The organism is Limnoraphis robusta CS-951, assembly GCF_000972705.2.
In genome coordinates this window covers 1-47,290 of the sequence record NZ_LATL02000119.1, presented here as the reverse complement: position 1 = coordinate 47,290, position 47,290 = coordinate 1, and the positions used below count along the sequence as shown (strand labels likewise).

At 41.2% G+C, this 47,290-nt stretch carries 31 protein-coding genes; 11 read left to right on the top strand and 20 right to left on the bottom strand.

The features are described 5' to 3' along the window. Nucleotides 1-32 precede the first annotated feature (32 nt). Nucleotides 33-437, bottom strand: coding sequence for a hypothetical protein (locus tag WN50_RS10650; protein WP_046280095.1), 405 nt, complete (start codon nucleotides 435-437; stop codon nucleotides 33-35). Between the two features lie 266 nt (nucleotides 438-703). Between WN50_RS10650 and hslO the strand changes: the two genes are divergently transcribed. The 3 genes from hslO (at nucleotide 704) to WN50_RS10635 (ending at nucleotide 4,542) form a co-directional block, all read left to right on the top strand. Beyond that, nucleotides 704-1,636 (top strand): Hsp33 family molecular chaperone HslO, encoded by a 933-nt coding sequence (gene hslO / locus WN50_RS10645; RefSeq protein ID WP_046280094.1) that lies wholly within the window; start codon nucleotides 704-706, stop codon nucleotides 1,634-1,636. Nucleotides 1,637-1,890: 254 nt separating this feature from the next. Further along, nucleotides 1,891-4,194 (top strand): hypothetical protein, encoded by a 2,304-nt coding sequence (locus WN50_RS10640; protein ID WP_046280093.1) that lies wholly within the window; start codon nucleotides 1,891-1,893, stop codon nucleotides 4,192-4,194. 24 nt (nucleotides 4,195-4,218) lie between these two features. Next, a complete protein-coding gene (locus WN50_RS10635) occupies nucleotides 4,219-4,542 on the top strand; it encodes a hypothetical protein (protein ID WP_046280092.1) in 324 nt (107 codons plus the stop codon). A gap of 22 nt (nucleotides 4,543-4,564) precedes the next feature. Here WN50_RS10635 and WN50_RS10630 read toward each other — a convergent pair whose 3' ends face one another. Together WN50_RS10630 and WN50_RS10625 are read right to left on the bottom strand one after the other, a co-directional pair. After that, nucleotides 4,565-5,569: an AI-2E family transporter gene (locus WN50_RS10630; protein ID WP_046280091.1), complete on the bottom strand. Its 1,005-nt coding sequence runs from the start codon at nucleotides 5,567-5,569 to the stop codon at nucleotides 4,565-4,567. Between the two features lie 120 nt (nucleotides 5,570-5,689). Next, on the bottom strand, nucleotides 5,690-7,756 hold the full coding sequence (locus tag WN50_RS10625) for a thioredoxin domain-containing protein (protein WP_046280090.1): 2,067 nt from the start codon (nucleotides 7,754-7,756) through the stop codon (nucleotides 5,690-5,692). Between the two features lie 146 nt (nucleotides 7,757-7,902). Between WN50_RS10625 and WN50_RS10620 the strand changes: the two genes are divergently transcribed. Both WN50_RS10620 and WN50_RS10615 read left to right on the top strand, forming a co-directional pair. Continuing rightward, complete coding sequence (locus WN50_RS10620) at nucleotides 7,903-9,474, top strand: PQQ-binding-like beta-propeller repeat protein (protein ID WP_046280089.1); 1,572 nt, start codon at nucleotides 7,903-7,905, stop codon at nucleotides 9,472-9,474. A gap of 109 nt (nucleotides 9,475-9,583) precedes the next feature. Further along, a complete protein-coding gene (locus tag WN50_RS10615) occupies nucleotides 9,584-10,084 on the top strand; it encodes a 2TM domain-containing protein (protein WP_046280088.1) in 501 nt (166 codons plus the stop codon). A gap of 380 nt (nucleotides 10,085-10,464) precedes the next feature. On the opposite strand, the gene WN50_RS10610 is transcribed toward WN50_RS10615, so the two are convergent. Next, on the bottom strand, nucleotides 10,465-11,652 hold the full coding sequence (locus WN50_RS10610) for a class I SAM-dependent methyltransferase (RefSeq protein WP_046280087.1): 1,188 nt from the start codon (nucleotides 11,650-11,652) through the stop codon (nucleotides 10,465-10,467). A gap of 316 nt (nucleotides 11,653-11,968) precedes the next feature. On the opposite strand from WN50_RS10610, the gene WN50_RS10605 reads away from it, so the two are divergent. The 3 genes from WN50_RS10605 (at nucleotide 11,969) to WN50_RS10595 (ending at nucleotide 14,912) form a co-directional block, all read left to right on the top strand. Continuing rightward, entirely contained in the window at nucleotides 11,969-13,252 is a 1,284-nt protein-coding gene (locus tag WN50_RS10605; RefSeq protein WP_046280102.1) for a M16 family metallopeptidase, read from the top strand. Nucleotides 13,253-13,321: 69 nt separating this feature from the next. After that, complete coding sequence (locus tag WN50_RS10600) at nucleotides 13,322-13,960, top strand: peptidoglycan-binding domain-containing protein (RefSeq protein WP_049559046.1); 639 nt, start codon at nucleotides 13,322-13,324, stop codon at nucleotides 13,958-13,960. Between the two features lie 640 nt (nucleotides 13,961-14,600). Beyond that, nucleotides 14,601-14,912: a hypothetical protein gene (locus WN50_RS10595; RefSeq protein WP_046280086.1), complete on the top strand. Its 312-nt coding sequence runs from the start codon at nucleotides 14,601-14,603 to the stop codon at nucleotides 14,910-14,912. A gap of 66 nt (nucleotides 14,913-14,978) precedes the next feature. Here the strand turns inward: WN50_RS10595 and WN50_RS10590 are convergent, their stop codons facing one another. The 3 genes from WN50_RS10590 to WN50_RS10580 form a co-directional block, all read right to left on the bottom strand. Continuing rightward, complete coding sequence (locus tag WN50_RS10590; RefSeq protein ID WP_235440910.1) at nucleotides 14,979-16,496, bottom strand: haloacid dehalogenase-like hydrolase; 1,518 nt, start codon at nucleotides 16,494-16,496, stop codon at nucleotides 14,979-14,981. 413 nt (nucleotides 16,497-16,909) lie between these two features. Then, nucleotides 16,910-17,764 (bottom strand): peptidoglycan recognition protein family protein, encoded by an 855-nt coding sequence (locus tag WN50_RS10585; protein WP_235440909.1) that lies wholly within the window; start codon nucleotides 17,762-17,764, stop codon nucleotides 16,910-16,912. A gap of 249 nt (nucleotides 17,765-18,013) precedes the next feature. After that, nucleotides 18,014-18,217, bottom strand: coding sequence for a hypothetical protein (locus tag WN50_RS10580; protein WP_046280084.1), 204 nt, complete (start codon nucleotides 18,215-18,217; stop codon nucleotides 18,014-18,016). A 447-nt stretch (nucleotides 18,218-18,664) separates the two neighbouring features. Between WN50_RS10580 and WN50_RS10575 the strand changes: the two genes are divergently transcribed. Together WN50_RS10575 and WN50_RS10570 are read left to right on the top strand one after the other, a co-directional pair. Then, entirely contained in the window at nucleotides 18,665-19,165 is a 501-nt protein-coding gene (locus WN50_RS10575; RefSeq protein ID WP_049559043.1) for a DUF4168 domain-containing protein, read from the top strand. Nucleotides 19,166-19,819: 654 nt separating this feature from the next. Next, nucleotides 19,820-23,008, top strand: coding sequence for an alkaline phosphatase (locus WN50_RS10570; RefSeq protein ID WP_046280083.1), 3,189 nt, complete (start codon nucleotides 19,820-19,822; stop codon nucleotides 23,006-23,008). 59 nt (nucleotides 23,009-23,067) lie between these two features. On the opposite strand, the gene WN50_RS30885 is transcribed toward WN50_RS10570, so the two are convergent. From WN50_RS30885 to WN50_RS10520, 10 genes are all read right to left on the bottom strand, one after another. Then, entirely contained in the window at nucleotides 23,068-25,671 is a 2,604-nt protein-coding gene (locus WN50_RS30885; RefSeq protein ID WP_053221482.1) for a GGDEF domain-containing protein, read from the bottom strand. 162 nt (nucleotides 25,672-25,833) lie between these two features. Further along, nucleotides 25,834-28,104, bottom strand: coding sequence for a tetratricopeptide repeat protein (locus tag WN50_RS10560; RefSeq protein ID WP_049559040.1), 2,271 nt, complete (start codon nucleotides 28,102-28,104; stop codon nucleotides 25,834-25,836). A 38-nt stretch (nucleotides 28,105-28,142) separates the two neighbouring features. Beyond that, entirely contained in the window at nucleotides 28,143-29,081 is a 939-nt protein-coding gene (locus tag WN50_RS10555; RefSeq protein ID WP_235440908.1) for a HEAT repeat domain-containing protein, read from the bottom strand. A 187-nt stretch (nucleotides 29,082-29,268) separates the two neighbouring features. Then, complete coding sequence (locus WN50_RS10550; RefSeq protein WP_046280081.1) at nucleotides 29,269-30,045, bottom strand: calcium-binding protein; 777 nt, start codon at nucleotides 30,043-30,045, stop codon at nucleotides 29,269-29,271. A gap of 93 nt (nucleotides 30,046-30,138) precedes the next feature. Then, nucleotides 30,139-32,079 (bottom strand): glycosyltransferase, encoded by a 1,941-nt coding sequence (locus WN50_RS31375; RefSeq protein WP_063847379.1) that lies wholly within the window; start codon nucleotides 32,077-32,079, stop codon nucleotides 30,139-30,141. Nucleotides 32,080-32,107: 28 nt separating this feature from the next. Beyond that, nucleotides 32,108-33,172: a glycoside hydrolase family 10-like protein gene (locus tag WN50_RS10540; RefSeq protein ID WP_046280080.1), complete on the bottom strand. Its 1,065-nt coding sequence runs from the start codon at nucleotides 33,170-33,172 to the stop codon at nucleotides 32,108-32,110. Between the two features lie 128 nt (nucleotides 33,173-33,300). Further along, nucleotides 33,301-34,518: an RNA-guided endonuclease InsQ/TnpB family protein gene (locus WN50_RS10535; protein ID WP_049559038.1), complete on the bottom strand. Its 1,218-nt coding sequence runs from the start codon at nucleotides 34,516-34,518 to the stop codon at nucleotides 33,301-33,303. 308 nt (nucleotides 34,519-34,826) lie between these two features. Next, nucleotides 34,827-36,059 (bottom strand): hypothetical protein, encoded by a 1,233-nt coding sequence (locus tag WN50_RS10530; RefSeq protein ID WP_046280797.1) that lies wholly within the window; start codon nucleotides 36,057-36,059, stop codon nucleotides 34,827-34,829. 481 nt (nucleotides 36,060-36,540) lie between these two features. Continuing rightward, complete coding sequence (locus tag WN50_RS10525) at nucleotides 36,541-40,212, bottom strand: WD40 domain-containing protein (protein ID WP_046280798.1); 3,672 nt, start codon at nucleotides 40,210-40,212, stop codon at nucleotides 36,541-36,543. A 354-nt stretch (nucleotides 40,213-40,566) separates the two neighbouring features. After that, complete coding sequence (locus tag WN50_RS10520; RefSeq protein WP_082172405.1) at nucleotides 40,567-40,857, bottom strand: DUF2949 domain-containing protein; 291 nt, start codon at nucleotides 40,855-40,857, stop codon at nucleotides 40,567-40,569. A 312-nt stretch (nucleotides 40,858-41,169) separates the two neighbouring features. Between WN50_RS10520 and WN50_RS10515 the strand changes: the two genes are divergently transcribed. After that, the gene (locus WN50_RS10515) at nucleotides 41,170-41,961 is read left to right on the top strand and encodes a DUF362 domain-containing protein (protein ID WP_046280799.1); all 792 of its coding nucleotides are present in this window, start codon (nucleotides 41,170-41,172) and stop codon (nucleotides 41,959-41,961) included. A 237-nt stretch (nucleotides 41,962-42,198) separates the two neighbouring features. Here WN50_RS10515 and WN50_RS10510 read toward each other — a convergent pair whose 3' ends face one another. The 3 genes from WN50_RS10510 to WN50_RS10500 form a co-directional block, all read right to left on the bottom strand. Then, a complete protein-coding gene (locus WN50_RS10510) occupies nucleotides 42,199-45,087 on the bottom strand; it encodes a hypothetical protein (RefSeq protein WP_152964769.1) in 2,889 nt (962 codons plus the stop codon). A gap of 78 nt (nucleotides 45,088-45,165) precedes the next feature. Further along, complete coding sequence (locus tag WN50_RS10505; protein ID WP_049559050.1) at nucleotides 45,166-46,401, bottom strand: RNA-guided endonuclease InsQ/TnpB family protein; 1,236 nt, start codon at nucleotides 46,399-46,401, stop codon at nucleotides 45,166-45,168. A gap of 8 nt (nucleotides 46,402-46,409) precedes the next feature. Beyond that, on the bottom strand, nucleotides 46,410-47,290 hold an 881-nt coding region (locus tag WN50_RS10500; protein WP_049559035.1), incomplete at its 5' end, for a group II intron reverse transcriptase.

Below are 47,290 nucleotides of genomic sequence, written 5' to 3'. Positions count from 1 at the left end.
GGTTTATCTGAATTGTTTGTAGGTATCAAAGGTTAACGTGAACCCGCCCCAACCTTATTTTGCTGACTCAAAAATTCTTTTAATCGCATTAAATTAATCGTTTGACCTAAATTCAATGGAATCACCGAAATTCCTTCCAGTCGGGACTGAAGCCAACCCTCGCCCCAATACCATTCGTGAAAACCATCAATTCCCCGACTCAGTAACAAACGGAGACAGTTCGACTCAGCGACATCAACATAATGTTGAATGGTAACAGGCCCAATAGAACTGGTAAACATCATCCCGGTTTGAAACTGTTCCGGGAGTCCCGGAGAAAACTGCTGGGGCCATAACCATTGTTGAAACTGACTCGGGCGTAATAAACTATCTCGAATCGCCGCTTCTGACGCTTCGACTTCAATACGAAGATTGCTTTGTTGAAAAGTACCCAGCATAGTCTTTTACAGTTATCAGTGACCAGTTATCAGCGCAAACTTGCGACGGGCGCGGTTTCCGCCAGAAGCACAGTTTGCAAGAGAGTGACCAGTTTTTCAGTTAACAGTGACCAGTGAACAGTTAATAGTTTCTTGCCTGTTGCCTGTTGCCTGTTGCATGATTGCCTGTTCACTGTCTTATATGGTAAGCGATCGCACTCTCCCTCAGCCAAGACGCCGGAAAAAACTACAATGGTTAAAAATAGGCAGTGTAAAGAAATGTAAGCATGGCTGATCAACTGATTCGCGCTACGGCGGCGTCGGATGGAATCCGGGCGGTGGGAGTCATTACCACCCGCTTAACCGAAGAAGCCAAACAACGCCACAAACTTTCCTACGTTGCCACGGCAGCGCTCGGTCGGACAATGGCCGCAGGATTGTTACTTGCTTCGAGTTTGAAGCAAGCTGAATCCCGAGTCAACATTCAAATCAAAGGAGACGGCCCCCTGGGTCGAGTTCTCGTTGATGCGGGGTTAGATGGTACCGTCCGAGGTTATGTAGAAAATCCCGATGTGGAACTTCCGCCCAACGAAAAAGGAAAACTCGACGTTGGGGGTGCAGTGGGTCGCAATGGGTTTGTTTATGTGGTGCGGGATGAAGGCTTTGGCTATCGTTACTCAAGTACCGTTGAACTGATTTCTGGGGAAATTGGTGACGATCTGACTTACTATATTCTCAACTCCGATCAAACGCCTTCAGCTTTGGTTTTGGGCGTGTTTGTTGATAGTGAGGGTGTACAAGCGGCTGGGGGAATATTATTACAAGTCCTGCCCAAAGCCGCAACCGATGAAGAATTAGTAAAGACCTTAGAATCTCGAATTGAAGGCTTATCTGGGTTTACTCCCCTATTACGCCAACGTCAAACCCTACCCGACATTTTCCAACACCTGTTGGGAGATATGGACTTAAAGATTCTACCGACAACCCAACTTGTCCGCTTTGATTGTAGTTGTTCCTTTGAACGAGTCTTGAACGCTTTAAAAATGTTCGGAGAAGCCGAACTGCGGGACATGATCGCCAAAGACAACGGCGCCGAAGCCAAGTGTGAATTTTGCGGGGAAGTCTATCAAGCCAATGGCGATCATCTCTCTGAACTGATTGAGGAGTTGCGATCGCGAACCGATTCCCCTAATATTCGGAGAAGATCGATTCTGTTCTGATGTCAGCTAGCTCAAGTTGTACATGACAGTCGAATCGAAGTTAAAATCAAAACCCTGGTCTGATCAAACCAGGATGGGGGAGATTGGAGCATGGGAATTATCGGGTTGAAGCTGTTGTATACCAATGGCCGCTATACTCTGAGCTTGAACCTCTCTCCCCCTTTCATTTACGGTAGATTGTCGCCCATACTTCTACTGTCAGGTCGGGAGTCGAGGCGTTTGTGTGGTGAGAGCTGTTTTGGGTTAGCATACCTATGAGTGAAAAGCACAAGAAACAGAGCCGTTGGATAGAACGATTATCCACGCAACCAGGAAAAGATCCTCAACTGTCCGCGCAACCCTTGTCGCTGCGGAAAAGTCGCGCTGAACGACTCAAAGAGTTGCGGGCGTTGTTGGAGTCGGGGCTTGAGGAACAATCAACTCAACCGCCAAAAACAGATCCCCAACCGGAGACTGTGATTCCGCAGACTTTAGCGATTCCTCCATCGGAACCTATTCCTGAACCGCCACCCCGAGCGCCGAAACAGTCTAAGGGAGCCTTGGTGCTGAAGTTAACGCCGTTGTGGTTGGTGTTGATGATCTTAACGCCGGGAGGTGTGGGATATTTAGCCAGTTCGATGCTGTTGCGATCGCCGTCTTTACCCAATTGTCCGAAAATTTTCTGGCCGATTGCTTCGGCTTCTTTGCGTCTTTATTGTGCAGAAACCGCCGCTAAAAAAGAAACGGTTCAAGATTTATTGGTGGCGATTGAATTGGTGGATGGTTTATCGAAAACTCACCCCCTCCGTCCTGAAATTAACCGTCGGATTGAACAGTGGTCACTGGATATTCTCGATTTGAGTGAAAATTTATTTCAAGCAGGTGAACTGAAAAAAGCCATAGAAAGCGCTCGCAAAGTTCCTCAAGATACCCCAGCAATGGCGAAGGTAGAAGAACGAATTAAAGAATGGAACGATCTCTGGAAAGAAGCCGAGGGTATTTACCGCAAAGCTGAAGATCATTTGCGTCAAGAACAGACGAATTTGGCATTTCGAGAAGCGACTCGTTTGCTGAATATGGGAAATCAATATTGGGAAACAACCAAATATCAAGAACTGACCGATTTCGTTCAGATTGTTCGTGAAGAAAGCAAAAAATTGGCAGAAGCCCGAGGAATTGCTGAACAAGGTGGTTTTGATAATATCATTGAAGCGATCAAAAAAGCAGAGGTAATTGGTTCAGAAAGTTATCTCTATGATCGCGCGACAAAGGCGATTACAGAATACAGCAAAACCGCTCTGAATTTAGCAGAAGAAAATTTAAAAACAGGAGATTGGCAACGCTCAATTAATATGGCGCAGCAAATCCCCAAACGGGGGAATTTAGATAAAGAAGTTGAAGATTTTATCTTGTTATCTCGCGCTCATATTCCCGCCTCGTTGGATACGGTAGAAGGCTTGAAAGATGCGATCGCTCAAGCTCGTAAAATTAATGTCGGTCGTCCTTTTCATAATAAAGCACAACAATATATTCGCGACTGGCAACAGGCGATCTCGGATGTGGCAACTTTAGAAAAAGCTCGAAAATTAGCCCGTTCTGGTGCTGTTAAAGACTTAAAAGCTGCTGTTGCTGAACTGCGATCAATTCCGACTTCTAATCCTCGGGGCGACGATGCCCAGGTTCAGATGGTGCGTTGGAATCAGAAAATAGAAGAAATAGAAGATAGACCTTTATTAGAAAATGCCGATCAATTAGCCAGTTTTGGAGATGTGAAATCCCTCAAAGAAGCGATTTCTCAAGCGCAACAAATTAGCCAAGGACGGGCGCTTTATGATGAAGCTCAAGATCGAATTTCTGAGTGGGCAGAAAGAAGCCAACGCTTGGAATTTCAACCCATTTTAGATCGAGCCGTTCAAATCGCTTCAGACGGGGATTTAGCCCAAGCCATTTCGGTGGCTGAACAGATTAAACCCGGAATTGTACTCTATCCTGAAGCCAAAATGAAGGTTGATGGATGGAAAGCTGAACTTCAAGATACTAAAAATGTTCAAGATGCAGAAAATATCGCCGCTAGTGGTACCGTAGATAGTTATGTCAAAGCGATTCAACTGGCTTCTCAAGTGTCTCCTTCGAGTTCTTGGCGGGGACGTGCGGATCGTTTAATTGGGGAATGGAGTCAGGAAATCTTAGACATCGGTTTGGATCAATCAGTTTATGATTTACCTGCGGCGATCGCTACGTTGAAGAAAATTCCTTATGGAACAAATGCGTTTAATGCGGCTCAACCTCAAATTCAAACCTGGGAAGGATGGTTGAACCCTCCGCCTCCTCAACCTGAACCTGAACCTGAACCTCAACCTGCTCCTCCGAGATCTAACGATTACAATGACTACGGGAATTATGATGACGGGTACAATTACAATAATGAGGATGGTTATCAGGACTACAATAGCCAACCCTATCAACCCATTCAGCAAACACCGACTCTTCAACCCCAAATTTCGCCTTCTGAAATTTATAATGATTCTGTGGAGTTGAATAAACCGATCACCGTTAACAAAGTTTCAGATATTCGATAAGGACTTTTAAACAACAAATCTCCTATGAACCTTCGTACACTTCGCCAATTCCATCGCCAACTCGCTCCGATTATTATGCTACCGTTTTTGATTACGGCAACGACAGGTGTCGCTTATCGATTAGGAAAGAGTTGGTTTGGTTTATCTCGCGATCAAGTTCACTTTTTAATGGTGATTCACGAAGGAGAATATCTCGGAAAGCAACTCGAACCTGTTTATGTTTTATTGAATGGGTTGGGGTTGCTGTTGATGTTAACAACGGGAATTGTGATGTGGGGAAATAGTCTGAGTAAAACCAGTTGGTTTAAAGCTATGTTTTCCCGTCCAAAAAAAGAAACAACTGAATAAAAAATGACTTCAGTTTCTCTATTTAATTGTCTTCCTCCTGGGGTTCACTCAACCAACTAATCAGCATTCCAGCAATCGGAATCGCGAGAAATACGCCTAAAATTCCGGCAATTCTTTCCCCGACAAACAGAGAAAAGAACAGAAAGACAGGATTAATATTTAAGTTATCTTTCATCAGTTTAGGAGAGATGATGTTATCTTGAGCTTGCTGTAAAATTGTTGCTGCAATTAACACTTTAACCCCCATCCAAACCCCTTGAGAGAGAAACACTAATAAACTCACGACAATCACACATAATGTTCCACCAATACCCGGAATCAGATCAATTACACCTAAAATAATACTCAAAAATAAAGCATATTGAATACCTAAAATTGAAAAAACAATAAACCCAGAAGTTGATAAAAATAGCACTAATAAAAACTGAACACGAAAAAAACCAATGAAACTTTCTTGAACCGTTACAGAAAAGCGCTCGCGAATCTCTACAGGTAATATTTTTAAACAAGCTGACCAAATTTTACTTCCATCAATCAGCATATAAACACAAATTACAACAATAAAAATTAAGGTTAAAAAGTTTGAAAATGTGCCTTGAAGTAAACCTAAACCTGTTAGCAATCCGGTTTGTAAGGTTTGAATAATCCTTTCAATATTAATCGAATCTAAAAAGTTTTCGATTGGATTAACATCAGAATCCTGTAAAAAATTCAGTAAACTGGTTACAAATCCCTGTCCTTGGTTAATAATTTCTGCACCGAGTATACCAATTAAAGCTATTAATAATCCAAAGGTTATGATACAAGTAACAGCGATGGCAAATCCACGCGGAATATAACGAGAAAGGCTTTGAACCGGATAATTTAATAAAGCTGCCAACGTTGCGGAAATCGTAAAAATTGTAATAACAGAGTAGAAATAATCAATCAGTTGAACAACCACCCAACCGCAAGCAAACAGTAACAGGAAACGCAGCAACATTGAACTATTAACCCGTTTCCAAATTGAGTTTAAATCTTCTAACATTTACCTTAAATAAATTTTGACGAGAATCATACCGTTTATTTAAGCATAAATTGACCTCTAGCAATCCTAAATGACAAAAAAAATCCCGGCTTCTTTGAGAAACCAGGAATTTTTAATCTTCTATGAACGAGTTTGACTCTCTTGAAGTTGTTGCTGCATTTCCTCAAAGGTATTAGCGGGTTTCTTACATTTCAACCCCTGACAAACTAACCCCGTTACCCCTTCAGGAAGGTTAGTATCCACTTTAAAAATCGTTACCGGATAGTATTGAGAACTCAAGGTTTTAATGTGTTCTACATTGCTTCTGACTAAGGTATTATTACGATACCAATCTAACGCCACAAATAAACTCGGACAGGCTTGGGGGGATTTTTCCATAATACTACTAAATGCCTGTAAACCTTGTTCGGCTTTGTCGAGGTAGTCTAACTGTTCAGTTAGCAAAAATAACCGCACTAAATTCGCCATTGCAACTCCATTCGCCGCAGGGGTTGCATTATCAATATAACTGCGTTCTCGCATTAATAATTCGTTCCCTGCATCTGTTCCGATATTGTAGTAACCGCCCAATTCTGAACTCCAGAGAAATTGATCAAATTCCTGTTGAACTTGAACCGCTTTTTCAAACCAATATTCGGGGGCTTTAAAACTCGCGTCTAATACACTGGCTTGATGTAAATCAATTAAGGCTTTAATCAATAACGCATAATCTTCTGACTGGGCTAAAACATCAGGATTTCCATCATAATTAACCCGGTGCAGTCGTTCATCCACCCATTGATTCTCTAAAATAAATTGTGCGGCTGTTGTGGCAATTTTCAGATATTCTGACTGTTGAAAAACCGTCGCCGCCCTCGCTAAACCGGATATCATCAAACTATTCCAAGCCACAATCATCTTAGTATCTGTGACGGGAGGAATGCGACCAGGCCAATTTTTTGATTTAGCTTCTTGGTTATTTGTAGCGGGAGAAAACGTTTCTAAATCTTCAGGCTTGGAACCATAACGCACTGCAAACAATTTTGCTAAGGCTGATTCTAATTGTTTACTCAGTTCATTACAATTCCAACGCTGTAAGACATTTTTTTCTTCAAAGTTCCCCGCTTTTGTAACCGTAAATTTGGCTTGCAATTCTCCAAATTCTCCCGGTGAAAGAATCTCCTCTAATTCTTGCCAAGTCCATACATAAAACGCCCCTTCTTCCGGTTCAACTTCTTCAGGAGTGGTAAAATTATCCGCATCTTGGGACGCATAAAAATATCCCTTTGATGCAGTCATTTCTCGTTTTAACCAGCTAACTGTTCCTGAAATTGATCGTTTGAAGGCAGGTTCAGTAACGCCTTTACTCCATAAATTAGCCAAATATTCAACAATTTGTCCGTTATCATAAAGCATTTTTTCAAAGTGCGGCACCGTCCAAGTGGGGTCAACCGTATACCGATGAAAACCCCCCGCTACATGGTCATAAATTCCCCCAGAAACGAGGTCTGTTCCCCGTTGAGTACAAGCTTGTAAACTATCATAACGAGATTCCAAATCAAATCGAGTTTCATGTAAAGCCGTATCCGCATAAGGAATCATTGGAAAACGCGGCCCACCGAAATCATTGCGACTAATAATGCCTGTATTGGTTGTTAAACCTTGTTGTAATAAACCCTCACTCAGTTGAGAAGCAGGTAATAATGTTGATTCAACTAAAGCATTACGAATTTCTTGTTTAAGATTTTGCAAACGAGTCTTTTCTGTATTATAAAAATTCCTGACTCGTCGCAAAACTTCTATAAAACCCGGTTGTCCGTAGCGAGGTTGAACCGGAAAATAAGTGCCACCAACAAAGGGAACTAAGTCATCAGGAGAGAGAAATATATTTAACGGCCAGCCCCCTTGACCCGTCATCATTTGTAGCGCTTGCATATAAATACTATCAATTTCCGGCCGTTCTTCGCGGTCAACTTTGATGGGGACAAAATTCTCATTCATATATTGAGCGATAGCCCGATCCGAAAACGCTTCACCCTCCATCACTGTACACCAATGACAACTAGAATAGCCAATCGAAAGGAAAATGGGTTTATCCTCACCCTTGGCTTTTTCCAGGGCTTCATCGCACCAGGGCCACCAGTCGATGGGATTTTCCCCGTGTTTGCGAAGATAGAGACTTTTGGACTGGGCAAGACGGTTAGCCATAGGAACACCTGCTCATATTGAGTCCGCTTATTAGTCTTCTAGTTTAGCGTAAATGACCCCAAAACTCTAGGCAACTTACATTTTCTACCAATCAGAGCAATTCATGGTTTAATAATGATTGCTTTTAGAATTGCACCCTTAAGTCGATGAACCTATCCAGACGAAAATTCCACAAATATTCAGCTCAATTTTTAATCAGTGCCTTGTTTCCGGGAACGTTTTTAAACTTTTTTAAACCCCGTTTAAAAGAACAGAATATCAGCAATGGCTTTAATAAAATTGTCAGTTATTTGCAAGCCGGAACCGATTTATTAGTTCCGACTTTTTTGGGGAATCCTCAGAGACGATTTTATGGTCGAGGGGTTCCTGAAGGCTTGAATATTATCCATAAATTTCCCCTGGGAACCGGAGTAACTTATGTTGGGAGTACCCGAAAAGTTTGGAGTGGGGCTGGTTGGACAGGACAACCCACAATTACACGCGATCAAGGTAAAATCTATTTAGTTATTGGTGCCTATGATCATCATTTAAGAAAGATAGATTTTGAAACAAACGAAGAAATTTGGAAATATAAATTTGATGATGTGATTAAAGGTTCTTCGAGTATTTATATTGATGAAACAGCAACCATAGACAATCAAATTGTGATTTTACAAGGCAGTCGAACAGGTAGACCCCGAAATGGAATTGCACCCAGTTTTCGAGCAATTTCTTTTAGAACGGGTCAAGAACTCTGGAAACTGAATATAAAAAAAACAGCTTCTTATAGCCAAGATAATGACAGTTCAGCATTATATCTCGGTGATGATATTATTTTTAATGCGGGAGAAAATAGCATCGGTTACTTCCTCAGCAGTTCGACAAAAGCCGCTCAAAAAAAATTAGGCTTTCGGCAACCCAAAATATTATCAGAAGTTCAACTTTATAGTTCCTCAGATGTGAAAAGACAGGGCGGAAATATTATCAGTGAAGCTTCACCCTCTCGACTGGATAACCGTATTTTTGTAGCTGCGGGTTCAGGACATATTTATGGAATTAGTTTAGATGAACGAAAAATAATCTGGGATTTTGACATCGGTTCAGATTTAGATGGAACGGTTGCTATTTCAAAATCGAGTCAGCTTTTTTGTACGATTGAAAAAGAACGGATTCCCGGCCAAGGTGGTGTGATAAAACTCAATCCCGATAAACTACCTGAAGACAGCGTTGAATGGTTTTTACCCACAGGAAATACAAATTTAGCCAGTTGGAAAGGGGGAATTATTGGTTCTGTTAGTTTGAACGATGAATACAACCCTGATGGTTTTCCCGCTTTATTTGCAACGAACGCTATTGATGGCTATCTTTATATTGGTTCTCAGGATAAAATCACAGGTCAAAAAGTTAAAGGGCCGTTATTACAACAAACTTATAATACACCTGTTATCGTCTTTAAACAAAGAATTGGCGGTTCAATTTCTACACCAATTTTTACCGATGGTTATAAATTAGTCACGGCTGGATATAATGGCGTTTATCTGTTTAATTTAGAGTGGGAAACCGCCAAACCCGATGACTCCAACGCCTTAGAAAATGCAGCAGGAGAATATTATCGCCTGAAAGTCGAACAAGTGGGACAGTTTAAACCCGGAATTTCCTTTGAGTCTACCCCGGTTGTCTGGGATGGCAAAATTATCATCTGTGGGCGAGATGGTTGGTTGTACACCTTGGGAGGTTAATATTATCCGCCCTTGACAGTCGAGAAATCCCCCCCCTAGCCGTTTCACAGTTCTCTGAAGGATTTGGTAATATTAAAATCAGGAGAAGTTAGCCTATGGGAAACTCACGATGGAAACATCCGAAAACTCGATCACTCAACAAACTTATATTCAACAAGAAGCCCAGGAAATTCTCAAGATTGCTTTTGCTAAAAAAGATGAAGACGGAGAACTGTCTCGCTCTCAATTGATGGAAATTGCAGCAGAATTGGGCATTTCTCCCGGTGAATTAGCGCTGGCGGAACAAGAATGGCATCTTTCGAGACAAGACTCTCACGAAAAACTGATTTTTAATGCCCAACGTCATCAGAAATTGGGACAGGACTTAATCAAATTTGGAATTGTTAGTGCTTTTCTAATTTTACTCAATTTGGTGACAACACAGGGGATTGCCTTTGCGCTGTCAATTATGTTAATCTGGGGTTTATTCTTAGCCTTGAGTGCCTGGAGAACCTATCAAACTGAAGGGGAAGAATACGAGAAAGCATTTAGTCGATGGAAAATCAAAAAACAACTCGGACAGTCCTTTAATACCATTGCCGAGAAAGTTTTGAAAGGATGGCAGTCTTAATAACAGTGACCAGTAGGCGTAGGGGCGGGTTCCACAATCATTCCTATTTCTCAGTAATAATCTACATAAACCCGCCCTTGACAGTTTCTTAATAAAAGTCACCAGTAGGTGTAGGGGCGGGTTCCACAATCATTCCTATTTCTCAGTAATAATCTACATAAACCCGCCCTTGACAGTTAGTTAATAACAGTGACCAGTAGGCGTAGGGGCGGGTTCCACAATCATTCCTATTTCTGAGCAATAATCTACATAAACCCGCCCCCCACAGTGATTATGTTCAGAATACGAATAACTGGAAGTTAGGGCAGGTTTATATCAGTTATTTTTGTCAAGACATACATCTGTTCGGAACTCGCCCCAACATCCCTGTAAACTGTCTCCTAAACGCCTGTTTCTAAGGTGCAGTTTAAACCCATATTTGCCAGCATTGTTTTAATTTCATCTTGATAAATCGGGTTCATCACAATCACAACATCCGGTTTATACTCAGACAAAAACTCCGGCGGAACAATTTTTTGTCCGGTTCCGGGAACATACATTCCTTGTTTGCGAGGATTAATATCAACAATATATTCAATGGGATTTTGCATTTTGAGGAAATTTAAAAAGGTCACACCCTTAGAACCTGCACCCCAAACCACAACCCGTTTCCCTTCCGCAACATAAGCTTCCAGTTTGTTTTTCCAAGTCCGAATTTTTTGATCAAATACAGTTTTAAATCGTTGAATCTCTTCAGCGAATTGTTGAACCTTTTCCGTTTGTTCTGCCGTTAACGTTGTTACGATTTCACCCGGATGCGCCTCAATACAGAGAAATTGTCCGTTAAAGTCTTCTTCAATATTATCGACCTCAAATCCACAACAGGAAAACGCATAAGTCAGAGAAACAGGCGAAAAATAACCACAATGTTCGTAGATAATATCCCAAATTGACAAGCGTTCAAACGTATCTAAAGCATTGGGAACCTCAAAGAAAATCCCCGGTTTAGTCTCTCCAATCGTGTGTTGAATTGATTTCAAAAGTTGCATCGGTTGCGGAATATGTTCTAACGTATGCCGACAACAAATAAAATCGCCTTGATACTCAGCATAACGTTCTGAATAATAGTCTTGAATAAACTCAACTTTATCCTGTGCTTTTTGATGTTCTTCTAACGGAACATAACTGGGATCAAAACCAATTCCCTGATTATTTCCGAGTTCAGACAGTAAAATCAAAAACTCTCCTTTCCCACTGCCAATTTCGAGAATCGTTTTCTCCTGAAGATGATGACGTTCGATTAAACGCATCGCCAAAGATTTAGCATACTCTTGAAAACGAGGTGAAAAATCCAACGCATTTTCGTAGGATTGGGTATACTCTAAACGAGCCGGATCAAAAGCCACATTACTAATAAAACCACAGTGAGAACAAAACGCCAGATGCAGATCCCCTCGGTTACAATTTTGCGCGTCTTGTTGATCGGGCCACAGAAGATTGCAGAAAACTGGAACATCCGCCATCTCAAAAAATATATTCCATTCCGAAGACCCACACACTGGACAGGTGGATTGAGATATAGTATTCATAAGTACGAACCTCCAGGACAAATTTTGTAACTTTGATTAGATTGGCAATCGGCTGATCTCGGTTGATTCATCGGCTTCAACCTTCTCAGCCTTGACCGGATAACAAAAAGGTCTGCGATCGCACCAACCTAGTCTAAGCTAGCAAGAGATTCAGTGAAAGCCTAATCGTATCGAGTATGACAACAGCTAAATCAAAATAATGATAGAGCCATGAAGGGGTATGTGGTGTAGATTTTTCAACCCTGAGTCTAACTGTATTCAAAAACAGACAGACCTACACCGAAATCACGTTCTAACCAAGACCAACCGACAAACTGTGACTCAAACGTTAACTCAAACAACCTCAAGCCGGAACATCCATCGTACAGTTCTCAACAATGGCATTGTGGTTTTAGTAACCGAAAACCCAGCAGCAGACATTGTGGCGACTCGCATCTTTGTACGAACCGGAAGTTGCTGGGAAACCCGAAATCAAGCCGGACTGTCTCATCTGTTAGCCGCAGCCTTGACAAAAGGAACAGAAAATCAGTCTTCTTTAGAAATAGCCGAACGAGTTGAGTCTGTTGGCGCCCGTCTGAGTGCGGATACCTCAACCGACTATTTTTTGATCAGTCTCAAAACAGTCAGTGCAGACTTTGCGGATATTCTGAGTTTAGCCGGTCAACTGTTGCGATCGCCAACCTTTCCCCCAGAAGAAGTAGAATTAGAGCGACGGATCACCATTCAAGGAATTCGTTCTCAGCAGGAACAACCCTTTTCTGTCGCCTTTGATCACCTGCGCCAGATCATGTATCGGGATCATCCCTACGCTTTCTCAAGTTTAGGCACAGAAGAAACCATTTCTCAAGTGAGTCGTGAGGATATCGTCGCCTTTCACCAAACTTATTTTCGCCCCGATCAACTGATTATTTCCATCGCCGGGAATATTACCTTTGAACAAGCTCTAGAATTAGTCAATCAGATTTTTGGTGATTGGAAAACCGAGGAAAAACCCTTACCCCGATTAATTTTACCCACTCTAACTCCCAATCCTCAAGCCTCCGTTATTTCCCAAGAAACGCAACAATCTGTGATGATGTTAGGCTATCTCACCTGTTCGGTGAATAGTCCAGACTATGCAGTTTTGAAACTGCTCAACACCTATTTAGGAAATGGTCTGTCGAGTCGTCTGTTTGTCGAATTGCGGGAAAAGCGGGGTTTAGCCTATGATGTTTCTGCTTTTTATCCGACTCGTTTAGACTGCTCCCAATTTGTCGTTTACATGGGAACAGCACCGGAAAATACCGCGATCGCTATAGACAGTTTACGCTCAGAAGTCGAACGTTTGGTTAAAGTTCCTCTGACAGAAGCCGAATTACAAGTTGCCAAAAATAAACTTCTCGGTCAATATGCTCTCGGAAAACAAACGAATGCTCAACTCGCCCAAGTCTATGGCTGGTATGAAAGTTTAGGGTTAGGAATTGAGTTTGATACCCAGTTTCAGGCTGATGTTTCAGCAGTAACCGCCGATGATGTTCATGCTGCGGCTGATCATTATTTTGTGATGGAACCCTATCTGTCTCTCGTTGGCCCGGAAACTGCGGTGCAAGCGTTCAACTGACCTGCTTAAATTTTCTTTTCGGGCTTATTCCATCCAGTATGATTAGTTTTGGTGTGGAGGAATAGTGCTGTGAAGTTGCGGCAATACATTGACATTGTGTTGAGTGGGTTGTTCATCAGTTTGACATCAGGGTTCGCGATCGTTCAAGCTTTCCCTGTGATCGCTCAAACCCCTAACGTAAAATTAGTTCAACAAAACCTAACCCGTCCGGTTCTCAGAACAGGTAGCCAAGGGGTAGAAGTCTCGGAGTTACAAGCCGCTCTCAAGTTGCTCGGTTACTACACCGCAGAGGTGAATGGGGTTTATGGCGAAAGTACCGCCAAAGCCGTGTCTGAATTTCAAGCTGCGGCAAATTTGCCCGTTACAGGCGTGACGAACCAAGCCACATGGGATAGCCTATTTCCACCGGATGAGACCTCTTCAGCGCCAACCTCGCAGGCTACAGACTGTGTTTGTAATTCCCCTGCGGGTTCTGAAGAAAATTCATCAACCGCCAGAGCCAGTTTTCCGGTGTTGCGCTTGGGAATGCGGGGAGAAGCCGTTGTCGGACTACAAGAACGTTTGCGGGCTAAGGGGTTTCTCCGAGGTCAAGCCGATGGAGTTTTCGGCCCGCAAACCCTAGCGGCGGTTAAAGCGGCTCAGGAACAGTATAAACTCAAACCCGATGGAGTTGTGGGGGGTCAAACGTGGATTGTTATTTTGCGTTAAATCATCTCAATGTCTCAAGATGTTAAGCTATGTCAACTTTTTTTGAGAGGGGTTTTTCTCTGAGAAAAGCTATGCTAACTTATTAAATTAATAGGACACATTGAAAGCCAAACCGCTATTCAAAACTCCCCGATTAAAGTTGTGTCCCTCTGCTTTAATCAACTTCTGTACAACCCCTCTGGTTCACATCATCAGCCTATATCTTGTTGACGCTGTAGAGGGTAATTCGCCCCCCTAAAACTTCTCTAGATTCAACCCGTTATGAGTAGAGTTTGGGGTCAGTGTCATAATCAAAGTCTGTATCGACTTAAAATCAGGCCTGTTAGCCGAGATGGTTGTCAGTTGTGTAAACCCTAATTAATCTTCAACTAATTTGCCTCTATCTAACTTCCTTACAATCTGCTTGAGTCAACTTAGTAAAATTATCTTTAAGGTCTAGTAGCCTCCTACTAGGCCTTAAATTTTGGGTGAGGGGAATTTTTAGATTAAAATTTAACTGCTATAGCGCTACTTGAATCGGGAACAGGGAACAGGGAACAGGCAACAGCAGACTATGAAAGGATTCTAGGATGTAGAAATGTCCTAACCGAATTTTGTACTGCTATAGAAGATGTCAACTATTTAACTTGAGGGTTTAATCATGGCAAAAGGTTCTTTTGCAGCAATGCAAACCAGTAATACACAGCTAACGTTTTATTATGAAAATGGTCAAACAGAAACATTAAGCATTCCAATAGCTGCAAATGATTTAGGACAACAGTTACAGCAGATGTTAAACCAACCTTGGTTAATCTTTCACCTCGCGGAACAAACAGTGATGATCTCCACCCAGAAAGTGATTAAAGTTGAAATTAAGCCAGCACTCACCCAACTGCAAGGAGAAGGCATTTTTTCTAATACACAGCGCGTCACAGCCCTACAACGGGGCGCTGCGGGTCGTTTGGGAGTTTAATCCTTAAATTACAGCCTGGGAGAAGCTGGAAAATGCTGCTAACCCCAGGCTAAAAAAATCGAAGATTTAAGGTTTGACTTCCCACCGATCCTGATGAATACAATGAGCTTGATTCAAAATGCTCAAAAGTTGAAGTCGTCCTCGATACAAACACCAGATAAAAATTACAAAAGCTTGTCCATTCCACAACACATGAACATCTCTTGTTCCCACTGCGATCGCCATCAACAGAAAGCTGAAAATCAAGCAACGAAGCAGTTCACCCGGAAGGTTTAACCAATCTTTGTGAGCGTAACGATAGGTCAAATAACAAATCCAACGGCTGAGAACTTGAGCAGAAAAAAGCAAAGTTCCGACTACGTTCGTTGGGGTCAGCAGTAAAAAGCCGAAGGTCTTATAAGCCTGCAAAATCAGATACAGCCACGTTCGCGTTTGCTTATCAATATAATTATACACCCAAAAACTGATTCGCACCAGCACCAGCAAAGCAATCCATAGAGTTACACTGATGACTGGTATCGTCATAGGATTCGTGAAATACTCCAGGAAAAATTGACTTTGGATTGAGTTTAGCAAGAACAACCCAGGAATTGCTAAAATTGCCGCCCAAATCCAAGGTTGCTGCCATTTCATCTCTCTTTTATAGATAGAGTAGGTATGGGAAAGGATTGGGCTTTTTTCAAATTGTTCGGCGACTCGATCATTTTCGAGATAACCCACTTCATAAATACACCAAAACGACAGCAGGAAGAACAACAGCATACCAGCGTGTAAAACGGGTACAGGACTGATCCAGCTTGTTGCAAAAATCAGTACCAGCCAGTCGTCTGCCAGAATCACCCGCAGAAAGTATTTCTCACCGGGTCGTTTAATTCGTTCTAAGTAGAAGAAAGGAATGTAAGTGTTTGACAAAGCGGGAACATATTCCGCTTCAGGCCAAGTCACTAGATAAGGTTCAGCAACAGCAGCAAGTAAAGGGTTATCGTTGGGAGAGTCTGTAATAGCGATCGCCTGGGCAACTTGCTCTTTACCCAATTGATCGGCGGCTAACTGATACTTTCCTTTGACCCGATCGGCACCCCCTCGCCAAAACCGACAGGCTACAGTCCCACTCACTTCTAAGGGAAGATGCTTAATCAGTGGATCAACAATGAGATTAAATCCCAAAGTCGTTATTACGATTGCTGATTTGGGTTTTTGAGCTAGCATTTTAACTAGCTGTGAATTGCTATAGAGTTCAGCCAGTTTCTTGGCTTCTCCCTGCCAGAACAACATTGTCCAAGGAAAGATTAGAGTTGAAATTATAACTCGCAACCAGTCCCGAGAGACTTCTCCTTTTAGGTTGCCCGGTAGAAAATTCCAAGGTCTGAGAACATCCAACAAAATCAGCAGTATTGCGCCTAAAATCCGAGGTTTTAGGGTATTCAAATACTCTTCTGTTGAGTTTCGTAGAAAAAGCGTTTCATCTAAATCGAGCAAAATTAAACAGTCTTCACCTGAAGTTTCAAGGTAATCTTCAACTTCAGAAGGTGAACGTTTAAATGGAGATACTTCCGGTTGTAATTCGGGTTGAACAAGACTCATTATTAATAAATAACCCCCCGTAAAAACTTAACCCGTAAAAAGTTAACTCAACCTTGAAGAGATAGAATCTCTCAAAGTAGAGTCATCCTGATTTGAAAACTAATCAACAACAACCTTGGGTAGAGCATTATCTTAATGTTCTACCCTGATAAAATAGCAAACCCACCTCAAGCCCAACACCAAGCTTATTTCTCATAGACTTGTAACACCCTGAGATTAATTCTCAGCCTATGAAAAAGAAACAGTCTGGCTTAAAAAATAGATAAAATTTTGAACCCAATCTGAACGGCTATACAAATGTCAAAGCTATGATCTCCCAGAAATACTGAGAAGCTGATAATGCTGGAAAAACCAAGTTGTTTTACAGCATATGGTTAGTATACTTCCAATCCATCAAATTTGTCAAAAAAAATTTATTGATTGCGATAAGAAGCTTGACAGCCAATCACAATTTCTCGAGTTCGGGGATAGTTACGCAGCAATTGAAAGAATAACTGTTCGTCAAAACTACGCGGATCAGACCTTTCTCCCGAACGATCTACTGCTTTATGAGTGGTAATGCGATCATCCGGTAGGCCTGTTTGAGCGACTAACCAAGCCAAAGATTGATACTGCGCCATCGTATATCCACTGTGAGATGAGCCGCCATTTAGCCCATTCGGAGGCGTTTCTAAAGAAACATGATAAGCAAAATTATTCACAGAAGACGGTAACTTGGCATCAGTTTGCACCGCTTCTCCCTGAAATATAGAATTTCCCGCGCCAAATGCTCTCAAGTCCGGCGGAACAATATAGACAACATCGCCGTTGAGCGTAATTAAAGTATGGTAACTCGCTTGATCCTCTTCAGAGGTGTGATAGGTTTGGAAAAAATTAATCGTACTTTGAGCTGTGGCTGCCGTTTCGTGCAGCACGACAATCGGAGTATTCGTCACCGGTTTACCATTGACATCGTAGAGATATCGTTGTCCGTAGTTGCTGCGGTTGGCGAGGGCTTGATATTCTCTCGGCGCACCGACTGAACTGGGTTGAGCATAATTGCTTGTGGCTGCTGAATTTTGCCAGTTCACAGGACGACGAAACCGATAGAGAGAAGCCGGAACTTCGACAACAGGCCCTAATTCGGGATTACCCGGACGCTTCGCTTGGGGTCGGGTTCCACAGGTTTCCAGTAAGCCAATATTTTGATTGGCGAGTTCAACAGCAGGACGAGGAAATTCTTGAGCGATGACGCGATCATTTTGAGTCAGTGTAACGGTGGCAATCATCGTCACCAAGCACAAAAACAGTAGAATCAGGGGGGGTCGTGGGAGTTTCATAGAGAAGCGGAGCAAGCCATCCGTTAAATTTGATTCAAAATCAGTTTAGCCCAAACTTTATTTCTTGTTAATGATTTGAGCGTTTAAAAATGGCGATCGCTGTTTTCGGGTTGCCTCTTCCCCTGTATCCCTATCCCAAAACCTGAAAACTATAGATGATTGATCTATATATTTCTTTTCCTCAAGTTTCCCACTCCCTCAAATCAAGGCAAAGATTGTAAAAACAACGACAAAGAAAGCCAAAATTCCACTTCCTGAATCATCTTCTTCTTGATAGTCTTCCTCTATGGGTTGAGAAAAGTCTAGTTCAAAATCACAGCTTAGACACTGATATAAATCGCTTTGATACTGAATTAGGGTCTGCTTGTTACATTTAGGACATTCCATTAGTTCACTGCTCATCGCTTTTCTCCGGGTTTGAGATCCGCCTATAGGGGGTTCATCTCTATATACATCTTGCCTTCTATTAGTTATGCAGTTGGAGAATGTCATCTCCCCCTCGATTCTTTTAACAATTTATACCGGATTTTTCCTTTTTTGTTCCGGTTGATCAATTGATTGGGTTACAAGTTACACAATACTTAGAATTTAGCTTGTCGGAATTTTAGATAGGTGCTAACGTGAAGTCGTGGGGTTCTATGTACTGTCAAGTCACTGACTTTAAGCCCAAGGCAGAATGACTAATTTTCGTGATTCTGTCCGTTTGATTCACAAGTTCAACTCTTGAACGGGAGATTATTGCTGAACAACGGGTAAATTCCAGATCAGTTCTCCCATCAGGTCGAGAGCCATCAATGGGGCTATCAAGGTGAGGCAGGTTGCCACACGTGTAATTTCAAGGAAAAAATCATGCTCAAATCCCTTCTGTTGAGAAGCCTAGCTGGATCTTTTGTTCTCTTTAGTATTAGTAGTTTCCCGGCTCATAGTCAAACTTTGACTTCTGTTCCGCAGTCTGTTTTAGCACAAGCCGCCTCTCCAACGCAAGTAACTCAGGACGAATTACAAAAATTTGCGGAAGCCTTTAAGAAGCTACGAGCAATTGAAGTTGAAGCTGAACAGAGAATGGCTCAAGCTGTTCAAGAAGAGGGTTTAACCCCCCAAAGATTTGTTGAGATTGGACAAAGCCAGCAAAGTCAGGAATCTGCCTCTAGTGGGGTTTCGGCTGAAGAACAGCAGAAATTTGACAAAGCATTGGTGAAAGTTAGAGAGATTCTGGAAAATACAGAAACGCAGAAGTATGAAGCGGTACAAAGTCAAGGATTAGAAGTCGAAAGATTTCAAGAAATTATCGTCGCCATTCAAGCCAATCCCGCACTCAAACAACAAGTTGAACAAATGCTTCAAAATTAATTGAGGTTAGATTAACCTATGGAGTGGTTTATAGATTACCGTCGTAAGAATTTAACTTTTTTCTACTCCATCAATCAATATCAATTTTTCAAGATTATAGTAGAGAGTGATTGAGCTTTCTACTTTTTTTATGCTTAGATCAGCACTGTTATATCATGTCCGGTTGAACAGTTATAAATAAACGACAGAGGAGTCAGGAGTCAGGAGTCAGGAGTCAGGAGGAAATCAAGAAGAAGAAAGAGGAGGAGGAGTCACCGAGTCACCGAGGAAATCAAGAAGAAGAAAGAGTCGGATTATGAGAAAGTTTTTTATCACTAATTATCCGGACATGATATTAAAGCCCAATCCAATATTAACTAAACCCTATCATTTTTAAGATAAAGGAATTTTTGTTGTTTGTCAAAGTTTTTGAAAAATTATAAGTTTAACCTAAAAATAACTTCATCATAAACTCTATTTAATCCAGTTGAAATACAGTATCTAGGTGGAAACTTTTCTAGAGATTCTAATTCCATTCATCTGGGTGCAACGGTAAGTTGTAGCAATCAGTTCGTTTTCTCAATTGAGCTTTGAAGTCTGAACAAAGTCACTTCAAACTCAAGTCAGTTTTTGCATTCAAAAAATAGTCCGCATCTACCCTAATAAGCGATCAAAATGTCTAATAGCGTTATCTTCATTCATCCTGATGGTACCAGTCCATCTCACTTTGCTGCGGGTCGTTTTGTGCAAGAAGGGCCAGATGGTCGCCTCAACTGGGACAACATGACCAACGCCGGGGTTTATCTCGGACACATGAAAGATCAACTCGTGGGAACCTCCAACGGCGGGGCGGTGGTTCACTCGATGGGCGTTAAACCCTTTGCTGGATCTTACGGTTTAGATGAAAATGGCGATCCGATTGTTTCCCTGTCTGGCCTCAGTCCTGAACTCGGTGGCCCCGACCTGGGCGTTGACCCCGGACAGACGATCATGGAAGAAGCGATCGCGGCGGGGAAAGCCACTGCTATTATTAACTCGGGGATTATCGCCGAACCGGGAACAGGCGTATTTTTGGCTGACGTGGTTAACCGGGGCGAAACCGAAGAAATCACCGCAGAAATCGTCGAATCGGGTGCTAATGTTATTTTAGGGGGAGGCGAAACCGACTATCTCCCCGTTGGAACCGTTGGTTTCTTTGGCGAAGTTGGAAGACGCGAAGATGGTCGCAACCTAGTAGAAGAAGCTGAAGATCTCGGTTATACCATTGTTTACACCCTCGAACAACTACAAAGTTTACCCGCAGACACTCAAAAAGTTCTGGGGATTTTTGCAGCAACAGACACCTACAACGACACTGCCGAAGAAGTAAACTTTGAAGCGGGGTTAGAAAACTACGGTCAACCCGGAAACGAAAATCCGCCGACTGTCGCCCAAATGTTAGAAGTGACATTAGGCTTGGATCTGTTCTCCCCAGAAAACGAGAACGGCTTTATGGTTGTCTTGGAAGAAGAAGGCACCGACAACTTCCCCAACAATAATAACGCACGGGGTACCATCGAAGCCGTGTTACGCGCTGATGATGCCATTGGTGTCGCTCAAGACTACATCGAAAACGTTAAACCCAATACCCTGTTAATTACCGCAGCAGACAGTGATGGGGGTGGTTTAGAAGTTGCAGACCGTCGAGGAGAAACCGTTGGCAGCGTTAGCGTTAACCCCACTTTACCCGATCGCTCTGATGCTGTTCAAGTTCCCTATGATGGCGCAAGTGGACGCGATACTGAACCGTTTATTTCTGCACCCGATGCCAATGGCAATGAATATCCCTTTGGTGTGGGTTTTGTGGGAACACCGGACTTTGCAGGCAGTATTGTTGCTAAAACCTTCGGGTTAAATGCGGAGTTGTTACCCAGCACTTTGGATAACACCGACATTTACCGCATCATGTACCAAACGCTATTTGATGTGGAATTGCCTTCTCCTGTTCCGGCTGAACCGCCTCAAAGCGCCCCTGAAGCCACTCAAGACACCGGAAACGTCATCTTTATCCACCCAGACGGTACCAGTCCTTCTCATTATGCGGCAGCCCGTTTTGTGGAAGTCGGGCCGGATGGTCGCTTAAATTGGGATATGATGTCCAATGCCGGGGTTTATCTCGGACACATGGAAGACCAACTGGTGGGAACCTCCAACTCTGGGGCGGTAACACACGCGACGGGAACCAAAGCCCCTGCGCCTTCTTTTGGCTTCGATGAAAATGGTGTTCCCGTCATTTCTCGTTCCGGGATGCGGGGCATGACGATCATGGAAGAAGCGATCGAAGCCGGAAAAGCAACTGCTATTATTAACTCTGGTATTATCGCTGAACCAGGAACCGGGGCGTTTTTAGCTGATGTTGAAAATCGCAGTGCAACCGAAGAAATTACCGCAGAAATTGTTGAATCTGGGGTTAATATTATTTTCGGAGGCGGTGAAATTGATTATCTGCCCGTCGGAGAAGTGGGTTTCTTTGGCGAAGTTGGTACCCGCGAAGATGGTCGCAACTTAATTGAAGAAGCCGAAGATCTCGGTTATACCATTGTTTATACCCGCGAACAACTGCAAAGTTTACCCGAAGATACCGAAAAAGTTCTGGGGATTTTTGCGGCGACAGACACCTACAACGACACTACCGAAGAGGCGAACTTTGCGGAAGGTTTAGAAAATTACGGTCAACCCGGAAATGAAAATCCGCCCACTATTGCCGAAATGTTAGAAGCGGCTTTACCGATATTATCCAAAGATCCCGATGGTTTCTTTGTGGTGATGGAAGAAGAAGGCACCGATAATTTCCCCAACAATAATAACGCTCGCGGCTTTGTAGAAGCAATGCAACGGGCGGATGATGCGATCGGGGTAGCGATGGACTTCGTTGATAACCAAGACCCCAACACCTTGATTATTACGGCGGCTGATAGCGATGCAGGCGGTCTAGAAATTGCCGATCGCAGTGGTGAAACGGTGGGAACGGTGAGTGTAAACCCGACTTTAGCAGATCGTTCCGATGCCATTCAAGTTCCCTATGATGGGGCGAGTGGTCGAGATACTGAACCGTTTATTTCTGCACCCGACGCCAATGGCGATCAGTATCCCTTTGGCATTGGTTATGTGGGAACACCGGACTTTGCGGGAAGTATTGTTTCCAAAACCTACGGTTTGAATGCGGATTTATTGCCGAGTACCGTTGATAATACGGGAATTTACGAGATCATGTACCGGACGCTGTTTGGTGATGTTCTCCCCAATTTAATTGATGGTACACCGGAAAATGAAACGTTAGTGGGTGGTGAAGCCAATGACCTGATCCGGGCGGATATTGGTGATGATCTGGCCGCAGGCGGTTTAGGCGATGATATCATCTACGGTGAAGAAGGGGATGATACTCTCCGAGGTGACGAAAATAGCCGTTCTCCTGGCGGTACGGTTGGCGGTAACGATATCATTTACGGCGGTTTGGGTGATGACCAAATTGGCGGTAAAGCGGGTAATGACCAACTGTTTGGTGATGAAGGTAACGATCGCATCTGGGGCGATGATGGCGATGACTTGATCGATGGCGGTTTAGGAAATGATACCTTAACTGGGGATGATTTCTCTGGCGGCCAGGGTTCTGATACCTTTGTTTTGGCGGTTGGTGAAGGAATTGATACGATTGTTGATTTTGAAGTCGGAATTGATTTGTTAGGCTTAAAAGGCGATCTCAGTGCCGATCAACTCTCGATTTCTCAAGTCGGAAGTGATACCGAAGTTAGCTTTGGTAGCGAGATTTTAGCGATTTTAACGGGAGTTAATGCGGCTGGTTTAACGGCTGATGATCCTTTCTAGTTTAAAAACCCGGTTTCTTTGAGAAACCGGGTTTTTTGGTAAGAAACTGGGGTTTTCTGCTACTCACTAACAAGAGGAGTTGCTAAGTATTCACAGCCTATATTTTGCCAAACTGTTGGAGGAACTGAAGGGAAAATGCAGTTTCTTCCTTGATTTTTTGCTCGATACAAAGCAGCATCGGCTACCGCAATCAAGTCGGCGGGTGACTGTTTTGTTGAGGGAATAAAACTCGCAATTCCTAAACTTAAAGTAATATATTGACTCACTTCTGATTTGGCATGGGGAATAGAAAGTTGATGAATTTGTTGTTGAATTTCTTGAGCCACATTAATGGCTCCGGCTAAGTTAGTATTGGGTAAAATAATCACAAATTCTTCTCCTCCATAACGGGCGAGTAAATCGGCTGGACGTTTAAGGGAAACTTGCATTGCTTGAGTGACTTGAATTAAACAATCATCTCCGGCTGGATGTCCGTAATGATCGTTATACCGTTTAAAATAATCGACATCACACAAAATTAAGGATAAGGGTTGTTGTTCGCGGCTGAGTCGTTTCCATTCTTGGTTGAAATATTGTTCAAAATAACGACGGTTTGCAACTTGAGTCAGACTATCTAAGGTGGCTAAACGTTCTAATTCGAGATTGGCTTCTCGCAGGGCTTCTTCCATTTGTTTGCGTTCGGTAATATCTCGCCCTTCAGGAATTAATAATATAATTTCGCCTTGATGATTGCGAATTGGACGAATTGAAAAATCAATTGTTGCTATTCTATCTTTTCCGAGTACATCGACTTCATAGCGAACAAATTCTCCTTGTGCAGCTTTAGAAATAGCTTTTTTTAACTGCTGTTTAGTTTGGGGTGAAATCGTCCACCAATGACATTCCCAAAAGGGTTTGTTCATAATATCCTCAAGTTTTATACCCGCAAAATCAAGGGCTGTTTGATTCGCTTCAATCACAGTTCCATCGGGTTTGATTAACCCAATAAATTGAAACACTTGATTGAAAATTGCCCGGAATTTTTCTTCACTTTTACACAGGGCTTCTGTCCGTTCAGCGACTTGGGTTTCTAAAGTTTGATTATAATTTGCTAAAATTTGTTCAGCTTGCTGACGTTCGGTAATATCAAATGACACACCAATCATCCCTAAACAATTACCTTGCTCATCATAAAACGCATTTCCTAATGCTTCAAAAAATCGACCCTTGACTTCAATTTGAACATGATAATAAGTACCCGTTGTTAAGGTTTGATTTATCCCAGCAACTATCTCTGGGAAGTTTCCATAAATTTCATAGACTGATTTTCCGACAACTTCCCCTGGTTCTAATCCTAATCCTTCTAAACCTTTGCCTTCTGATAAGGTAAAAATACCATTGTTATCTGTCGCCCACAAAATTACGGGAACATTATTCACGACCATTCGTAAATAGGCTTCTCGTTCTTTTAAGGAGTCTTCGGCTTGTTTACGAGCGCTAATATCAATCATAAATCCATCCCAAATCACATCGCCATTTGCTTGTTTTTCTGGCACAGAAAAAGCTTCCATCCATCGGATTTCACCCGCCTGGGGTTTAGTGATGCGATATTGTTCTGACCAAGCTTGCAACGTTTGACAAGAAATTAACGTGGAAAATCGTATTTTTTCTGCATCTTCTGGCCAGATAGTATCCCATATAATCGCCGAATTTTCTAACACCGCATCCGCCTTAAAGCCATAAAATTCTTCAACCCGAGGACTAATATAAGTAAATTCATCTCGACCATCTGGATGCAAGAGATAACGATATATTACACCGGGAACATTTTCGGCTAACCTGCGATATTTGGCTTCACTTTGCTGTAAAGCGAGTTCAGTTTGTTTCTTCGCCGTAATGTCTGTTATGGTTCCCACATAACCAATTATATTGCCATTAATATCAGTTTCGGCGACGGCTTGCCCGTATACCCAAATAATACGACCATCAGGATGCAAAAAACGATATTCACAGTTAAAAGGAACTCCATTTAATGCAAAATTATACCAATTTTCTGTGACCTGTTCTATATCATCGGGATGTAAGGTTTTTGTCCATCCTTCTCCCATTGACTCTTCTTGAGATAGACCAATCAGCTCAAAACTGATATGATTACCGTATAAACATTTACCTTGGGTATCTGTACAAAAAATTCCCACTGGCGCGGCTTTTGCTAAGGTTGCAAAGCGATGTTGACTCTCCCAAAGGGCGTTTTCGGCTTTCAAACGTTCCGCTTCTATGCGTTTATGTTCGCTAATATCTTCAAAGGTAGCAACTGCACAAATCACTTGTCCTTGTTCGTCTAAAATAGGAGTTGCTTCTACTTCTAAACAAATAACTTTTGTTTGAGTCCGAATTTCTAAATCTTCTGCTTTGGCGGTTTTACCCTTTAATGCTTGTACAATGGGTAATTCTTGATAAGGATAACGTTTTTCTGTTCCTGAGCGATAAATGGGGTAGGTTTTGAACAGTTCCTCAACAGACAAGTTATTGCTCGTCTCTTGTTCAAGCAATGCTCTTCCCTTTCGGTTAAGATAGGTGTAGCCAGTTTCTTGATAAATTACCCCTACCCCAATGGGTAATATCTCGATAATTTGACTCAGTTGTTCTTTCCCAAGAACAATAGCAGGATTTAAATTTTTCATATTTTCTACACTAGAACAGATGTTTTAACATCGGCTAATACCAGGGTTTTTATTTTATATTTTAAACTCAAAAGTTGTAACTGTTCGCCAAACAACATTTTTTTGACTCAACCTGAACTTTTCAATCTATTTATAGCTTTTTTTATACTTTTCAAGAGCTAGCTAGGAGGGATTCATAGAGAATTGTTCTCGATAGAAGTTTTCTAAAGCTTGAATACAGTTAACATTTTTATAAATAATAGACTGTTTTTTCTGAATTTTGTTAACGATTTGTTGTCTCCAATCTAAATTTAATCCTAATTTAACTGCTATATTTATATATTCTCTTTGATTACTCGTAATCATGTCTGTAACACCTATATGTTTTAGAATTCCCGCAGTTTGACGACTCCGCATGAACTCTCCTTCACAGGTGACAATGGGTAAATTACAAGCAATGCTATCTAACGATGTTAAAAATCCTGTAAATTGAACAGTATCTAAGCCGATATCAGCGATTAAGTTTAACTGTAAGTAATCTGACTTCTCCAGTCTGGGTAAAATGATACAATAGTCTTCACTCTTCAAACCAAATTGAGAAAATACACGTTTTAATCGTTGTCTGAACTTTTCTGTAATTGCACAGTTCCAATGAGAAATAAACACAAATTGAGCGAGAGTAACTTGTTGAGCAATTTCTACAAAAATCCTATCATATTGAGGTAAATATTTAAACAAAGACTGACAAGAAAGATAAATCACTGCATTCTCTTTGAGTCCAAAGTCAGAACGAGTTTTCTGTATGTCTGGAATCTCGGGTTTTTCATAATAAATTCCTAAATGGGGTAAACGAATTAATTTTTCAGAATAATGTTCTTGGGCGTTTTTCGGTTCAAGTAAATCTGCGGAAATAAAGTAATCAACTGTGGGTAAACCTGTTGTTACGGGGTGTCCCCAAGCTGCACATTGAATAGTAGCCAGACGCAAACTTGCAATTTGTGTTGTTAGGGGACACATTCCCAAATCTAGAAAGACTAAAATATCGAGTTTATCTGCATATATTTTCTGAATAATCTCAACAAATTCACCATTAAGTCGATCAAAATTATCACTATAAAAGCGATATAAATTTGTCAGTTCGTCTTCTTCCTTTCCGGTATAATAACAAAAGATTTCAAAGTCTTGATGATTGTGTTGTTTTAACCATCCTAAAAAGACAATCCCAACCGTATGCCATTGAAAAAATGAGGATATATAGCCAATTCTAATTTTATCATTCGGCTTAAAATCTCGGCGAGGTATGGGTTCAACCCATTGCGGAAAGTTAGCCGCCATAATTTGATGAACAAGCTTTCCATATTGTTTTTGCAGTTCTAAATCATTGTATCCTTGATATTGTAAGTAAAAGTTAGTGTGATTGGAAATAGCTTGAAATAAATGGGCTGAGTTGTCAGGTGAAGTTAAATCTGTTTGTTGAATAAATTGTGTTAAAAGACGAGAAAACCTCTGGCGATATTGTTCAATTTCTAAAGAGGTTTCATAAACAATGGGTAATAATCGTTGATGCGTGAGTTTTAACGAAATATTGTCAGGAAATTTTTCTAAAGCCGTTTCAGCTAAATTAATTGCGGCTTCCGTTTCTCCCATTTCTTGTAAAGTGTTTATCCAAGCCAGATAAATCTCTGTTGAGTCTGAAATCTGTTCAACGGCTTGCTGATAAGTTTGAATAGCTTGCAGGTATTGTTCGATTTTTTGATAACAATCGGCTAATTTTAAATAAACTTCTATCTCTTGAGTTTGAATTTGGAGATAATCTTGATAATATTGAATTGCGTCTGTATATTCACCACGATAATAAGCAGCACATCCCAAATAAAAGGCAGCGTTAACAGGATGTTGAACGGTACTAAAAGCGATACCGAGTTGATAGAGAAGCTGAGGATTTTCAGGCTCAAACTCAAGCGCATTTTCATAAATCTTGATGGCGTCTTCTATTTGTTGTTTAGCAATTAAAAGATTCCCTAAATTCAAATAGCTCTCTGATGAATAAGGATTGAGAGAAATTGCCTTTTTATAGTTGACTTCCGCCTGTTCTAACTGTCCCAGTTCTAGCCAAACTTGGCCTAACTGATGATAAGCATCACTCCAGTTTTCATCTATATAAATCGCTTGTTCATAGGCTGAAATGGCGGCGGTAAAATCTTCTGTCGCGGCTAATCCTAAACCCAAACAATAATATTGAATAGCTTTTGATGAATCTAATTCTAAGGCGTATTGAAAGGCATCGAGGGCTTCTAAATAACGTTCTTGAGATAAATAAATCATCCCTAACTCTCGCCAAGCGTCAGGATGATTATTTTCTGAGGCTAAAATTTGCTGATATTTTTCCTCAGCCTCAGACAAATATCCAGTATCATAGAGGGCGATAGCCTCGTGATAGAGACGATCTAACATTGAGTTTTGAACAATTAATCACAGAGAAAAAAGGTTATTTATCCACGATAACCATTGGGGCGAGGAGTTGGACGAGTTGTTGGACGAGGGGTTGGGCGAGTTGTTGGACGAGGGGTTGGACGATTTCCACCGGGAGTAGGGCGAGTTGTTGGACGATTTCCACCGGGAGTAGGACGAGTTGTTGGACGAGGGTTGGGGCGATTAGCTTGAGCCTGGAGGGAGCCAGAAACGGGGTTTTTGAGGGTTTCATCGACATTTTGACGAATCTGGCGATCGCTATTTTGCAAAGCCTCTGTGACGCTAGAAACCGCCTCTGCGTTGATTTTTCCCAAAGCAAAAGCAGCTTTAGCTCGAACTTGCATCTGTTCGTCATTCAAGGCTTCTGTTAAAGCCGGAACTGCCCCCTGTCCCATGCGTTTCAGTGCGATCGCGGCTGAAATTTGCACCTCTTCATCGCTATCTTTGAGCGTCGCAATTAAATCAGGAACCGCAGAAACGGCTTCTGGGCCGAGTATTCCCAAGCCAAAGGCAGCACCCTGACGAACTTGGGGATTTTCATCTTTCAAGCTTTGGGTTAAGTCGGCGATCGCGAATTGGAGAACCTCCCTCGAAGTTGGCCCGATATGCCGCAGAGCGACGGCAACATCCATACGAACACTTTGATCCGCATCTTTCAACGCCGACAGTAAAGCTGGAACGGCTTCTGTTGCGTCTGCACCCATTGAACCCAAGGCGAAAGCTGCATTTTTGCGAATGTTCACATCGGGGTCATTCAAGGCTTCTACTAATACTGGAATAGCAGGAGAACCTATTTTTTTGAGGGTTTTGACGGCGGAAAGTCGGTCTTGTCGATTTGTATTCCCTAACTGCTCAATTTGAGCAATGACTTCTGCGGTTGTCGTCGCTTGAGTTGCGACTTTTCCGATTAATAAGAAACCAACAGAAAGACAGAGCAGAGCTAATTTGGGCGAATTCAATGATTTATTTGGGATATTCCAATTCATACTTGATCGCCTTCTGACTGAGTAAATTCTCTGTCTTCGCTGTCAATTCTATCGAAGACCGAGAGTTGATCTTTTATTATGCAGCGTAATAGGGCAAATTGTGTGAGATTGACTGATATGTTACGGCTTGCCTTTTTCTATCCGCTTCTCAGGCTGTAGCTTAAAAAAAGCTATCACTGAAGACAAAATCAATGTCTAGATCTAGGCGATTTGGTAGGGTGCCATTATCAATTATTATCCCCAGAAACCGACCATCAAAGAGTTGAATCGCAATATCATTAAAATTACCATCTCCATTGGCATCAAAATCTCGTTCTAATGTTAACGGATCAATTTGGTTTCGCAGTCGGCTCGGAACCGCAATTTTATCTCCCACTAGGCGGCTGTTTCCAACTACAAACCCTTCAAAAATGACATCAACTTGGCTAAAATCTGAACTCGCTTCATTGGGATTAAAAACAAAAGTATCATCCCCTTCACCCCCAATTAAATCATCAACTCCTGTATTTCCATCGAGGATATCGTTACCGCGATCGCCAAATAAAGTATCATCTCCCTCATCGCCAAAGAGATTATCCTCGCCTTGACCTCCATAGATCAGATCGTTACTCAAGGCGCCTTCTAATATATCATTTCCTACATTTCCAAAAATTTGATCTTGTCCCGAACCTGCAAAGATTCTATCTCCATCAGTTCCCCCAAATAGAGTATCATCACTATTTCCCCCTGTAATTGTATCATCGCCTTGATTCCCATTAACAACCAACCGCTCATTGGTGTTAGGTGCTTGTAAACTATCGTTCCCTCGCAGTAACAAAATTTCTGTATTTAAGCCTTGACCCGGAGACAGAAAAATTGTATCTGGGTCATCGGTTCCTCCTAAAACTGGAAAGCCAAAAAAACCAACAAAACCGAGTGGGACTAATGTAAAAGCCATTGTTGATAATTCTCCAAATTGTGTTTACTGGTTTCAGTTAAATCACAAGAATTGAGTTTAACACATCCTGCTTTAGTTTAATATAACTTAATCTTAATTTTTTGGATTTGAGTGAGTTATTCTTGAACTTAACGGACTTAGATCCAGATTGAAAACCCCTGTTTTTAGCCAATTCAGCACCTCTTTGTATAGTCCATAGGGTAGAGGGATTATATCGGAGGTGAACGAATGTTGAGTAGGATTTTGATACAGCATTAAGGCTAAAATTTCTCCCACTTCTTGAAAATTACCGGATGAACTTGAGATTGTATTAACGATATCTTTAACAAACCTTTGTTCAGATTCCGTTAGCGGTTCCTGTCTGAATCTTTGATTTCTCAGTAAGATATTATAGACCGTTCTTAAAGAACTTGAGGGTGTTTGATTGAATTTTTCTGGGGTCAGTTGTAGCCAATATTCAGCGACTTCTTGCCTCAGTAGACGTAAATCTTCGAGAAAGGTTCCCGAATTGTTATCGGAAAAATAAAGATAAAAATGATTTAAGTTAATGGTATAAATACACAAAGCCCGATGACGAAGGAATTCCGGCAAAAAATGATAAACTGGATGAGCATAAACTTTATAATAAAATTTGAGATCTGTTGAAACGTTTTCGGAAATATTTTGATAGGTTTTTTGTTGGGTATGAAGTCGGAAATAGGAGAGAACTTGATTGACAAATCCAACTTTATAGGTTCCCATAATTCTCAGCCACAGATCGAGATCAACTAACTGATTAAGTGAGGGATCAAATCCTCCAACTTGTTCTAATACTTCTCGACGAATTAAAACGGTACTCGGTTCCCCAATTTTGTTAATCGGATGCTTAAAAAGATGCGAATCATTGAGTAATTCTTGACCCCATTGAATCGATTTTAAACTTAACCAAGCTTGATGAAGATTTTGAAAATCCTGTTCAATTGAGATCAGATCCGGATCAGTTTCAGCAATTTGATCAACAAAACAAATCTGACGCGGCGAAAAAACGAATCCAATGTCTTTATCTTGTTCAGCAAGTTGTACCATTTCTGCGATACAATTTGGAGACAGAAGATCATCTTGAAATAAAAATTTCACATATTTTCCTCTCGCTTGAGAAATCGCAAAATTACAATTTTCAGCCAGTCCTAAAGGTTCGTGAGAAAAGAGCGAAATTGGTATTGAAGTGATCTCTTTATATTTTTGAGCAATTTCAACCGTTTTATCGAGAGAAGCATCATCGGAAATAATCAGTTCAAGCGGGGAATAGGTTTGAGATAAAATACTCGAAATCGCTTCAGCAATAAAGCGCTCACCATTATAAGTTGGAATACAAACACTAACTAAAGGATGTTCTTGATTCAGCTTTTCGTTGCATTCTAGATTCTGTTGTCGTGAAGTCGTTCTTTTTTCTAATAAAACTTGGGTCAGATGAAAAAAGCTCCAGTTTTTAGTCGTTGCTTTTAACCAAAACTCCCATTCACATAGGATTGGATTAGAAATATTTTCATCAAATCCTCCGCAATCTTCCCAAACTTTTTTTCTAAAAATAGAGCTAAGATTAATAAAGTTTTGACGAACAAGTTCAATCAAGCTAAAATCAGGTAACAGTTGAATCTTGCTTTCTTGTCCAAAGAATTTTAGATCTCCATAAATTACACCGACTTCAGATTGAGCATCCAGAATTTCTAAAGCGGTGAGTATTGTATCCGAGCAAATTTTATTTTCAGCCCGTAAAGGGAGAATATACTTTCCGCTCGCTTTTTGAATACAAAAATTGAGAACTTCGGCTTGATGAAAATCATCAGGAACTTGACAAATGATATAACCTTGACTACTTAAATAATTTAAAATTTCCTGTTCTTCTGAGTCAAGGAAATGAGAAGTGGCAATTAGGATTTCATCGACAGTTTCGAGATCAACTTCTACGGAGGCGATCGCATCAAGAATAAACTCCCATTGATCATCGCAGAGAATAATCACAGATAGGCTAATATCAGTTCCGTCTAAATCCATCTTGACTTCTCAACCTTTTATTCAAATTTTACCAGCGAGGGGCGGGAGTTCTATAAGGCCCTTTACGCAAAGCATTTCCCAAAGCATTGTTATTTTCTCGTAACCCTTCATAAAAGAAAAACACTTCTCCTTTTATCCCTCGAAAGCGATTATACTCAATCGCTTTTAAAAGCTCATCTTCAGTAATTCGGTAGGAACCAATCTTCAGTAAAATACCCGGAGATAACTTGATAATTTTCCCATTTCTAAACTGAGTATCAACCAGTTGATCAACCAAACCTTTATAACTCCAAAAATTCCGACGATAGAGTTGAGGATGAATCATATCCAGCAAATTTTGGTCAATCCAGGCGATATAATCTTGCAAGTATTCATTTAATCCCCAACGATAAGGACTCGGTGCCATTGACACCAAAACATTAGGCTTAATCGCTTTCACTTCTCGATAGAGACGAGCCAAAAACCCCGTTAAAATATCAGCTCGCCATTGCAACCATTGCTCATCTTTATGATACAGAGGAGGTTGACGACCATATTGTTGAATATAGCGTTCAACCGTTTTAGTATCATATCCTCCTTCTGAGGGCATTGCTGGCATTCTATCATCACCCTGAATTCCATCAACGTCATAATTTTTGACCACTTCTAGAATTAAATCAATGATAAAATTCTGAACTTCAGTATCAAAGCCATTCATCCACTCAAAACCATTTTTAACCAAGAGATTTCCTTGAGCATTTAAAGCCGCCCAGTGAGGTTTTTTGCTGAGAATACGACCGCCATTTTGTTGATAAGAACAGGCAAAACCATATTCAAACCAGGGAATCACTTTCAGTCCGACTTGATGGGCTTCTTCAATCAATTCTCGTAAGGGATCACGTCCTTGTCCGCGACTCACATAAAAATCGATTTCCACTCCAAACTGTTGGCTCATCATTTGAGAGCGGTAGAGGGTGACTCCTTTATTCCAAACGACGGGAAAGACCACGTTAAATCCGGTTTCCGCCAAAAACTGCATTGCTTCTGCGATAGTCTGCCTCGAATAGAGAACTTTACTATCGGTGCTGGTAATCCAGACCCCGCGAACTTCCATAGGATCTCCTGTGTCAACTGAACTTGTTCTGTGTCTTCTGTCGGTTATCGGGCGAGAAGCCTGGAAATCAGGATACTCTTGACATCCTCCCTACCTGCAAGGAGCGCTGAGGGTAGGGATTCCCATCATCACTGACGGGGTTTCCTGGTTCGTCGAGCAACCTTGCTTTTCGGGATTTCTCCCTCTAAGTAGTGGGTCATCTCATCCCCAGGCGTTACTTTCCGAGTGCCCCTCGGTAGTTGTGCATTACCTTGTAATGCCTTCATCAAAATATTAATGGCGGCGTTTGTGTCACGGTCATCTAAATAACCGCAGTGTGGGCATTTATGAGTGCGAGTGGACAAAGTTTTCTTAACTTCTTGTCCGCAATTGGAACAGTTTTGAGATGTGTAATGAGGTGCAACAGCAATCACTGGCACATCAAACACTTTTCCGAAATATTCCAACCACTGTCTAAACAATGTCCAACTAGCATCAGATATTGATTTAGCTAAATTGTGGTTCTTAACCATATTCCGCACTTTTAGATCTTCAATGGCTACCAAGTCTGCCGACAGGATAAGCGCCCAAGCAGTCTTTACCGCAAAGTCTTTACGCCGCCTTGATATCTTGAGATGCGTTTTACCTAATTTCTTAATGGCTTTAAGTCGATTTTTTGACCCTTTAGTTCTACGAGAAACACGTTTTTGTGCGCGTTTTAAAGACTTCTCGGCTTTCCTCAAGAACCTTGGGTTTTCTATTTTATTACCATCAGAGTCAGTATAGAAATGATTTAAACCAACATCTATGCCTACCATCCGATTAGTGGGGTTATGTTGCTCTTTTCGTTCTTGGTTGATAGAGAACTGAACGTAATATCCATCGGCTCGACGCACAACACTCACTCGTTTAATCTGCTTTTTCTGATAAAAATGTAAATCGCGAGTTCCCCACATTCTAAAAGTTCCAGCTTTGAAACCATCCCTAAATGTAATGGTTAATCGGTCATCCGACAACACCCAGCCATCAACCTTGTACTCGACTGAGCCATGAGTTTGATGTTTCTTAAATTTAGGGAAACCTTTCTTTCCCGAAACCTTTTTCTTGCAATTATCAAAGAATCTAGCAATAGCACTCCAAGCTCTTTCTGCACTAGCTTGACAAGCCTGAGCTGAGAGCTTTTTGCACCATTCAAATTGTTCTCTGAGTATTTTGCAATATTTGTTTAAATCATACCTGTTGACCCTTTTGTTATCCATCCAGTACCTCAGGCAACTATTACGAACAAAAAGGGCGGTACGAATCATTTCGTCCAAGATGGCGTACTGCTCAGATGTTCCTCGTAATTTGGCCTCGAATACTAACATGGATGTTTCAACTCTATGTCGGATATCTTAAGATAGGATACAAGGATTGTAAAAAAGCGAGTACATTGAGTACCCGTTTTTTACTTGGGGGAGTCCATGTACCCCCACCCTACTTCACTTCGTTCCGTTGAGCATGGGGTTCTATTGCTCCCCCAAACCCCCACGCTTCGATAGGGCGGAGAGTGTCAAAATCCGATTTAGTATAACAAGAGTTTCAGCACAGAAAATCTCTAGACAGGGGAATTCTCAACCTCTGAAAAATAGAGGTGTTAATCGTAAACAGTTGTCGGTTGACAAACTAAGCTGTTTTAAAATAATAATTTTTTCGAGCTAAAATTCAAGCTAAAGGCAATATTGACATTTTCCAGCGCTTCGACTAACCAAAATACTTTTTCTTTTGTAAAATTAGCATAATGATTGAATAAAACAGAGAAACGTTTTTCTAAATCTCCTTTCACCTTGCGAGAAATTAAAACTAATTTGAGTAATGCACCAATCACTGAAGTAGCACCTAAGTTATTCAGTAAGTCAACGAAGACAAAGTGACTCGGTTTTTGCGAACTTTCAACAACCATGAAGTTAAATATTTTGCGACAAGTTCCTGCCATTAAAGCATCATTAACCTTTTGGCTATCGTTGTGACTTAAGGTTTCTTGTAAAACTTGATATAAACGTTTGTTGAAACTATTTTTACCATATTTGGGATCAATAGAACTGCTTAAATATTCATAAAGTTCTTCTTTAAAAGTCCGATAGGAGCGAGTTTGACGACTTTGTTGAACAAACTGTTGAGCCAACTCGGGATAGCTATGTTGACCATCAACTTTACTGGTAAAATGATTAACAGCCGAGTAATATTTTTGCTCACAGAGTAGAGTTGGGTTTTTAGTCGGTAATAGAATTAATCCCTGTTCAGCACAGTGAGTCCGATCCGTTACATACTGATGTAAATCATCATCGAATTGTGACTGGCTACGATGTCGCATCATGCGAATTTCTTGTCGCTGTTCATCGGTGCTATCATCGGTGAGGAAAAAATGTTCATATAAATAGGGATATCGAATAATCAGTGTATCTAAGGTTTTAGCTTCGTTTGATTCAGTATTTTTACAGTCTTTAAACGCTTTAGCTAAACGACGTAAGGCGTGATATTGTTCTGATTGAATAAACCGCTTAACCAGCGATCGCAAACGTTGGGCTGTCCAACAAGGGGGTAGTCCCGTCGGTAAAAGTTCAAAGAGTTGGACTAATTCATAAATCGCCCATTGACATTTGCGGCGTTTTAACCAACGGTTAATTAAAATGTAGCAACAACGGTTCAGGATGTGGGAACATTCTTGATGAGAAAAATCTGCATCAACAACCCGACTTAAAGCCGCCCAAATTTCGGGATCAGGATATTCAACTTCACCTAAAAACAAGCTGCGAAAACGCTGAATCAACTGTTGGGGTGACTCAGTTTCGCAATAGTATTGTAGATGAGCATAAAGTTTCTGCTCATCTGAAGATCGAATTGAGTTGAACCCGATAGAGTTAATCACGGTTAGCCCTCTCACAGTCCAGGGAATAAATTTTAGCTTAATTCAACAAGTGTTTGGGACATTTACCCAAAATTTAAAAGCGAAGATCTCAGATTTTGATTCTTCTTTTCTAAAGTTGGCAATGATCAACCCCTTATTTTCAAGATGCGCCCTCAGTAACTCCTATGACTGGCGTTAACTGAAATCATTTTTATCCCTTAGTCCAGGAACATTAAAGATTTTCTGGGGGCTATTAAAAGGAGATGCAGATTTTTTCAGACTCAATCCAAGAGGGAGACGTTAGCGTGGCGTATATTTATCTATACGTTTCTAGTTTAATAGAAGGTTTGATTTTACACTGTAAAGTTTCAATCAAGAACGCCCGACAAATTGTAAAGATTCGGTAAAGGTAGATTGAACTTTCAGGTGAGTTGGTGTAATCAAAAGCGATTGAGAGGAATGATGTTAGCCGCTTTTGATCAAAGCAAATGTGAATAAAAAACTAACTTTTACTATTGAGATTGATCGCCCCTAACGCTTTCAAAGTCGCTTTTTGAGCGGTGGTGATTCCGGTCACTCCGGTAATATTCATCCCGTGATAGGGCTTGTCTGTCTTGAGAACTTGCAAACATTCGCCCGTTTCCAGATGCCAAATCCGAATGGCTTGATCGTAGCTTCCACTCGCCCAAGTCTCACCCTGGGTATTGAGATGAACCAACCAAACTGGACTACCTTGGTCGGCTAACATTTTAACACATTCTCCGGTTTGGACATCCCACAATCGCACTTGACCCCGATCACTCCCACTCACCCAAAGTTGACCCTCAGCCCGAAAAATCAAAGCCAGAAGACGCTCAACTGTTGCTAACCCGCTTTTTTGACATTTTCCACTGCTGACATCCCACAGTTTAACTGTACTGTCGTAGCTACCACTGGCTAAACTTTTTCCATCGGGACTAAACGCCAACAGATGAACTCTTTGAAGATGTCCTTCTAAAGTGTGCAGACAGTTCCCCGTTTGAAGATCCCACAGTTTGAGACTGTGATCATTACTCCCCGTCGCTAAAATTTTCCCATCGGGACTAAACGCCACAACCCCGACCCAACGGCTATGTCCGGTCAGTGTGTGTAGACATTCCCCCGTTTGGACGTCCCAAACCCGCACCGTTTGATCATCACTCGCACTGGCTAACATTCCCCCATCGTCGCTGAAAACCACCGCTTCTATTCGATCACTATGACCATGTAGCGTTTTCAAACATTCTCCGGTCTGGATATCCCACAACTTGACGGTACAATCATAACTTCCACTGGCCAGCATCCGACCATCTGGACTAAATACAACAGACCAAACCCAGTCTGAATGTCCCGAAAATCGTTTGATACATCGACCGGCTTTAATATCCCAAAGTCGAACTTTATTATCATCACTCCCCGTCACTAAAGTCTTTTCATCGGGACTGAGAACAAAAGACCAAACTTGATGTTTGTGACCTCGCAAGGTTCGCAAGCGTTGACCTGTAACCACATCCCATAACTGCACCATTTGTTCTTGACTTCCGGTGGCGAGAATTTTGTTATCCGGACTAAACGCCACTGAACAAACTTGACTTTCAAACCCTGTTAAGGTTTTAATACAAGTCCCCGTTTGAAGCTGCCAAAGTTTAACGGTTTGATCATCGCTGCTACTAGCCAGAAGTTGACCATCCTCACTAAATGCAACAGCCCAAACCGAATCTAAATGACCTTCTAAGGTATGAAAACATTGACCGGATTCGATATCCCACAACCGCACCGTATTCTCATCACAACTACTCGCAATCCAGCGAATTTTAGAGGCTTTTTTTTCGGTGAAATCCGGCAACTGTTCAGAATCAGAAGCTAAATTTTTAGTCGTTCTTTCGAGAAAAGCAACTGTCCAATTCCAAGTCGCATTTCCGGTAAACGTTCGTAAACATTCACCTGTATCTGTAGACCATAATTTAATCGTTTGGTCATCACTACTACTAGCGATCATCGCACGATCAGGACTAAAAATCACAGTCCGAATCCCTTCCCGATGTCCGTTCAAAACGTGCAAACATTCACCAGAACACACATCCCAAAGCCGCACCGTTCGATCATCGCTACCACTGGCAATCATTTGACCATCTCGACTAAAATTAACACATTTAATCGTTGCTTGATGTCCGAGCCAGCGATCCAAACATTCGCCTGTACTGACTTTCCAAATTCTCACGCTTTGATCATCGCTACCACTGGCGAGTAAGTTCCCCTCTGGACTAAAAGCTATCGATTTTACCAAACCTGTTTTTCCCTGAAAAATCAGCAATTTTTGACCGTCTTCTGTGTTCCATAATAAAATCTTTCCGTCTGCGTCTCCTGTCGCTAATTGGTTCTCTGGCCCAATCGCAACAGTCAGAGTATTTCCTAATGTTTCGGCAAAGACAGAACGGGATAAATCAGCACCCGAAAAATTCACGTTTTGTAAATTAGCATCTTGAAGATAAGCTTGCCAAACCGCAAGATGTGAAAAGTCATAATCCGCTAAATCTAATTCTAATTGATGACAGAGATTAATCAGATTTCCGCCTGCATATCCTGATTTTTCTTGAACATGATTTTTGAGTTTATCTAATAAATGATGAAATTTTTCTTGGAGTTCGACCCGCAGGCGATACCGTTCAGAAATACGTTGAACAAGGGGGTTGAGAATCACACGGGTTTGACTTTCTCGGATATAATCTTTGGCTTGGGATTTGATTAGGGCGTATCGGTTGAGCATGACAATATTTTCGGCTTGAATTTCTAGAAAAATATGCTCAATAAACTGTTCGATCATGTATTCCATAACCACAGGTTGCTGTGTAAAGCCATGAGAACTTTTTTCAATCAATGATCGCCGTCTTAAAGACTCTAAAGATTCAATCGCTTCTGTAGGAGAAACAACGGACAGCAAATCGGTTCGTAATTCTAATAAAGAAACAGGTTCTCGATTAATCGCCAGCCAATACATAATTTCAAGTTCTAACTCAGATAAACGTCCGAGTTGTTGTTCGAGTAAATCTCGAATATCCCCAAAGATAGCGGTTCCCTGTTGAATTTGTTCTAAAAATTCCGCAACTTGACCCCCAAAAACATCATCAATTGTAGTCGTGATTATTTTAATCGCTAGGGGATTTCCGGCGTAACGTTCGATTAATTGATGCCATTGTTCAGGTGATGCTAAAATTCCTTTAGCTTGAATTAAGGCTTGACAATCTTCGGTTTCGAGTCCCGTTAATTGCAAAGCACGAACATTCAGAATTTTTCCTTCTAATGCAGCGATTTCTCGGGGTTTTTCTCGACTGGTTAGGAGTAAACAACTTTGATGGCGACTTTCTCCTAAACGTTTAATCAGTTCCCCATAGTGTTCGTAGCCTTCACAATAGCGTCCAACTCGATCACCTTCTTGTAAAATCGATTCAGCATTATCGAAAATCACTAAACACCGAGATTCTCGCATTAATTCTATCAATTGAGAAATTTGGCGATGAATATCAGAGGATATATTAACTTGTTGTTCGTCTGATAAAAATTGGATGATTTCCGCTAAAATTTCAGATAAGGGCGGAGCATTTCTCAGACTTCGCCAAATCACATATTCAAACTCTGACTGAATTTTTTGAGCCAGTTGTACGGATAGAGAAGTTTTCCCAATTCCCCCCATTCCCAACAACGCCACCACCCGACATCCTTGAGTCACTATCCATTCTTCAAGTTGCTGTAGTTCTTGAGAACGTCCATAAAACAGCGAAACATCGGTGGCTTCTCCCCAGTCAATGTGGTGAGATGATTTCTCAGGGAGAATGGGTGAGGGAGGTTGAGGTGCGACGGGAGGAGGGGGTTCAACGTCATCAGATGGATTTTTTAGACTCTGAACTCGCTCGAGAACTGTGCGAAAGTTGGTTTTGCTGACTTTTTCTCCAAATTCATCCGACAGTAGACGCCACAGTTTCGGGCCAACATCTTGCTTGAGATATTCAGGAGTGCAACGATAGGCTAAGGCGATTTCGTGATATTTTTGACGACACCAAGTTCCTTGAACGACAGCCCGTTGAACATCGCTCAGGTGTTTACCCGTCTTGTCAAAAACAACAGCATCGGTTATCCTTAGTGCCTCTTCAAAATTCATAGCATGGGTGATGCGTTCAGCCCTCTGTTGTAGTTTAACCTGAATATTCCTCCCTTTTTCTGCGCTAGCAACCTGATTAGACAGGGATTTGGGCTAAATTACAAGGGGTTCGATGACTGGTATTAATTGATTCTATTTTAGAGGTTCTGGAGGAGTTTAGACAAATTGAAATGACTCGATCAATCTGATCGTCAGTTTCTTGTTGAAAAATAAGACTCTATTCAGATTTTTAATTAGTGATTAAAATGGGGTTATTTTATCGCTCTTGCTTCCAATTCAAAAGAGTTAAAATTTTTCACTTTTACGGAACTAATCTTAAATTGAACACGGCTGTCAACATCACTCAACTATAAGTTAGACCCCCAAAAAGATTGAAGACAGATTTATCGATTCATTGGATGTTTCATGATCTGGATCTGCACTATTAAATGTAGGTTTAATTTCTACATAACTTCCAAATCGTTCTAACCAGTCAAAAACCCGATCCAACTGTTCTAAACTGATTAAGCCATATTGCCACAAAATCATCGGCAGTTGACCACACTCTTGTTCGGGATGACGCAGGGCCATAGCGATGGAAGAGGCAGGGATCGCGAGTTCAAAGCGTAAAAACTGAATGAGTTGAGCTTGTTTGGTAGATAGCATTTTTATTTCCCTTCAAATCTCTAGTCGAGAATAAGTACATAACCGAATCTGCATTTTACGATCTTAAGTATTATGGATGGTTCCCAACTCTACCGTGACTCAAAACATCCTCTGCTTGTGATTCTACCCGTTTTTTTCTGTGATCTCTATCACACTTAAGTAGTGGATCTATTTGATTAGGTTTTTTAAGTCTAGCTATAATAATAAGCTATTGTAAAGTCCGTAATATTACTGAGTAGCACTCATCTATACAGGCTTCATTTAAACTTTATAATGTTTTAATCTTTTGTAAATCTTTTGTAAAATTGTTGCATGATAGATCATTGTGTGAGAGTAGAGACAACGGATCGTTTTGTTTATCAACCTCCCCAAACGGCTAAACAAGCAAAACGTATTCTGGTTAAGCCCAATTTAGGGTATCCCGTCGGCCCACCTGTTACCGTCAGTCGAGGGGTTTTGGGGGCGGTTTTACAAGGACTCAGACAGGCGAACCCCAGCGCTGAAATTTTAGTCGTTGAGGGGGTCTGTTCTCCGGTATCCCTGCATGAGATTATTAACCGTAATGGTTTGTCTGATCTGTTTATAGATGGAGTTCAACTACTTGATGCAGATCAACTCCCTTTAATGGAATATCCCAACCTTTCCCCCCAGCCTGTACGCTTCCCCTCAATGCACGCTCCAGCTATCCTTAAAGAAGTAGACTGTCGCATCAGTATAGGCGCCCTCAAACGCACTCACCTCAACGGAGAACCGTTAATTTCTGCTTCTCTCAAAAACCTTTATGGGTTGTTTCCTCGTAGCAAATATAAAGCCAGAAGTCCCAACTCACGAGGACAGTTACATCGTCCCTCAGTTCCGTTGATTTTGCAGGATGTTTATTTTTGTATCGGACATTTATTTGATGGGGCGGTTGTCGATAGCGATCGCAAGTTTATTAGTCCTGACTGGAAACCCGATAAAGGAAAATCAATTTATTGCGGAAAAGTCTTTTGGGGTGATGATTTAATTAACGTTGATCGTGAGGCTTGTCGGATCGCAGAGGAACCCATTCCCAACTATCTCAACTGTATTGATCAGTTACGCCATCAAAAGAGGATTTTATAATGTTCAAGGATTTTATAAACGTCTCAAAACTGTTAATAATTACAGCAAACGTTAGTTTATTAACCACTGCTTTTCTAACAGGACTTAAACAAAAATCAACCCCAAATAAATCCTAAACTGGCTTTGTAAGCTGTAAATAGGTCTCTGTTTTGGGTTAACCAATAAAACAGTTAGCCTTAGTCTGTAATTCTATGATTCTATTTTAGTCGTTTCAGGGGCGATCATCGGTTATCTTCGCTAAACCAGGGAATCCGCTATTTGATCTGCTAACTTTCTTGCACCTACTGCATCAATTTCCTGTAATTCCCCAAGTATTGTCCTCAAATCTTGAAGCCGAGCTTGTTTGCCCATAATCCATTTGTGATCTGAATCCCAGAATTCAGCAAGAACTTGAACTAAAAGTTCACTTTCGTCATTTCTTCTACTAGGTAAGTGATTCTGGTTTTGAATGAGCGTTGTAAAAAGTAATCGGCGGAACTGTTTATAGTCTGTTGATCTGCCAATACGATACAATTTTATTCTCAACACCCAATCAGGAAGTAATACATCATGGAAGCGACTGAAAAAGTTTACAAGCAATTCGTCGGCTTGAGTTGCTTTCTCAATATTATTTTGTGACCACTTCCATAGTAGATCGATCAATTTTTCCCATATATCCCTGGTTTCACCGAGAAATCGTAGATTTGAATCTTCTTGATTTCTAAGTTCAAAAAGATATTTTCCAACTGTACAGGCTATGTGATTTATTAATGAGTTGTCAATTATACTTGAAGAACTCCACTGAACAACGCAGTAACTTAAAGTATCTACAACATCACTTAAAACAATACAATCTACCAGTTCCACAGATTTTAAAGCCTCAATAAGTATATTTATTCGTGCAGCAACCTCTGTAGGATTAAATGTTATTGCTGCGTTTAAGATTTGAGATTGATCTGTATAGAGTCGTGTATTTACAGGACTATATCCATCTTCTCTTTGATAATCTTTGTAATTCAAATAGACAGCCTGTCTTTGGTGAATCAAAGTAAAAAGCACTTGACGGCACAAGGGAGTTATAAAATCCTGAATCTGTGTGTTGTCTAGTTGGACTTCTAATACGGGTATTAATACGGCTGCTAAAAAATTCCAATCAAAGCAATTGTTGAAATTATGTGATTCATATTTTAGTAATGGAAACACTATTTCGAGACATGGAATTAGTAGTTCTGGAACCCATTGAAAAGCATCAATGATAGATAATTCAGGGATTGTTTTTGTTACAAATTTTGATTGTAAGTTAGACCACGTTTCCTGAATTTCAGGATACTCTCCATTACTTAAACTTATTATTCGATCTATGATCTCAGGAGGTGTAATTACTGGAATCAGATGGGTATCCTCTTGTAAAATTGCTTGATTGTATGAAATTATATGAGTTAGTGCAATTAGGCGAGCTATCCAAGGAGTTACGTTTATTATTTCTTGGGTGAGTGTATGATCTAGCCCATATTCTCTTATCCACGATCGCATAAAAGCAGATGTATCACAATTGCGAACCCCAATAAGGCAACGGAAAGCAGATGATCGAAGTAAGGTTTCAGATTTGCATCTTCGCAGCAACTTAGGGGCTGCATGAGCAAGAAAAGCTTCGGCATCTATATCGTAACTCTGACAACGACTTAGGTGATCTAAATTAATTTGTAGATTGGAAAAATCACTAGCATAATAGGTGATATAGTTCTCCATTTTTTGGTTTATCTCGTTGCTAGGAGGCTCTATAACAACACTAATCATTGCCCAAACTGTATCTAGGAAAGATTTTTCTTCCCAGCGTTCTTTTAAAGAAGTAAGCTGTTCTTCACTTGTTAAAATACTAACCAAATTCCTATGTATTTCTGGTGTCTTATGCAACTCACCATCTAAAATTTGTCGGCACATCATTACGATTTCAATATGCTTAAGATTCCAAAGCGCAGATTCGGCTTTAGCATCAACTTCAGCATCTTCTGGTAAAGTACCGACAAAGCGAAAGTTTTGATTTCCATATTCATCCTCTTCTAACAGCCAGTTGTTGTCTTCAAACCAAGCTCGGATTTTTAATGCACGATGCTGGCTAACCTCTGGAATCAAATTAAGCTGATTATTATCCCAGTCTTTCAAAATTCGAGATTTTGCATCAAAAGGAATCTCTCCTTTTAGCCACATTTGGAGTGTTACCTTTAAAAGCGAATTTTTTCGGTGAGATAAACGATGAAATCCAAGTAACTCTTGATATTCTTCTTCCGATAGTTTTCTCCTGGCATTAAAACTATCGAATGCAAAATCCTGTCCCTTATCGATTAATTCAAACTCTAACCATATTAAAAGTTGTAGTGACGACAGTAGAGGTAGTAAGGAACTTTTCAAAAGATTGGGATCGCATTTAGCAAGCGAAATGAGTACCCCAAGCATTGCAACAGTGTCAGCACGCTCAAAGATAATTGATAGAGAATGTTCGAGAGCTACTTTAGTCGGACGACTATAAAGCCATCCCTCTAGCGTCATCAAGAAACAAGCAACAATATTCGGAGACCAAGGATACTTGCGATGCCAATACAGGGCATGACGACCACCTTTGAAGCTTTTTCTATTTTCGCCAACAAGCAAAGTTACGCCATCAGTATCAGTCTTTGGCATACCCTCCAGTTTGTTTTTTTTCCAGCGATGATCATACCAGCAATCTGTGGCTACATTACAAAGGGTTGCAACAACATCAACTGCAAGAAGTTCATTTACTTCAAGGAGATAAAGAAGTGGGGAAAACTTGAATGTGCAGACATCAATATCATCAGAGCCTGCTGTTCCAAGACTGTTATCTATGTTATCTAAGCGTTCAGGGGAGAGATCGAACTCATAGCGATAACCAGGCGGTGAAATAGCTAGAGCTAAAAGTAATTCAGCACCGACTTGTGGATTGACACGAATAACAGCACGGAGATATACACCATTCTGCTCCAACATGAATTTTCTAAAATCATGATCTACTCGACCTGAAGGGCCTTTCGGGTGCGCCGGTTCAAGTATACCTACTCCTGAATAAACTATGGAACGACTCGTATGAGTTGGTGCTAATTCTGTTGCTGGAATCACTTCTCGTCCTGCCAAAGCTCTCAACAGCCACGCTGAACGCTCTGGAACAAGTTTTAGTTTGACATACTCCCCATTTCTAAAGAAAGGGGATTCTTAGCTATTGCTAATTCTTGGTTCATCGACACGACTTATTGAATCGGATTTCTCCTCATCAACAGAGATCGAAGTCTCCCCAAGCGTTTCCTCGTCTGAGGCAGATTCCGAATGCCCTTCGGTACTGTATTGATTAAACTCAGCACCCAAAATACTCATACCTTTTTTCAAGATATTTAATGCAGCGTTGGTATCGCGGCAAATTTCTGTCTTGCATTTAGGGCATCTGTGAGTACGGGTACTGAGTGTTTTTTTGACTCGAAATCCACAGTTAGAACAATCCTGAGAAGTGAAATGTGGGCTAACAGAAACAACTGCTTTATCCCAAACTTTCCCAAAGTAGTCTAACCATTGAGTGAATTGATACCAACTCGCGTCTGAAATCGACTTAGCTAAATGATGGTTCTTAACCATGTTTTGTATCTTGAGGTCTTCATATACCACGACATCGTTAGATGCCACTACGCATCGAGCTAACTTAACAGCCCAGTCTTTACGTTGGCGTTGAACCTTTAAATGTGCTTTCCCCAGTCTTTTTCGAGCTTTGTGGTAGTTGTTTGACTGCGGCTTTTTACTCTCAACAAACTTCCTAGATAGTCGTCGCTGTAGCTTTTTAATTCGCTTTTCAGACGACCTTAGATACTTGGGATAGATGGCTGCATTATCGTTAGTGTCTTTGTAGAAATAGTTTAAACCCAAATCTAAACCGACTACTTTTCCGGTATAGTCTCCAGGCTCAGAGCGATTTGCATCAAAACAAAATTGAGCATAATATCCATCGGCTCGTCTCACTACCCTAACTCGATTGATTTTTAAGGTTAGAAGATCTTTTCTAACATCTAAATTGCAGAAAAGAGAGAATTTACCCGCCTTGAAACCATCTGTAAAATTAATAGATCTACAGTCGGATGACAGTTTCCAGCCAGTTGTTTTGTATTCAACTGAACGACAATGTTTTTTGAATTGAGGATAGCCTTTTTTCTTCGTTCCCTCTCTACAACGACGGTAGAAACTAGAGATTGAATTCCAAGCCCTTTCACCCGAAGCTTGACGCGCCATTGAGTTCAGTTTTTTAGCAAAAGAAAATTCTTTCGCCAACTCTTTACACAAACGAGAAATTCGAGATTTATCCACATCCCGTTCATCTCGCCATAGTCTAACTGCCTTGTTGTCGGGTAGGAGAGCATACGTCGCCGCATCTCTCCCCCCTAAGAACCGGACTTGACAGTTTCCCATCATCCGGCTCAAGCCTCCAGAGTCTCAGAACATTTACCCGTATGTACGTGCTTGTGGCAGGTGAGGTGTAGGTGGACTAGGTTGTCTTCCCTGTTAGTACCCCCATCCTTTACTTGCACTTTATGGTGGGTGTGTAGCTTTTCTCCATTAAACAGGTGTTCACCGCATATTGGGCATTTCCAGCTTTGGTTTTGGGCTACTTTAAATAGCTTTGAACCTCTTGCAAAGTATGTTTTCCCGTAGTTGGTTCTACGTTTTTCCCAGTATTCGGTTAGTTTGGGGTCGTCGGGGGATGCTGTTCCCTTGATTTTGACGTGACGGGTTATTGGTAAGTCTCCGAGCTTCGTTAGGATTAGGTTTTTCTTCTTCCCATTTCTATCTTCGACTATTGCGTGAAAGCTCCATTTCCTGCCATTAGCGGTGATGAAATACTTCCCTGCTACCCACTTCTTCCCCTTGCTTGGATGTCTGCTTAGTGACCATTTCCAGATTGCCTGGAAAATTTGGTGGTCAACATAGCTGAACACTTCGCTACTTACCCCGTGTTTATAGTAGTTTCCCCACCCCCTGATTCGGGGGTTTAGGTATTGGATAACTGCTTCAGGACTGGCGTGTTTGTTAGTTTTGAGCCATTCCCGTATTTCTCTAAGGAATAGTTTTACTTTTTCCTTTTGAGGTTTTACTAGACAGCTTCCCTGGAAGTGGCGGACATTGAACCCCAAAAAATTGAATCCTTGTTCTACATGAACAATATTGGTTTTATCCTCATTTAACTCCAGTCCTCTTGTTTTGAGGAGTTCCTTTACCGAGGGAATTATTTCCTCAATATCTATGAGAGTTTCGGCGGTGATGATGAAGTCGTCAGCGTATCTGACGAATCCATATTTAG

Excerpts from the sequence above, each read along its gene's own strand:
- WN50_RS10540 (WP_046280080.1), bottom strand. The coding sequence starts at position 33,172 with ATGGAAGTTCGCGGGGTCTGGATTACCAGCACCGATAGTAAAGTTCTC.
- WN50_RS10590 (WP_235440910.1), bottom strand. The coding sequence starts at position 16,496 with ATGAGTCTTGTTCAACCCGAATTACAACCGGAAGTATCTCCATTTAAA.
- WN50_RS10515 (WP_046280799.1), top strand. The coding sequence starts at position 41,170 with ATGATAGATCATTGTGTGAGAGTAGAGACAACGGATCGTTTTGTTTAT.
- WN50_RS10505 (WP_049559050.1), bottom strand. The coding sequence starts at position 46,401 with ATGGGAAACTGTCAAGTCCGGTTCTTAGGGGGGAGAGATGCGGCGACG.
- WN50_RS10640 (WP_046280093.1), top strand. The coding sequence starts at position 1,891 with ATGAGTGAAAAGCACAAGAAACAGAGCCGTTGGATAGAACGATTATCC.
- WN50_RS10575 (WP_049559043.1), top strand. The coding sequence starts at position 18,665 with ATGCTCAAATCCCTTCTGTTGAGAAGCCTAGCTGGATCTTTTGTTCTC.
- WN50_RS10610 (WP_046280087.1), bottom strand. The coding sequence starts at position 11,652 with ATGAATACTATATCTCAATCCACCTGTCCAGTGTGTGGGTCTTCGGAA.
- WN50_RS30885 (WP_053221482.1), bottom strand. The coding sequence starts at position 25,671 with ATGAAAAATTTAAATCCTGCTATTGTTCTTGGGAAAGAACAACTGAGT.
- WN50_RS10580 (WP_046280084.1), bottom strand. The coding sequence starts at position 18,217 with ATGAGCAGTGAACTAATGGAATGTCCTAAATGTAACAAGCAGACCCTA.
- WN50_RS10595 (WP_046280086.1), top strand. The coding sequence starts at position 14,601 with ATGGCAAAAGGTTCTTTTGCAGCAATGCAAACCAGTAATACACAGCTA.
- WN50_RS10570 (WP_046280083.1), top strand. The coding sequence starts at position 19,820 with ATGTCTAATAGCGTTATCTTCATTCATCCTGATGGTACCAGTCCATCT.
- WN50_RS10635 (WP_046280092.1), top strand. The coding sequence starts at position 4,219 with ATGAACCTTCGTACACTTCGCCAATTCCATCGCCAACTCGCTCCGATT.
- WN50_RS10520 (WP_082172405.1), bottom strand. The coding sequence starts at position 40,857 with ATGCTATCTACCAAACAAGCTCAACTCATTCAGTTTTTACGCTTTGAA.
- WN50_RS10615 (WP_046280088.1), top strand. The coding sequence starts at position 9,584 with ATGGAAACATCCGAAAACTCGATCACTCAACAAACTTATATTCAACAA.
- WN50_RS10525 (WP_046280798.1), bottom strand. The coding sequence starts at position 40,212 with ATGAATTTTGAAGAGGCACTAAGGATAACCGATGCTGTTGTTTTTGAC.
- hslO (WP_046280094.1), top strand. The coding sequence starts at position 704 with ATGGCTGATCAACTGATTCGCGCTACGGCGGCGTCGGATGGAATCCGG.
- WN50_RS10535 (WP_049559038.1), bottom strand. The coding sequence starts at position 34,518 with ATGTTAGTATTCGAGGCCAAATTACGAGGAACATCTGAGCAGTACGCC.
- WN50_RS10630 (WP_046280091.1), bottom strand. The coding sequence starts at position 5,569 with ATGTTAGAAGATTTAAACTCAATTTGGAAACGGGTTAATAGTTCAATG.
- WN50_RS10550 (WP_046280081.1), bottom strand. The coding sequence starts at position 30,045 with ATGGCTTTTACATTAGTCCCACTCGGTTTTGTTGGTTTTTTTGGCTTT.
- WN50_RS31375 (WP_063847379.1), bottom strand. The coding sequence starts at position 32,079 with ATGGATTTAGACGGAACTGATATTAGCCTATCTGTGATTATTCTCTGC.
- WN50_RS10650 (WP_046280095.1), bottom strand. The coding sequence starts at position 437 with ATGCTGGGTACTTTTCAACAAAGCAATCTTCGTATTGAAGTCGAAGCG.
- WN50_RS10585 (WP_235440909.1), bottom strand. The coding sequence starts at position 17,764 with ATGATTGCCACCGTTACACTGACTCAAAATGATCGCGTCATCGCTCAA.
- WN50_RS10625 (WP_046280090.1), bottom strand. The coding sequence starts at position 7,756 with ATGGCTAACCGTCTTGCCCAGTCCAAAAGTCTCTATCTTCGCAAACAC.
- WN50_RS10620 (WP_046280089.1), top strand. The coding sequence starts at position 7,903 with ATGAACCTATCCAGACGAAAATTCCACAAATATTCAGCTCAATTTTTA.
- WN50_RS10560 (WP_049559040.1), bottom strand. The coding sequence starts at position 28,104 with ATGTTAGATCGTCTCTATCACGAGGCTATCGCCCTCTATGATACTGGA.